This is a genomic window from Pseudomonas sp. RIT409, assembly GCF_003052515.2.
Classification (GTDB): Bacteria; Pseudomonadota; Gammaproteobacteria; order Pseudomonadales; family Pseudomonadaceae; genus Aquipseudomonas.
Map to the genome: position 1 here is coordinate 1 of NZ_QARE02000031.1, position 52107 is coordinate 52107.

General features: G+C 60.1%; 44 protein-coding genes and 1 pseudogene. 26 read left to right on the forward strand and 19 right to left on the reverse strand.

Features of this window, described 5'->3' with window-relative positions; genetic code table 11:
- Positions 1 to 204: 204 nt before the first annotated feature.
- Both DBP26_RS25020 and DBP26_RS25025 read right to left on the reverse strand, forming a co-directional pair.
- A complete protein-coding gene (locus DBP26_RS25020; protein ID WP_108240270.1) occupies positions 205 to 1698 on the reverse strand; it encodes a CoA-acylating methylmalonate-semialdehyde dehydrogenase in 1494 nt (497 codons plus the stop codon).
- A gap of 68 nt (positions 1699 to 1766) precedes the next feature.
- The gene (locus DBP26_RS25025) at positions 1767 to 3113 is read right to left on the reverse strand and encodes an aspartate aminotransferase family protein (RefSeq protein WP_108240271.1); all 1347 of its coding nucleotides are present in this window, start codon (positions 3111 to 3113) and stop codon (positions 1767 to 1769) included.
- Between the two features lie 140 nt (positions 3114 to 3253).
- Here DBP26_RS25025 and DBP26_RS25030 point away from each other — a divergent pair, with 140 nt between their 5' ends.
- The 9 genes from DBP26_RS25030 to DBP26_RS25070 all read left to right on the forward strand — a co-directional run bounded on the left by DBP26_RS25030 (position 3254) and on the right by DBP26_RS25070 (position 13649).
- Complete coding sequence (locus DBP26_RS25030; RefSeq protein ID WP_108240272.1) at positions 3254 to 4174, forward strand: LysR family transcriptional regulator; 921 nt, start codon at positions 3254 to 3256, stop codon at positions 4172 to 4174.
- Positions 4175 to 4445: 271 nt separating this feature from the next.
- A complete protein-coding gene (locus DBP26_RS25035) occupies positions 4446 to 5831 on the forward strand; it encodes a nucleobase:cation symporter-2 family protein (RefSeq protein WP_108240273.1) in 1386 nt (461 codons plus the stop codon).
- Positions 5832 to 5914: 83 nt separating this feature from the next.
- The gene (locus tag DBP26_RS25040) at positions 5915 to 6574 is read left to right on the forward strand and encodes a TetR/AcrR family transcriptional regulator (RefSeq protein ID WP_108240274.1); all 660 of its coding nucleotides are present in this window, start codon (positions 5915 to 5917) and stop codon (positions 6572 to 6574) included.
- A gap of 35 nt (positions 6575 to 6609) precedes the next feature.
- A complete protein-coding gene (locus tag DBP26_RS25045) occupies positions 6610 to 7203 on the forward strand; it encodes a YigZ family protein (RefSeq protein ID WP_108240275.1) in 594 nt (197 codons plus the stop codon).
- Positions 7204 to 7763: 560 nt separating this feature from the next.
- Positions 7764 to 9302, forward strand: coding sequence for an ABC transporter ATP-binding protein (locus DBP26_RS25050; RefSeq protein WP_108240276.1), 1539 nt, complete (start codon positions 7764 to 7766; stop codon positions 9300 to 9302).
- Positions 9303 to 9313: 11 nt separating this feature from the next.
- Complete coding sequence (locus DBP26_RS25055; RefSeq protein WP_108240277.1) at positions 9314 to 10414, forward strand: ABC transporter permease; 1101 nt, start codon at positions 9314 to 9316, stop codon at positions 10412 to 10414.
- Complete coding sequence (locus DBP26_RS25060; RefSeq protein ID WP_108240278.1) at positions 10414 to 11340, forward strand: ABC transporter permease; 927 nt, start codon at positions 10414 to 10416, stop codon at positions 11338 to 11340. The genes DBP26_RS25055 and DBP26_RS25060 overlap by 1 nt, the downstream gene beginning before the upstream one ends.
- A 104-nt stretch (positions 11341 to 11444) precedes the next feature.
- Entirely contained in the window at positions 11445 to 12131 is a 687-nt protein-coding gene (locus DBP26_RS25065; RefSeq protein WP_108240279.1) for an SDR family oxidoreductase, read from the forward strand.
- A 162-nt stretch (positions 12132 to 12293) separates the two neighbouring features.
- Entirely contained in the window at positions 12294 to 13649 is a 1356-nt protein-coding gene (locus DBP26_RS25070; protein WP_108240280.1) for an 8-oxoguanine deaminase, read from the forward strand.
- A gap of 86 nt (positions 13650 to 13735) precedes the next feature.
- Here DBP26_RS25070 and DBP26_RS25075 read toward each other — a convergent pair whose 3' ends face one another.
- The gene (locus DBP26_RS25075) at positions 13736 to 14827 is read right to left on the reverse strand and encodes a calcium:proton antiporter (RefSeq protein WP_108240281.1); all 1092 of its coding nucleotides are present in this window, start codon (positions 14825 to 14827) and stop codon (positions 13736 to 13738) included.
- A 382-nt stretch (positions 14828 to 15209) separates the two neighbouring features.
- On the opposite strand from DBP26_RS25075, the gene DBP26_RS25080 reads away from it, so the two are divergent.
- The 3 genes from DBP26_RS25080 (at position 15210) to DBP26_RS25090 (ending at position 18386) form a co-directional block, all read left to right on the forward strand.
- Positions 15210 to 16307, forward strand: coding sequence for a BMP family ABC transporter substrate-binding protein (locus DBP26_RS25080; RefSeq protein ID WP_108240282.1), 1098 nt, complete (start codon positions 15210 to 15212; stop codon positions 16305 to 16307).
- Between the two features lie 77 nt (positions 16308 to 16384).
- Positions 16385 to 17353: a 2-oxoglutarate and iron-dependent oxygenase domain-containing protein gene (locus DBP26_RS25085; protein ID WP_108240283.1), complete on the forward strand. Its 969-nt coding sequence runs from the start codon at positions 16385 to 16387 to the stop codon at positions 17351 to 17353.
- Positions 17354 to 17432: 79 nt separating this feature from the next.
- Positions 17433 to 18386 (forward strand): adenosine deaminase, encoded by a 954-nt coding sequence (locus DBP26_RS25090; protein WP_108240284.1) that lies wholly within the window; start codon positions 17433 to 17435, stop codon positions 18384 to 18386.
- A gap of 97 nt (positions 18387 to 18483) precedes the next feature.
- Here DBP26_RS25090 and DBP26_RS25095 read toward each other — a convergent pair whose 3' ends face one another.
- Positions 18484 to 19176 (reverse strand): helix-turn-helix transcriptional regulator, encoded by a 693-nt coding sequence (locus DBP26_RS25095; RefSeq protein WP_108240285.1) that lies wholly within the window; start codon positions 19174 to 19176, stop codon positions 18484 to 18486.
- A 642-nt stretch (positions 19177 to 19818) separates the two neighbouring features.
- The gene (locus DBP26_RS25100; RefSeq protein ID WP_108240286.1) at positions 19819 to 21027 is read right to left on the reverse strand and encodes a multidrug effflux MFS transporter; all 1209 of its coding nucleotides are present in this window, start codon (positions 21025 to 21027) and stop codon (positions 19819 to 19821) included.
- Between the two features lie 228 nt (positions 21028 to 21255).
- Between DBP26_RS25100 and DBP26_RS25105 the strand changes: the two genes are divergently transcribed.
- Entirely contained in the window at positions 21256 to 21615 is a 360-nt protein-coding gene (locus tag DBP26_RS25105) for a hypothetical protein (protein WP_108240287.1), read from the forward strand.
- An 82-nt stretch (positions 21616 to 21697) separates the two neighbouring features.
- The gene (locus DBP26_RS25110; protein WP_108240288.1) at positions 21698 to 22195 is read left to right on the forward strand and encodes a GreA/GreB family elongation factor; all 498 of its coding nucleotides are present in this window, start codon (positions 21698 to 21700) and stop codon (positions 22193 to 22195) included.
- An 80-nt stretch (positions 22196 to 22275) separates the two neighbouring features.
- On the opposite strand, the gene ettA is transcribed toward DBP26_RS25110, so the two are convergent.
- Positions 22276 to 23940: an energy-dependent translational throttle protein EttA gene (gene ettA, locus DBP26_RS25115; RefSeq protein ID WP_108240289.1), complete on the reverse strand. Its 1665-nt coding sequence runs from the start codon at positions 23938 to 23940 to the stop codon at positions 22276 to 22278.
- A 498-nt stretch (positions 23941 to 24438) separates the two neighbouring features.
- Here ettA and DBP26_RS25120 point away from each other — a divergent pair, with 498 nt between their 5' ends.
- Positions 24439 to 28173 carry an EAL domain-containing protein gene (locus DBP26_RS25120; RefSeq protein ID WP_108240311.1) on the forward strand — a complete coding sequence of 1245 codons (3735 nt, stop codon included), beginning with the start codon at positions 24439 to 24441 and terminating at the stop codon, positions 28171 to 28173.
- 448 nt (positions 28174 to 28621) lie between these two features.
- Positions 28622 to 29875 (forward strand): serine hydroxymethyltransferase, encoded by a 1254-nt coding sequence (gene glyA / locus DBP26_RS25125; RefSeq protein ID WP_108240290.1) that lies wholly within the window; start codon positions 28622 to 28624, stop codon positions 29873 to 29875.
- 164 nt (positions 29876 to 30039) lie between these two features.
- Here the strand turns inward: glyA and yjiA are convergent, their stop codons facing one another.
- From yjiA to DBP26_RS25140, 3 genes are all read right to left on the reverse strand, one after another.
- On the reverse strand, positions 30040 to 31011 hold the full coding sequence (gene yjiA, locus DBP26_RS25130) for a GTPase (RefSeq protein ID WP_256604731.1): 972 nt from the start codon (positions 31009 to 31011) through the stop codon (positions 30040 to 30042).
- Between the two features lie 137 nt (positions 31012 to 31148).
- Complete coding sequence (locus tag DBP26_RS25135; RefSeq protein ID WP_108240292.1) at positions 31149 to 31346, reverse strand: YbdD/YjiX family protein; 198 nt, start codon at positions 31344 to 31346, stop codon at positions 31149 to 31151.
- Positions 31347 to 31372: 26 nt separating this feature from the next.
- Entirely contained in the window at positions 31373 to 33442 is a 2070-nt protein-coding gene (locus DBP26_RS25140; RefSeq protein ID WP_108240293.1) for a carbon starvation CstA family protein, read from the reverse strand.
- Between the two features lie 150 nt (positions 33443 to 33592).
- Here DBP26_RS25140 and DBP26_RS25145 point away from each other — a divergent pair, with 150 nt between their 5' ends.
- Positions 33593 to 33961 carry a PilZ domain-containing protein gene (locus DBP26_RS25145; RefSeq protein ID WP_108240294.1) on the forward strand — a complete coding sequence of 123 codons (369 nt, stop codon included), beginning with the start codon at positions 33593 to 33595 and terminating at the stop codon, positions 33959 to 33961.
- Between the two features lie 37 nt (positions 33962 to 33998).
- Here the strand turns inward: DBP26_RS25145 and DBP26_RS25150 are convergent, their stop codons facing one another.
- From DBP26_RS25150 to radA, 3 genes are all read right to left on the reverse strand, one after another.
- Complete coding sequence (locus DBP26_RS25150) at positions 33999 to 34580, reverse strand: hypothetical protein (protein ID WP_108240295.1); 582 nt, start codon at positions 34578 to 34580, stop codon at positions 33999 to 34001.
- 16 nt (positions 34581 to 34596) lie between these two features.
- Positions 34597 to 35205 carry a hypothetical protein gene (locus tag DBP26_RS25155; RefSeq protein WP_256602076.1) on the reverse strand — a complete coding sequence of 203 codons (609 nt, stop codon included), beginning with the start codon at positions 35203 to 35205 and terminating at the stop codon, positions 34597 to 34599.
- Between the two features lie 211 nt (positions 35206 to 35416).
- Entirely contained in the window at positions 35417 to 36787 is a 1371-nt protein-coding gene (gene radA / locus DBP26_RS25160; RefSeq protein WP_108240312.1) for a DNA repair protein RadA, read from the reverse strand.
- Positions 36788 to 36983: 196 nt separating this feature from the next.
- Here radA and mscL point away from each other — a divergent pair, with 196 nt between their 5' ends.
- Positions 36984 to 37433 carry a large-conductance mechanosensitive channel protein MscL gene (mscL, locus tag DBP26_RS25165; RefSeq protein ID WP_108240297.1) on the forward strand — a complete coding sequence of 150 codons (450 nt, stop codon included), beginning with the start codon at positions 36984 to 36986 and terminating at the stop codon, positions 37431 to 37433.
- A gap of 130 nt (positions 37434 to 37563) precedes the next feature.
- Here mscL and DBP26_RS25170 read toward each other — a convergent pair whose 3' ends face one another.
- Positions 37564 to 38340, reverse strand: coding sequence for a ferredoxin--NADP reductase (locus tag DBP26_RS25170; protein WP_108240298.1), 777 nt, complete (start codon positions 38338 to 38340; stop codon positions 37564 to 37566).
- A 365-nt stretch (positions 38341 to 38705) separates the two neighbouring features.
- On the opposite strand from DBP26_RS25170, the pseudogene DBP26_RS27420 reads away from it, so the two are divergent.
- A pseudogene (locus DBP26_RS27420) lies at positions 38706 to 38918 on the forward strand (helix-turn-helix transcriptional regulator); the annotation flags it as partial.
- Between the two features lie 168 nt (positions 38919 to 39086).
- Positions 39087 to 40211, forward strand: coding sequence for a methyltransferase (locus DBP26_RS25180; protein ID WP_108240299.1), 1125 nt, complete (start codon positions 39087 to 39089; stop codon positions 40209 to 40211).
- Between the two features lie 49 nt (positions 40212 to 40260).
- On the opposite strand, the gene DBP26_RS25185 is transcribed toward DBP26_RS25180, so the two are convergent.
- The 6 genes from DBP26_RS25185 to DBP26_RS25210 form a co-directional block, all read right to left on the reverse strand.
- Entirely contained in the window at positions 40261 to 40428 is a 168-nt protein-coding gene (locus tag DBP26_RS25185) for a DUF2474 domain-containing protein (protein WP_108240300.1), read from the reverse strand.
- Positions 40429 to 40440: 12 nt separating this feature from the next.
- Positions 40441 to 41448 (reverse strand): cytochrome d ubiquinol oxidase subunit II, encoded by a 1008-nt coding sequence (gene cydB, locus DBP26_RS25190; protein WP_108240301.1) that lies wholly within the window; start codon positions 41446 to 41448, stop codon positions 40441 to 40443.
- 3 nt (positions 41449 to 41451) lie between these two features.
- Positions 41452 to 42891 (reverse strand): cytochrome ubiquinol oxidase subunit I, encoded by a 1440-nt coding sequence (locus tag DBP26_RS25195; protein ID WP_108240302.1) that lies wholly within the window; start codon positions 42889 to 42891, stop codon positions 41452 to 41454.
- 348 nt (positions 42892 to 43239) lie between these two features.
- Positions 43240 to 44169 (reverse strand): alpha/beta hydrolase, encoded by a 930-nt coding sequence (locus tag DBP26_RS25200; RefSeq protein ID WP_256602070.1) that lies wholly within the window; start codon positions 44167 to 44169, stop codon positions 43240 to 43242.
- A 116-nt stretch (positions 44170 to 44285) separates the two neighbouring features.
- Complete coding sequence (gene choX, locus DBP26_RS25205) at positions 44286 to 45227, reverse strand: choline ABC transporter substrate-binding protein (protein WP_108240303.1); 942 nt, start codon at positions 45225 to 45227, stop codon at positions 44286 to 44288.
- 102 nt (positions 45228 to 45329) lie between these two features.
- Complete coding sequence (locus tag DBP26_RS25210; RefSeq protein ID WP_108240304.1) at positions 45330 to 45518, reverse strand: hypothetical protein; 189 nt, start codon at positions 45516 to 45518, stop codon at positions 45330 to 45332.
- A gap of 32 nt (positions 45519 to 45550) precedes the next feature.
- On the opposite strand from DBP26_RS25210, the gene DBP26_RS25215 reads away from it, so the two are divergent.
- The 6 genes from DBP26_RS25215 (at position 45551) to DBP26_RS25240 (ending at position 51966) form a co-directional block, all read left to right on the forward strand.
- Positions 45551 to 46843 carry an NCS2 family permease gene (locus DBP26_RS25215; protein ID WP_108240305.1) on the forward strand — a complete coding sequence of 431 codons (1293 nt, stop codon included), beginning with the start codon at positions 45551 to 45553 and terminating at the stop codon, positions 46841 to 46843.
- Positions 46840 to 47925: a tRNA (uridine(54)-C5)-methyltransferase TrmA gene (gene trmA, locus DBP26_RS25220; protein WP_108240306.1), complete on the forward strand. Its 1086-nt coding sequence runs from the start codon at positions 46840 to 46842 to the stop codon at positions 47923 to 47925. Before DBP26_RS25215 ends, trmA begins: the two co-directional genes overlap by 4 nt.
- A gap of 258 nt (positions 47926 to 48183) precedes the next feature.
- Complete coding sequence (locus DBP26_RS25225) at positions 48184 to 49368, forward strand: MFS transporter (RefSeq protein ID WP_256602085.1); 1185 nt, start codon at positions 48184 to 48186, stop codon at positions 49366 to 49368.
- A 150-nt stretch (positions 49369 to 49518) separates the two neighbouring features.
- Positions 49519 to 50868, forward strand: a complete 1350-nt coding sequence (locus DBP26_RS25230) for a chloride channel protein (protein WP_108240308.1) — start codon at positions 49519 to 49521, stop codon at positions 50866 to 50868.
- 325 nt (positions 50869 to 51193) lie between these two features.
- The gene (locus tag DBP26_RS25235; RefSeq protein WP_108240309.1) at positions 51194 to 51592 is read left to right on the forward strand and encodes a hypothetical protein; all 399 of its coding nucleotides are present in this window, start codon (positions 51194 to 51196) and stop codon (positions 51590 to 51592) included.
- Positions 51592 to 51966: a hypothetical protein gene (locus DBP26_RS25240; protein ID WP_108240310.1), complete on the forward strand. Its 375-nt coding sequence runs from the start codon at positions 51592 to 51594 to the stop codon at positions 51964 to 51966. The genes DBP26_RS25235 and DBP26_RS25240 overlap by 1 nt, the downstream gene beginning before the upstream one ends.
- Positions 51967 to 52107 lie beyond the last annotated feature (141 nt).

Genomic DNA, 52107 nt, shown 5'->3' on the forward strand with positions numbered 1-52107 from the left:
TCCTGCTTATCTGAAACCTTTAACTCGTTGATCTTCAAGGAGTTTTCGGTTCCGACTGCGCCGTAAGTGGGGCGAATTATAGAGACATCTGAAGGCCCGTCAAGCACTTATTTCGGAAAAGAAGAAAGTTTCTAACTTAAAGCTGCAGGAGCGCGAGGTTGAGACTCGCGCTTGCAGCTTATAGCTTCAGGCTAATGGCGACACTTAGAGGCTAGGGAAAGCGAACTGGGACGCCTCGTGACTCGCACGCTGTGGCCAGCGCTGAGTGATCGCCTTGCGGCGGGTATAGAAGCGCACGCCATCGGGGCCATAAGCATGGAGGTCGCCAAACAACGAGCGCTTCCAGCCACCGAAGCTGTGATAAGCCACAGGAACCGGCAGCGGTACGTTGACACCCACCATCCCCACTTCGATCTCATCACAAAACAGCCGCGCCGCTTCACCGTCACGGGTGAAAATGCAAGTACCGTTACCGTACTCGTGGTCATTGATCAATTGCATCGCCTGCTCAAGGCTGTTCACCCGCACGATGCATAAGACCGGCCCAAAGATCTCTTCTTTATAGATGCGCATGTCCGGGGTGACCTGATCGAATAGACAGCCTCCCAGGAAGAAACCTTCTTCGTGCCCCGAAACGGTCAGTCCGCGTCCGTCGACCACCAATCTGGCACCCGCCGCTACGCCGTCCTCTATATAGCCGCTGACTTTGTCGCGATGCTGACCGGTGACCAACGGCCCCATGTCCAACCCACACGTGGTGCCCGCCCCGATCTTCAACGATTGAATTTGAGGCACCAACTTGGCCACGAGTGCATCGGCCACCTGATCGCCCACGCAAACGGCCACCGAGATTGCCATACAGCGTTCGCCGCACGAACCATAGGCCGCTCCCATCAATGCACTGACGGCATTGTCGAGATCGGCGTCGGGCATCAACACGGCGTGGTTCTTGGCGCCACCTAACGCCTGAACGCGCTTGCCTCGTGCGGTCGCTTCCTTATAGATGTATTCAGCGATAGGGGTGGACCCGACGAAACTCAAAGCCTTGACCTCCGGCGCCTCGATCAACGCGTCGACGGCGACCTTGTCACCGTGGACCACGTTCAGTACGCCCTTCGGCAAACCGGCTTCGTGCAGCAATTGTGCGATCAGCAGCGTCGAACTCGGGTCGCGCTCGGAGGGTTTGAGGATGAAGCAGTTACCGCAGGCGATGGCCAGGGGGTACATCCATAGGGGAACCATGGCCGGGAAGTTGAAGGGTGTGATGCCAGCCACCACGCCCAGTGGCTGGAAGTCAGACCAGGCATCGATATTCGGCCCCACGTTGCGACTGTATTCACCCTTGAGGATTTCCGGGGCGGCACTGGCGTACTCGACGTTCTCAATGCCACGTTTCAGTTCGCCCGCTGCATCTTCCAGTGTTTTGCCGTGTTCTTCGCTGATGAGCTGGGCGATGCGCGCCTCGTTCTGCTCCAGCAGTTGTTTGAAGCGAAACATGACTTGCGCGCGTTTGGCAGGCGGCGTATTGCGCCACCCTGGAAACGCCGCCTTTGCCGAATCGATTGCCTTCTGAACGGTTTCACGATTGCCCAGCGCCACTTTGTGAACTGGCTGGCCGGTCGAAGGATTGAACACATCAGCGGTGCGGCCATTTTCATTGACCAATTCACCATGAATCAGGTGTTGAATGATGCTCATGCTTGACTCCAAAGGACTGTCCCGCTGGCGCAACCGAAGCTGCGCGCGGACTGGAAATAGGGGATGGATCAGTCGATCTGATTGAGTGCGTCGCCCACCGCGTCGAACATGCGGTCCAGGTCTTGGGGCAGGCTGTTGAACGTAGGGCCGAATTGCAGGGTGTCGCCACCAAAGCGGACGTAGAACCCAGCCTTCCACAGTTTCATCGCAGCTTCGAACGGACGCACGATGGCATCGCCGTCACGGGCTGCAACCTGAATGGCGCCCGCCAGGCCGAAGTTACGAATATCGATCACGTTTTTGCTGCCTTTGAGGCCGTGCAACGAGCGTTCGAAATGAGGTGCGGTTTCTGCCACCTGCTGAACCAGGTTTTCGCGCTTGAGAATGTCCAGTGCTGCCAGCCCCGCTGCACAGGCCACCGGATGCGCGGAATAGGTATAGCCGTGCGGGAATTCCACGGCGTACTCCGGCGTAGGCTGATTCATGAAGGTCTGGTAGATCTCGGAACTCGCGATGACTGCGCCCATCGGGATTGCGCCGTTGGTGACTTGTTTGGCGATGCACATCAGGTCAGGCGTCACGCCGAAGCTATCCGCGCCGAACATGGCACCCGTACGCCCGAAGCCGGTGATGACCTCATCGAAGATCAGCAGAATATTGTGCTGATCACAGATTTCGCGCAGGCGTTTGAGATAGCCCTGCGGCGGCACGATCACCCCCGCAGAACCCGCCATCGGCTCGACGATGACGGCCGCGATGTTCGAGGCGTCGTGCAGCTCGATCAACTTGAGCAGCTCGTCCGCCAGTGCAATACCGCCCTGTTCCGGCATGCCGCGGGAAAATGCGTTGCTTGCCAGCAGGGTATGGGGCAAATGGTCGACGTCCATCAACTGACCGAACATTTTGCGGTTGCCGTTCACGCCGCCGAGACTGGTGCCAGCGATATTCACACCGTGATAGCCACGGGCACGACCAATGAGTTTGGTCTTGGTCGCCTGCCCTTTCAGGCGCCAGTAGGCACGGACCATTTTTACCGCGGTGTCTGCGCACTCGGAACCCGAGTCGGTGTAGAACACATGATTCAGTTTGCCGGGCGTCAACTCGGTAATCTTTTCAGCCAGTTGAAACGACAGCGGATGACCGAATTGGAAACCAGGCGAGTAGTCCAGCGTGCTCAATTGCTTGGCGACGGCTTCCTGGATTTCTTTGCGAGTATGCCCTGCCCCGCACGTCCACAACCCTGAAAGGCCATCGTAGATCTTGCGACCCTTGTCGTCTGTCAGATAACTACCCTGAGCTGCCACGATCAACCGAGGATCTCGCTGGAAATTGCGGTTCGCGGTATAGGGCATCCAGTGAGCGTCGAGCTTGAGCTGACTGGCCAGGGACATATCGGACGTTTCGGGCATGTTCATTGGAATGACCTCACAAGGGCGTGGGTGGCCTGGCTACCGACTGCAAGGACGGAAACGGGGCCGGTTGCGGCTACGTTGCCATGGGCATAAAGTCACTAAAATCCTGCTTTTTCGATCTTCAGTTGACGGAATACTAAACAATGAGCACTCGCCGTTCTGAAGCGCTGGCCCAGGTCAGCGACTTCGACATTCGTTTGCTGCGCATCTTTCGAAGCGTAGTCGAGTCGGGAGGATTTTCTGCGGCCGAAAGTGCGCTGGGGATTGGTCGTTCGGCGATCAGTCAGCAAATGGGCGACCTCGAGCAACGTCTCGGCTTGCGCCTGTGCCAGCGCGGGAGGGCAGGCTTTTCGCTGACTGAAGAAGGTCGGGAGGTCTATCAGTCATCGCTTCAGCTATTAAGTGCGCTCGAGAGTTTTCGTACGGAAGTGAACGGCCTGCACCAGCATTTACGCGGAGAACTCAACATTGGCCTAACCGATAATCTGGTAACCCTGCCCCACATGCGCATCACTCACGCACTGTCGCAACTGAAAGAACGCGGCCCAGACGTGCACATCAATATCCGCATGATTGCGCCCAATGAAGTAGAGCAGGGCGTGCTGGACGGCAGCCTCCATGTGGGCGTCGTGCCACAAGCCAATGCCTTGTCAGGCCTCGAATACCAGTCGCTCTACAGCGAGCGCTCGCTACTGTACTGCGCCGTAGGGCATCCGCTGTTCTATGCCGAGGATGCGCAACTGAGCGACGGACGTCTCGCTGGCCAAGAAGCGATCGCCCCTACGTTCCGCCTGCCTGCGGACATTCAGGCTCATTACCAGGCCCTCAACTGCACCGCCAGCGCATCCGACCGGGAAGGCATGGCGTTCCTCATTCTGACGGGCCGATATATCGGCTACCTGCCGGACCATTACGCCACCTTCTGGGTGCAGCAAGGTCGCCTGCGGGCTTTGAAACCTCAGGCACGCTTTTACGATTTGAGCCTGGTCACGGTCACCCGCAAAGGACGCCGCCCTCATTTGGTGCTGGAAAGCTTCCTTGAGAGCCTCGCTGCGACGCGATGATGCTCGCAGAGGTAAAACCGCGTACCTCTGGTTATTGAAGGAAAATCGCCAACTCATTGTTTCAAAAGAAAATAAAAAAATATCAACATCAACGACCTGATCACTTGGACAGGTTTTTGCAGACGTTCTCGGCAAACACGCTGTCTCAGCAGCGCCCCGCACGCGGCGGGAGGCCTGAACACCCGGACCGCGAGCAAACTCCGCATGAACTGCGGGGGATCTCGCAGGGCGGTCATCCCTGCCACGCCGCACATAATACCGAGAGTCCAGCATGCAGCCCCAAATGCCAGATACCCAAGACCTGATCTACGGCCTCAATGACCGGCCTCGCCCTGCCCCAGCTCTCCTGGCGGCTGTGCAGCACGTACTCGCCGCCTTCGTGGGCATCATCACACCACCGCTCATCATCGGCTCAGCGCTGGGACTGGGAGCCTACCTGCCCTACCTCATCAGCATGGCTTTGATGGTCTCCGGCGTAGGAACCTTCATTCAAGCGCGTCGCCCCTTGGGTATCGGCGCGGGAATGATCTGCTTGCAAGGCACCAGTTTTGCGTTTCTCGGTGCCGTTCTTTCCGCCGGTTTTATGGTGAAACAGCGTGGTGGGACGCCCGAGGACATCATGGCCATGGTGTTCGGTGTGTGCTTTTTCGGCGCGCTGGTGCAGATCGTATTGAGCCGTTTCATCGGTCAGTTACGTCGCGTCATTACGCCACTGATAACAGGCATCGTCATCACGCTGATCGGCGTCAGTTTGATCAAGGTCGGGGTGACCGATCTGGGCGGCGGCTTCAACGCCCCCGACTTCGGCGAGCCGACGAATCTGGCGCTCGGCGCCTTCGTGTTACTGGTCATTATTCTGCTCAACCGCTCAAGGACTCCATGGCTGAGACTGTCGGCGATCATCATCGGCTTGGCCGTAGGGAGCATTGCGGCCTGGTTCAGTGGCAAGCTCACGCCTCATTCGATTCATGATTTGCCATTGATCAGCGCGCCCATGCCTTTCCGGTTCGGCTTTCAATTCGATTGGGCGGCTTTCCTGCCTGTCGCGCTGATTTATTTGATCAGCAGCATTGAAACTGTTGGCGATCTGACCGCTAATTGCATGCTCTCCCGCGAGCCCATTCAGGGGCCGAGCTACATCGCTCGCCTTAAAGGCGGCGTACTGGGCGATGGCGTGAGCTGCATGATTGCCGCCACCTTCAGCGCCTTCCCGAACACTACGTTCGCACAGAACAATGGCGTGATTCAGCTAACCGGCGTGGCCAGCCGCTACGTCGGCCTGTATATCGGGGCGCTGCTGTTTCTGCTCGGACTTTTCCCTGTGATTGGTGCGATTCTTCAACAGATTCCCAAGCCAGTGCTGGGCGGCGCGACGTTGGTGATGTTTGGCAGCGTCGCGGCAGCGGGCGTGAGGATCCTCGCGCAGTCAACCCTGGACCGTCGCAGCATGCTGATCATCGCGACTTCATTTGGCGTCGGCCTCGGCATCGCCGCGCAACCCACATTGCTGCACCATTTGCCGCAATGGGTGCAGAACCTGTTCGACTCAGCCATCACCAGCGGCGGCCTGACGGCCATCCTGATGTGCCTGTTGCTGCCCGAGAGCACGGTAAGTGCTGCCGAAAAAAAGCCTGAAATCGAAGCCCTCGACCACTGATTTCACTGTCAACGCTTGTCGGATCGTCCTGGGTGCGTTATCTGTTCACACCGTCGCACCCAATGATCCGTCTGGAACCGCTCATGACCCTCGAAGTCCCTGCTCACAGCGTCAGCGCCACCAAACCGGCGAGCCGCATTCGCCAGAAAAACGAAGAAGCGATCATGAAGGCTGCCGAAGACGAGTTCGCGCGTCATGGCTTCAAAGGCACCAGCATGAACACCATCGCTCAAAAAGCTGGGCTGCCCAAGGCCAACTTGCATTACTACTTCACCAACAAGCTGGGGCTTTACATCGCGGTATTGAGCAACATCATTCAGTTGTGGGACAGCACTTTCAACCACTTGAAGGCCGAGGACGATCCCGCCCAGGCACTGACTCAATACATCCGCGCAAAAATGGAATTTTCGCGCCGCCAGCCACAAGCCTCACGCATTTTCGCGATGGAGATCATCAGCGGCGGGGAATGCTTGAACGAATATTTCAGCCAGGACTACCGAACCTGGTTCCAGGGACGGGCATCGGTGTTCCAGGCCTGGATCGATGCCGGAAAAATGGACCCCGTCGATCCGGTGCATCTGATTTTCCTGTTGTGGGGCAGCACGCAGCATTACGCCGATTTCGCGACGCAAATCTGCCAGGTCACCGGGCGTGCGCGCTTGACCAAGCAGGATATGGAAGAGGCAGGCAATAACCTGATTCGCATCATCTTGAAGGGTTGTGGGCTGACGCCTCCGCTCTGAACGTGCGACATTTCTGATTTTCGGCTGGAACCGTTATGCCCTTCACCCTCGTCGGCCCTTGCGAATTCCGCGAAGAGATTCGCAAGAGCCGGTTCATCACCCTCGCCGCTCCCATCGTCAAACCGAGTGACGCCCAGTCGTTCATCGAACGGAACAGCGACCCCAACGCCACCCACAATTGCTGGGCCTGGAAACTGGGGCCTCAGTACCGAAGCACCGATGACGGCGAGCCGGGTGGCACGGCAGGACGCCCGATTCTCGCCGCCATCGAAGCGCAGGACTTCGATCAAGTCGTGGTGCTGGTCATTCGCTGGTATGGCGGCATTCAGCTGGGTACGGGCGGACTGGCGAGGGCCTACGGTGGCGGAGCCAACAAGTGTCTGCAACAGGCCGCTCGCTCGCCGCTCGTGAACCGGGTGCCGCTCAGCTTCGAGTGCACGTTCAGCGAGCTGGCGCTGGTCAAGTTGCGGCTGAGTGAGTTGAATGGATTGGTAGAAGAAGAACACTTCACCGCTGTGGGCGTCGAGCTGTCGATCGCGATCGGGCCTGAGCAGATCACGACTTATCAACGTCAGCTTTCGGACATCAGCCGTGGGCGCATTGTTATGCACACTCCAGGGGATGCCTGACATCTGGTTTCACAAATATTGTCCAGCGAAGGTTTCCCACATCTACTGTGCACCTGCCTGTGGACAAGCTGCGCACACAGCGCCGCACCCCTTGAATTACAAGGCCTACAGCCATCTGCTCGTTTTTTGATCAGCTTATGGGAAAACGAGGCAAACCACCGAAAAAACAGGCGGTTAGCGGCGCTTATCACCCTCCGCTCCTAAGCTCTGCTGCTTTATGCCCCTCATTTACGCTTGCGCACAATTACTGTGGAGCAACCTGTGGATAAGAGGTGCACGCCTTGACGCAACGCCGAGGCTACCTTGCCCGTCGTCATTTGGTCATTTTTTAAACAAAATATTTGAACCATTTTGACTCCGTAACGCACATTGGCGCCCCGCGATGGTGCCGACAGTTCGGACTCCGAGCATTCCGAGCACGTAGCCGCTCGCCGGCCCACTCTACATTCAATTGCCAAAGCCGCGCTGCAACCGGGATCGGGCGTGAGCAAACAAAAAAGCTGACCGGCTGGCCAAGAAATTGCTAAGTGCAGGAGCGATCCACTTTCACCGAGTCCGATATGTCCCATTCAGCGAACCCTGCGCGGTTGCAATTGCGCCACATCACCAAGCGGTATCCCGGCTGCCTTGCCAATGACGCCATTGATCTGAGCATTGAGCCGGGTGAGATACATGCGTTGCTCGGAGAAAACGGCGCAGGCAAAAGCACCTTGATGAAAATCATCTACGGCGTGGTCCAGCCTGATGCCGGCGACATTCTTTGGGAAGGGCAGCCGCTGACCATGCGCAATCCTGCGCAGGCCCGCGAACTGGGCATCGGCATGGTGTTCCAGCATTTCTCCCTGTTCGAAACCCTAACCGTGGCGCAGAACATTGCGTTGGCCATGGGAGCGGCGGCGGGCACGCCCAGGCAACTGGAACCGAAGATCCGGGAAGTCTCGCAACGCTATGGCATGGCGCTGGAACCTCAACGGCTGGTGCATAGTTTATCGATCGGAGAACGGCAGAAGGTCGAGATCATCCGCTGCCTGATGCAGGACATCCGCCTGCTGATTCTCGACGAACCGACCTCGGTGCTGACGCCTCAGGAGGCGGAAGATCTGTTCGTCACGCTGCGTCGCCTCGCCAGCGAGGGCTGCAGCATTTTGTTCATCAGCCACAAACTGGGGGAAGTCCGCGCGCTTTGCCACAACGCAACGGTGCTGCGAGCAGGCAGGGTGTCCGGGCACTGCGTGCCAGGGACGTGCAGTGACCTGGAGCTCGCGCGGCTGATGGTGGGGGACGCCGATGGGCTGGTGGCACAGTACCCGAAAACGGTCGGCACGGCCCCCTTCCTCCGTGTGGATAAGTTGTCATGGCACAACCTGGACCCGTTCGGCTGCTCGCTGGTCGACGTCGACCTGGAGGTGCGCAGTGGGGAGATTGTCGGTATCGCCGGCGTCGCAGGTAATGGCCAAGACGAGTTGCTCGCCCTTCTTAGCGGTGAGCAAACGCTGAGCAAGCATCGAACCCAGCCCATCCGGTTCGTCGACCGGCCCGTCGCTCATCTGCGCCCGGATGCGCGACGCAAACTCGGGCTGGCCTTCGTACCCGCCGAACGTCTCGGTCATGGCGCGGTGCCGGACATGAGCCTGGCTGACAACGCCCTGCTCACGGCTTTTCAACAGGGGCTGGTCAGCAATGGGTTGGTACAGCGACAGAAGGTTCAGGCACTGGCCGAACGCATCATCCAGCAGTTTGCCGTAAAAACCCCTGATGCCGAGACACGGGCTCGCAGCCTGTCCGGCGGCAACCTTCAGAAATTCATTCTGGGCCGCGAGATCCTACAGAACCCAAAACTGCTGGTGGCGGCTCACCCCACGTGGGGGGTGGACGTCGGCGCCGCCGCCGCGATCCATCGCGCCTTGATCGCCCTGCGCGATGCGGGCGCCGCCATTCTGGTGATTTCTGAAGACCTCGACGAACTGTTCCAGATCAGCGACCGCGTGGCCGCGCTGTCAGCAGGTCGCCTTTCCACCCTTGCGCCCACCGCGCACACCAGCCCCGTGCAAGTCGGCGGCTGGATGGCGGGTCAATTCGACGCTGCCCCGCTCATTTAACGGAGACACTCATGCTGCTTTCACTGGAACCGCGCGGCCAGGAATCCCGCGCCATGTTGTGGTTTTCGCCTTTACTCGCAGCAGTGCTGACGCTGGTATCAGGGGCATTACTGTTTTTGGCACTCGGTCTTGACCCGTTGCTGACGCTGCACACGTTGCTGATCGCACCGGTCAGCGATCTGTACGGTGTGTCTGAATTGATGGTCAAGGCACTGCCGATTCTGCTGTGCGCACTGGGCCTGGCCGTGGCTTATCAAGCACGGATCTGGAACATCGGCGCCGAGGGCCAATTGTTGATGGGCGCGCTCGCAGGCAGTGCCGTCGCGGTCAACGTGATCGAGGTCGACAGCCGCTGGGTATTGGTGCTCATCCTGAGCGCTGGCGTGCTGGCGGGCGCCGCCTGGGCGGGGCTGACCGCCTGGTTGCGCACGCATTTCAATGCCAACGAAATCCTGACCAGCATCATGCTCAATTACATTGCGCTGAACCTGCTGCTGTTTTTCGTGCACGGCCCGTTGAAGGATCCAGCCGGCATGAACTTCCCGGAGTCCGCGATGTTCGGCGACGCCAGCCGATTGCCTCTGCTGAGCGAAGAGGGGCGCGTCCACGCTGGGGTGTATTTCGCGCTGCTGGCGCTGGTGGCCGTGTGGGTCCTGCTGCAGCGCAGCTTCACAGGCTTTCAGGTCAAGGTGCTGGGCCTGGATAAACGAGCCGCTGGTTTCGTCGGTTTCCGGGAGAAACGCCTGATATGGCTGTCGCTTCTGATCAGCGGCGGTTTGGCGGGGCTGGCTGGCGTGTGCGAAGTCACCGGGCCCATTGGCCAACTCGTGCCTCAGGTGTCGCCAGGTTATGGCTACGCGGCGATCACCGTGGCGTTTCTGGGCCGCCTCAATCCGCTGGGCATTCTGTTTTCCAGCCTGCTGATGGCGTTGTTGTATCTGGGCGGCGAGAGCGCGCAGATGACGCTGAACCTGCCTCAAGCCATCACGCAGTTGTTTCAGGGGATGATGCTGTTCTTCCTGCTGGCGTGCGATGTGTTGATTCTCTACCGCCCGCGCTTGAAATGGCGCTGGGCCCGACGCCAGATGGCCGTTGTGCCGGGAGCCGTGTGATGGATATCGATCTGTTGAGTAATATCTTGTTCGCGACTGTACGCTGCGGCACGCCCCTGCTGCTGGTGGCACTGGGTGAATTGGTCTGCGAAAAAACCGGCGTCCTGAACCTGGGCCAGGAGGGCATGATGCTTTTCGGGGCCGTGATCGGCTTCATCGTCGCCCTCAGCACCGGCAGCCTCTGGCTGGGTGTGCTGCTGGCCATTCTGGCGGGAATGTTGCTGTCGTCCCTCTTCGCGCTGGTGGCCTTGGTGTTCAACGCGAATCAGGTCGCGACAGGCCTGGCGTTGACCATCTTCGGGGTCGGCCTGTCGAGCTTCGTGGGAGCAGCCTGGGTAGGCAAGCCGCTGATCGGCTTCGAGCCCACGGTGATCCCAGGGCTCAGCGATATTCCACTGATCGGCCGCATGCTGTTTGCCCAAGACGTGCTGGTCTACCTTTCCTTCGGCCTGTTCGCCATCGTGGCGTGGACGCTTCTGAAAAGTCGCGTCGGCCTGGTCATCCAGGCCGTAGGCGAAAACCCCAATGCGGCCAGTGCGATGGGCTTGCCGGTCCTGCGGGTTCGAACGTTGGCGGTGTTGTTCGGTGGTGCCATGGCGGGGCTTGCCGGGGCGTACCTGTCGTTGGCGTATACCCCGATGTGGGCTGAGAACATGAGCGCGGGCCGCGGCTGGATCGCCTTGGCCCTGGTGGTATTTGCCAGTTGGCGCGTTTGGCGCCTGCTGTTGGGTGCGTACCTCTTCGGCTTCGCCAGCATTCTGTATCTGGTGGCTCAGGGTGTGGGGTTGGCGATCCCTTCCAATCTCCTGGCCATGCTGCCTTACGTGGCAACCATCCTGGTGCTGGTGTTACTGTCGCGCAACGCTTTGCGTACCCGACTGTATGCGCCGGTGTCGCTAGGGCAACCCTGGCAATCGGGACACTGAAGTGCCAGGCGGCATGACCGTTGCGCGAAAAGATCAAATTCCTCGCAAGACGCGCGGTCAACCCACCTGCACTGCATCGTTTCGTTCTTCAAGGAGTGACCTTCATGTCTGCCAACAAAACTGCGTTGATCATTGGCGCCTCTCGCGGCCTGGGGCTAGGGCTGGTCAAACACCTGACCGAACAAGGTTGGGAGGTCACGGCAACCGTCCGTGACATGCACAAGGCCGATGCCTTGAAAGCCGTCCCCGGTGTGCATATCCAAACCCTGGACATGGATGAACAATCGTCGCTGGAAGTCCTCACCCATAACCTGAAGGGCCAGGTCTATGACCTGCTTTTCGTCAATGCAGGCGTTGCCGGTCCGCAGCATCCCAATCCCACCGACGCCACGGCAGGGGAGCTGGGTCAGTTATTTCTGACCAACGCTGTTGCGCCGGTTCGCCTGGCAAAACGGTTCGTCGAGCAGATCCGGCCAAACACCGGGATCATCGCGTTCATGAGCTCCGTGCTCGGCAGTGTGACCATGCCCGACGCCCCCGAAATGGCGTTGTACAAGGCCAGCAAAGCGGCCCTGAACTCGATGACTCACACCTTCTTCACGCAATTGGGCGAGAACCGGCCGACCGTCATCTCGATGCATCCCGGCTGGGTGCGCACCGACATGGGCGGCGAAGGCGCGGACATCGACGTTGAAACCAGCGTACGCGGCATGGTGGAACAGCTTGAACGGTTCGCCGGCGAAGGCGGGCATCATTTCGTGAACTACAAAGGCGAAACCATTCCCTGGTGACCCTTCCCGCTCCTCGGCACGCCCTGCCCGTCAGGGCGCTGTGCCTTGCATCCCGTCCTGGGATCCCCCTACACTTGCGCCTTCGCCCGAGGGCGACCCTGGATCAGCAGACAGGGCAACACTGAGCTGGCGACCTGAACCCATCTTCAGAGGAGCCGGCTCATGCCTGCGATCCGTATCTGGTTGAAAAACCCCCTTGCCGTATTCACTGCCAACGACTGCGACGCCCGTGGCGGGCTGGTGGTGGAAAACGGGGTCATTGTCGAAATGCTCGCCGCCGGTCACAGTCCGGCGACGCCTTGCGACGAAACGTTCGATGCCCGAGACCATGTGCTTCTCCCCGGGCTGATCAACACCCATCACCATTTCTATCAAACCCTGACCCGCGCCTGGGCGCCGGTGGTAAACCAGCCGCTGTTTCCGTGGCTGAAAACCCTTTATCCCGTGTGGGCGCGGCTGACACCTGCGCAATTGGCTCTGGCCAGCAAAGTCGCGCTGACTGAACTGTTGCTTTCCGGCTGCACGACCGCCGCCGACCACCATTACCTGTTCCCCAACGGGCTCGAAAACGCAATCGATGTCCAAGTCGAGAGCGTTCGCGAGTTGGGCATGCGGGCGATGTTGACCCGCGGCTCGATGAGCCTGGGCGAAGCCGATGGCGGCCTGCCGCCGCAGCAGACCGTACAACAGGGGCAGGTGATTCTGGACGACAGCCAGCGCCTGATCGAGCGCTATCACGAGCGGGGCGCGGGTGCGCAGATCCAGATTGCCCTCGCTCCCTGCTCGCCGTTTTCAGTGACCACCGAGATCATGTCCGAGAGCGCGGCGCTGGCCCGTCAGCTCGACGTCCGGCTACACACTCACCTGGCGGAAACCTTGGATGAAGAGGCGTTCTGCCTGCAGCGTTTCGGCCTGCGCACGGTGGATTATCTGGACAGCGTTGGCTGGCTGGGACCTCGTACCTGGCTGGCCCACGGCATCCACTTCAATGCCGAGGAGATCGCCCGACTGGGCGCTGCGGGCACCGGCATCTGCCACTGCCCGAGCTCCAATATGCGGCTGGCGTCGGGCATCTGTCCGACGCTTGATCTGATGGAAGCTGGCGCGCCGGTCGGGTTGGGTGTCGACGGCTCGGCCTCCAATGATGGATCGAACATGATCCTCGAGGCCCGGCAGGCCCTTTACCTGCAACGGCTGCGCTACGGCGCAGAGAGAATCACCCCGCAGGTCGCACTCGGCTGGGCAACCAAGGGGTCGGCGAAGCTGCTGGGCCGCACCGACATCGGCGAACTGGCCATAGGCAAACAAGCCGATCTGGCACTGTTCAAACTCGACGAACTGCGCTTTTCCGGCAGCCACGACCCCTTGTCAGCATTGCTGCTGTGTGGGGCGGATCGCACCGATCGGGTGATGATCGGGGGGCAATGGCGGGTGGTCGACGGCCAGGTCCTAGGGCTGGATCTGAAAGGGCTGATCGCCGATCACCGGCAGGCCGCCGAGGCACTGATCCGCGGCTGACCGATCACTCACCCGACAAGGCCGGTGGGTCAGCTGCAGGACACTCGTTCTCGCCGCGGCCTGCCGGACTGCCTTCGCAGAACGCTTCAAAGCCCCAGCAACGACAGCATGATGAACGTTGCGAACAGTACAAAGTGAGTCATGCCCTCGATGGCGTTCGTCTCGCCATCATTGAGGTTGATGGCGCAGACCAGCAAGGTCACGAAAATCATCACGGTCTGCACAGGCGTCATCGCCATTTGGAAGGGCTGGCCGGTATAAAGCGCCATCGCTTCCATCACCGGAACCGTCAAGATGACGGTTGACAGAGAAGCACCCAATGCGATGTTGACCACTGACTGCATGCGGTTGGCCAGTGCAGCACGCAAGGCCGTGAGGATCTCGGGCGCAGCCGAAATGGCCGCCACCAGAATCGCCGTGATGACCGGGGGCGCACCACTGCCTTCCAGACCCAGGTCCATGGCTTTGGACATGACCTCGGCCAACGCGCCGATGATCACCACCCCGAACACCAGAACGCCGATGGAGAACGCCAGGCTGACTTCCTCAGTGGCATGCTCGGGCTGCTCCTTGCGGCGCTTCTTGTCCGGATAGCTGTAGCTGAAGAAATAGCTGTGCGGGCCGACTTGCATGCGTAGAAACAAGCCATACAGAAGGATCATCGCGCCTATGGTGAATGCTGAGTACATTTTCCAGTTGGATTCCGGGATGAACTCGGGCACCACCATCGACACAGCCATAGCCGTCAGGATCATCACGCTGTAGGAGCGAGCGGAGTCGTCGTTGTAGGGCTGTTCGCCGTGCTTGAGCCCGCCCATCAACGCTGCCAGGCCGAGAATTCCGTTGATGTCGAGCATCACTGCGGAATAGATGGTGTCCCGCACCAGCGTCGGAGAAGGCTCGTTGCTCATCATGATCGCCAGAATGACCACCTCTACCAAGACCGCGGAGAGGGTCAAAATCATGGTGCCGTAGGGGTCTCCGACCTTTTCCGCGAGCAACTCGGCGTGATGAGCCACGCGCATGGAGGCGCAGACGATGAACGCCACCAGCGCCAGGCCTGCGAGCAATGCGACCACGTTGCCGTGGCTCAGCAGCTGATGTTCGAAGGGGTACGCGAAGCACGTTGCAATCACCGCCAACAGGAGAAACTTTTCTTGCTTGAGAATCGTGCCCATCGTTGCCTTTATCCCTGCGACCAACGCCGCACGTCCATAAAATTTCACTGCTTAGGGGGTTGAGAGTGCTGGTTGTAAACAAAGGTTTCAAGGCATCCTCGCGCGGACGAACTTAGCACTCCATGGCCGTCCCCGCTCCGATAGGCTGGGGATCGAGAACGGTCGTGTGCCCCCTCTCAGGACGGCGCCGGTAAAGCGAACGGGCTGCACCAGTACGCGGCGCGCCTGATCATTTCGGCACCGTCTGTGACCAATGTTTGCCTGGTGCCCCTGTTAAACAGCGGGCAAACCGGAAGACCTGTCTTATTGGTCAGCTTTTTGCATCGAGTGGAGCGCCCAGCCCTGACGGCCCGGCCTATAAGACCAAAGGAGCTAGATCTGCATGTTTTCCACCCTTCACTCACGTCGTCCGCTGAAAAAACTGATGTGCGCCATGGCCGCTGTCGTAGGGCTGAGCTCGAGTCTGATGGCTGCAGCGGCCGATCCGCTGAAAGTCGGTTTCGTCTACATCGGCCCGATCGGTGACCACGGCTGGACCTATCAGCACGAACAGGGCCGCCTGGCGATGGCCAAGGCGCTGGGCGACAAGGTCAACACCAGTTACGTCGAAAACGTGCCCGAGGGAGCGGACGCCGAGCGGGTGATCCGCAACATGGCGAAGAGCGGCTATGACTTGGTGTTCACCACCTCGTTCGGCTACATGAACCCGACCTTGAAGGTCGCCAAGCAATTTCCGAAGGTCATCTTCGAACATGCGACCGGCTATAAGCAGGACAAAAACCTGGGCACCTACCTGGCCCGCACTTATGAAGGACGCTACGTCGGCGGTTTCCTTGCCGCGAAGATGACCAAGACCAAGAAAATCGGCTACGTGGCGTCGTTCCCGATTCCTGAAGTCTTGCGTGACATCAACGCCATTCAACTGGCACTGAACAAATACAACCCTGGCACTGAGATCAAGGTGGTGTGGGTCAACTCCTGGTTCGATCCAGGCAAGGAAGCCGACGCCGCCAACGCGCTGATCGATCAAGGCGTGGATGTAATCTTCCAGCACACCGACAGCCCGGCGCCGATCCAGGCTGCCGAGCGCCGAGGCGTCTATGCCGTTGGCTATGCGTCGGACATGGCGCACTTCGGGCCTAAGGCAGTGTTGACCTCCATCGTCAACAACTGGGGGCCGCATTACATCCAGGCCACGGAGGCGGTCATCAACGGCAGCTGGAAATCCCAGGATTATTGGGGCGGTTTGAAAGAAGGCACTGTTGAGTTGCCGATGAGCGACCTCGTACCTAATGACGTCAAGGCCGAAGCGCAGAAGATCATTGCAGACATCGAAAGCGGCGCGTTCCATCCGTTTACCGGACCGATCAAAGACCAAACCGGCGCGGTGAAAATTCCTGAAGGCAGCATCGCCACCAATGCCGAATTGGCGTCGATGAACTACTACGTGGAAGGTGTGAAAGCCGAGTTGCCAAAATAGGTTGAGCGCCTGAACAGCGGTAGCAGCGCGGCGCAGTCGGGCTGCTACGTTTTCTTCTACGTGCATCAGGAATCAGTATGAACCGGCTTCCCCTCATCGACATTGCCCCGCTCTATGCCAGCGACGAACAGGCCTGGCACGAGGTTGCCCGTCAGATCGACTCAGCATGCCGCGAATGGGGCTTCTTCTATATCAAGGGCCATCCCATCAGCGCCGAGCGCATCGAGCAGGTCATGGGCCAGGCCCATCGCTTCTTCGCTCGGCCACTGGAAGAAAAGCTCAAGATCGACATCACCCAAAGCCTGCATCATCGCGGTTACGGCGCCATCGCCACCGAGCAACTGGACCCCAGCCTGCCGAGCGACTTGAAGGAAACCTTCGACATGGGGCTGCACTTGCCTGCCGATCACCCCGACGTGATCGCTGGAAAGCCACTGCGCGGTCCCAATCGCCACCCTGACCTTCCCGGCTGGCAAGCGTTGATGGAGCAACATTACCAGGACATGCAGGCGCTGGCCCAAACACTGCTGCGCGCGATGACACCCGCACTGGGCATCGAGCGCGACTTTTTCGACCAGCGCTTCGCGCAGCCGGTCAGCGTCCTGCGGATGATCCACTACCCGCCTCGCCACACCGCCAGCAGCGAAGAGCAACAGGGCGCAGGGGCGCATACCGATTATGGCTGCGTGACCCTGCTCTATCAGGATGTCGCCGGGGGGCTGCAGGTGCGCGATGTGCGGGGTCAGTGGATCGACGCGCCGCCCATCGACGGCACGTTCGTGGTGAATCTGGGCGACATGATGGCGCGCTGGAGCAACGACCGTTATGTCTCCACACCGCACCGGGTGATCAGCCCGTTGGGCGTGGACCGTTATTCGATGCCCTTCTTCGCCGAGCCGCATCCGGACACCCGCGTCGAATGCCTGCCCGGGTGCACGGACGCCGAGCACCCGCCATTGTACCCACCGACCACGTGTGCGGAGTTCCTGCTGTCACGCTTCGCTGATACCTATGCCTACAGACGGGAACCCGAAACCGAGGTCTGAACCTTTCGGTCAGGTTTTTAACCAGCCGATGCGCTCGACTCTGTAGAATGACCGCCATTGCACCTGATGAGAAAAGCACATGTACGATTGGTTGAACGCCCTGCCCAAGGCTGAATTACACCTGCACCTGGAGGGTTCCCTGGAGCCTGAGCTGCTGTTCGCCTTGGCCGAGCGCAACAAGATTGCCCTGCCGTGGGCGGACGTCGAGACCTTGCGCAAGGCCTATGCCTTCAACAACCTGCAGGAGTTCCTCGATCTCTATTACCAAGGCGCGGACGTGCTGCGTACCGAACAGGACTTCTACGACCTGACCTGGGCTTACCTGCAACGCTGCAAGGCGCAGAACGTCGTCCACACCGAACCGTTCTTCGACCCCCAGACCCATACCGATCGAGGCGTTCCGTTCGAGGTCGTCCTCAATGGCATTTCCCGGGCGCTCGATGATGGCAAACGTCAACTGGGCATCGGCAGCGGTTTGATCCTGAGCTTCCTGCGGCACTTGAGTGAAGAGCAAGCACACCAGACACTGGACATGGCCTTGCCCTACCGCGACACCTTTGTAGCGGTAGGGCTGGACAGCTCGGAAATGGGCCATCCGCCCAGCAAGTTCCAGCGAGTGTTCGATCGTGCCCGCAGCGAAGGCTTCGCCACGGTCGCTCACGCCGGGGAGGAAGGGCCGCCCGAATACATCTGGGAAGCATTGGACCTGTTGAAGATCACCCGCATCGACCATGGCGTGCGCGCCATCGAGGACGAGCGTTTGATGCAACGCATCATCGATGAGCAGATTCCATTGACCGTCTGCCCGCTGTCCAACACCAAATTGTGTGTGTTCGACCACATGAGCCAGCACAACATCCTCGACATGCTCGAGCGTGGCGTGAAAGTGACGGTGAACTCCGATGACCCGGCGTACTTTGGCGGCTATGTGACCGAAAACTTCCACGCGTTGCACGAACACCTGGGAATGACCCAGGATCAGGCCAGGCGTCTGGCTCAGAACAGCCTCGATGCACGACTGGTAAAATCCTGAACCTTACGCATGGCTGGCTGACCTGCTGACCGTGGCGAACATGCGTCGCCGCTGTCAGCCAGCTGGCAGCGTCGGACCCTGAGCAACGCGCCTGTTGTCAGGCTGCGGCGGCGATCTTGTTGATCTCTCTCTGCCCATTGGAAGAAACCTGCAAGGTGCTGGCCTCCTCCGTAGTGCGCAACCATCCCAACTGCATGAACAATTGCAACAGCCCCGCGCCCAACGCCCCGCCCAAGTGGGGTGCGGCTCCCTTGCACTCGGTACAGACGCAAACGGTTTCCCGTTGCCGATGCGCCAGCGCCGGAACGAAGATGCCCCGCTCGGCGAAACGCGATATGCCCACACTGGTCACTTCGAGCCGCTGATCGGACTGCTCGATCCACCCGGCGCCGAGCATCCGCTGATAGAGCGCCGTCCCCAACTCCCCGCCGAGGTGATCCGAGCAGATGCTGGCCCTGAGCAGCGGCAACGGCGGAAGCGGCTGTGCAACGCTCCGGCTGACCAATTCGGCGCTGACCATCGAAGCACTGGCCAGCGCCTGGACCGCCATCCCGACTTCCGGCGCCGCTATCCGGAAAAAGCGTTTCTTGCCGCGCGCTTCCTGCCTGAGTAATCCACCCGCGGCCAGACGCCCCAAGTGTGCGCCCGCCGATGAAGTCGACAGCCCCACCAACAATCCAAGCTCATCTGCCGCTCGGGACGCCCCATCCATCATCGCCCACATCATCGCGCTGCGTTTGGGATCAGCCAGCAGTGCCGCAATCTGACTGATGCACGGTGCCTGTTCCATGTCCTCACTCCCTGTTGAAACTTTTCCAATACGGTAGCCAAGTCGCTTGAACGACTACATTGTTGTCTTGAACGAATGATGGCCTTGATCCATATCACTTCATGGAAATTCCAGGTAACCAAAATTGCGGAAGTTACAGATCTGGCGATTCACCCACGACAGTTTGAAGACCGGAACGTTGTCCGGACTTAACGTGGCGACAATAGTATAAGCGCTGCACCTGGTAACCAAGACAACTCCCAGGCTAGGCGAGTAAGCACCACTCTATCGGGAAGGCAGAACATTCCGCAGGATGTGCCACATACACCTTGGAACAAGGTGATGCGATATGTAGCGGGCAGGCTTGATGCAGCGGGGCCGCTTTTGGAGTTTCGGCCATTTGTACGGATCTACATGAGGCAATTGCCTACACGAAAAACTCCAGAAACTCTCAAGAAAAAAATCTACATTCCCTTTGGAGCGCCAGCCGCTCAAAGCCCCCCCGTCAACACTAACGGCACCCGACGAGGAAAATTCTTATGTGGAAGTGTCCGTGCCAGAGATAACAACCGCCGCGGCTCAATCCGGTAGTCAGGTGATTGCTTCAGTGTGTGTACGGCAACTCGTAACAGCCGCCGTACAGGGGATAAACGCTGAGCGACGTCAGATACGAACGTCCGCGTGTAAGGCCGAGGCTTCACGCTTTTTCTGGGCATGCCGGGTGATGGTCGCCAGCCCTGCGGTCAACACGCCGCACAGGGTAATGACAGTTGCCATCGGCACCGCCGTGCCGTCATGTAGGACACCCACCAACGCCGCTGCACCCGCCGCGACGCTGAATTGCAGGCACCCCAACAACGCTGACGCGCTGCCTGCCCGTTTGCCCTGGCCAGCCATGGCGCACGCCGAGGCGTTGGGGATGATGCAGCCCAGGCTGGCGATGTAAATGAACAGCGGCACCAACAACGGCCAAAGCTGACGGGTGTGCAGCGAAGCAATGCCCAACAGCACCAAGGCGCCGCTCAGATACAGCCAGACCGCCCGTGACAGCAACCCGCCCGGCCCGAAGCGCCCGACCAGTCTAGCGTTGATTTGCGCCACCAGAATGAAGCCCGCTGCGTTGGTCCCGAACAACCAACCGTAGTGCTCGGCGGGTACGCCATACAGTTTGATGAATACGAAGGGCGACCCTGCAATGTAGGAAAACATTCCAGCCATGGCGATGCCACCGGTAAGCGCATGACCCAGGAAGATCCTGTCCCTGAACAAACGCAAGTAGGCACCCAGCGCACCGGACAAGGGGGGTCGAGGATGCCCCGCCGGCATGCTCTCCGGCAGACCGATCGCTACTGCAGCGGCAGTGAAGGCGCTGAACAACGTCAGTGTCATGAAAATGGTCTGCCACCCGTAAACGTTAACCAACACGCCTCCGAGCATGGGGGCGAGAATCGGCGCCAAGCCCATGACCAGCATCAATTGAGAAAACACTTTCGCCGACTCGACCGGGGAGCATTTGTCGCTGACGATGGCCCGCGACAGCACCATGCCGGCGCAACCGCCGAGGGCCTGAACGAAGCGCGCAGCAATCAGCCACTCCAGGCTTGGAGCGAACGCGCAGGCCAAGGACGCAAGCGTGAACAGCCCTACGCCAAACAGCAAGGGCACCCGACGTCCGAAGCGATCCGCGATCGGGCCATAAACAAGTTGGCCAATACTCAAGCCGAGAAAATACGATGCCAGCGTCAACTGGACATGCTTTTCATCGGTGCCGAATGCCGCAGCGATGGCAGGAAATCCCGGCAGGTAGAAATCAATGGCCAAGGGCCCGAAGGCGCTAAGAGCGCCCAATATTAGGATCGTTCGCAAATTCATTTATTTTTCCAGGCAAGTGCGCGCAACGGTGCAGTTTAACAACCCTGCACCTCGAGCGGCGGTTGAGCAGCCATTGATTCATCGATTTTTTCCGTCGCGTGCCGCTCGGCGCAACAGTGGAACTAATGGAACATGACCGGGCATCGGTTAATGGATTTCTCACAGCGCTTTTACAAATAACTCACGGATCCGCTTCTAGACTTTTTACATAAGTCGAGGAAAACGAAAATGAACACGCGTTGGGTTGTGCTGTGGTGCTGCTTGGTAGTTGCCGGTTGTCAGTCTACCCACGACCAATTGTTGGCCGAAGGTTATCCACCGGCGTTCGCAGACGGGTTTCAGGATGGCTGTGGCAGTGGCCGGCAATCCATCGACCCCATGAAAGGTCAGTACAAGAAGGATGTTCCGCGTTACTTGCGCGACACGATTTACGCGCAAGGTTGGGGCGATGGCTTCCAGCAATGCCAAGCGCAATTGGTCAACCGCAATGTGCAGGACCAAGGCCGTGACAGTATCTGGAACGACCGGGACCGCGCGTGGGAGCAGCAGAAAACCCAGGATGCCGCCAAAGCGTATCGTTCTCGCTGAACCTAAAGCCGTTTGGGGACGTCTTCTCTGTCATCGTCAGCCAACATGCCTGCACCTTCAGGCTTCAACAAAGGAGCACACAATGAGTCGGGCCTTCGTCAACGAAGACCATGCTGCAGCGCAGACCAGCCAACCGGTCGAACGCCAGATCAGCGAACAGCCCAATTACGTCACCGCCCAAGGTCTGGCCCAACTGCAGGCCCACGTCGCGTCGCTGCAGGCCCAGCACAGCGACCAGGCAGGGCGTGGCGAAATGGCCGACCAGCAGCGGCTGGCCGATATCGAACGGGATTTGCGGTATTTCACGCAACGGGTCAACAGCGCGCAGGTGGTGGTGCCAGCGACCTCGGTCGATAAGGTGCAAATCGGCAGTTGGGTCACCTTCGCTGATGAAGAGAATCGCGAGCAGCGTGTCCAACTCGTGGGCGAGGATCAAGCGGATGCCGCCAGTCAGTTGATCAACTGGGCCTCTCCCTTGGGGGTCGCTTTGTTGGGCGCTCGCGTGGGCGATGAGGTGATCTGGAAACGTCCCGCAGGGGAACAAACGATCGAAGTGGTGCGAATCGAGGGCGAGGCCTGAGGTCCCCGAACCCGAGGCGAGCCTCGTCTGTCCATAAAAAACGGAGCCCGAAGGCTCCGTTCTTGTGACGCCATCCAGTATCAGGCGAGCTTCTTGTGACGCACGCGGTGCGGCTGAGCCGCGGCTTCACCCAGGCGTTTCTTGCGATCGGCCTCATACTCGGTGTAGTTGCCTTCGAAGAAGACGGCTTGCGAGTCGTCCTCGTAGGCCAGGATGTGAGTTGCCACGCGGTCCAGGAACCAGCGATCGTGGGAAATCACGATGGCTGCGCCGGGGAAGTCCAGCAACGCTTCTTCCAGAGAGCGGAGGGTTTCAACGTCCAGGTCGTTAGACGGTTCGTCGAGCAGCAAGACGTTCCCGCCCTCCTTCAAGGTCAATGCCAGGTGCAGGCGTCCGCGCTCACCGCCGGACAGGTCCTTGACGAACTTCTGCTGATCGCCGCCCTTGAAGTTGAAGCGTCCGACGTAGGTGCGCGAGGGGATTTCGTAGTTGCCAATCTTGATCAGGTCGGAGCCGTCGGAAATCTGCGCGAAAACGGTCTTGCTCCCGTCCAGGTCTTCGCGGCTTTGGTCGACGCAGGCCAGTTGGACGGTTTCACCGATTTCGATCGTGCCCGAATCCGGTTGCTCCTTGCCCATCAGCATCCGGAACAGCGTCGACTTACCGGCACCGTTACCGCCGATCACGCCAACGATGGCGCCTTTTGGCATGGAGAACGACAGGTTGTCGATCAACACGCGATCGCCATAACCCTTGGTGACGTTTTTGAACTCGATCACCTTGTCGCCCAGGCGCGGACCGGCCGGGATATAGATCTCGTTGGTCTCGCTGCGCTTCTGGAATTCCTGAGATTGCATTTCTTCGAAGCGTTGCAGACGGGCCTTGGATTTGGACTGGCGGGCCTTGGCGCCTTTGCGCACCCACTCCAGCTCCTCTTTCATGGCCTTCTCATGAGCCGATTGCTGCTTGGACTCCTGGGCCAGACGGTCGGACTTGGCTTCCAGCCAGCCCGAATAGTTGCCCTCATAGGGAATACCCGCGCCGCGGTCGAGTTCCAGGATCCAGCCCGCAACGTTGTCGAGGAAATAACGGTCGTGGGTAATCGCGACCACGGTACCTGGGAAGTCGTGCAGGAAATGCTCGAGCCAGGCAACGGAGTCGGCATCCAGGTGGTTGGTCGGTTCGTCGAGCAGCAGCATGTCAGGCGCCGACAGCAACAGGCGGCACAGGGCCACACGGCGCTTTTCACCACCGGACAGGTGTTCCACCTTGGCGTCCCATGGCGGCAGACGCAACGCATCGGCGGCGACTTCCAGTTGGCGCTCCAGGTTGTGACCGTCGCTCGCCTGAAGAATGGCCTCCAGCTTGGCCTGCTCGGCGGCCAGCTTGTCGAAATCGGCATCCGGCTCGGCGTAAGCGGCATAGACTTCATCCAGACGCGCCTGAGCGTCCTTGATCACGCTCACCGCTTCCTCGACCACTTCGCGCACGGTTTTGCTCGGGTCCAACTGGGGTTCTTGCGGCAGGTAGCCGACATTCAGCTCCGGCATTGGACGCGCCTCACCATCGAACTCAGTGTCGACGCCCGCCATGATTTTCAGCAAGGTGGATTTGCCCGAGCCGTTGAGGCCGAGAACACCGATCTTGGCGCCCGGGAAAAACGACAGGGAGATGTTTTTCAGGATTTCCCGCTTCGGCGGAACAACTTTGCTCAGCCGATGCATGGTGAAGACATATTGGGCCATGGAATGAAAACCTGGAATGTGACAGTGAATGTTCAAAGACGCGAGCTTACTGCCCCGCTGCAAAAATCGCTGTTATTTATCGTCGAAACTTGCCGCCAGCCGATTCAGCGCCTTGAATGGATTGAGACTTGAACCGTAAAACGGCGACGCCGGGAGCTTCCGAGCATCGGTCATGAAGCTGGAGCAATGTTTGCAAGCCATGCGCACGTCTTGCAGAAAACGGGCACCTCGCGCGTGGCGCCAAACTACCCGAATGCAGTCGACAGGGCAAACCGTGCGGCCCAATAAGGCTGGCACTTAGCCACAAGTCAAGGCATGCTAGCCGCCCTTTGGGCGTCGAGCTTATAGTGCGCTTCGCACACGCTGATTCAGTCCAGCAGTCAGGATCACAGTTTGTCCACACCAGGCCCCCTTTCTCCTTTGCGCTCAACTCACAGCGCGACGTCTGTGCCTTCCCGAGGCTCGCTCAAGGGCGCGCTGGCGGTGCTGGTGCTGCTGATGCTCGTGTTGCTGTTATGGCAACTGTTCGAACAGTTCCAGCAGACGCAGGAGCGGCAACATCAGCGCAGTGTCGATTACAGCATTCAACTGGCCGACCGGTTGAGTTTGAACATGGCGCTCAATGCCCAAGTGGCCCTCAACGTGCTGGATGACGCAAAAAGCCGCGTACAGGGCTCGGTCCTGACCCCCTCCACACTCGACCGCCTGCGCCAGGCGATGCCAGGCTTGCTCAGCGTAGCGTGGCTGGACGAAAACGCTCAGGTGTTGGCCGACAGCGCGTCCGGCAGTCCGGATGCCGACTTTTTGGCTCAACAGCATGAGCGGATCGGTGGGCGTACCTACTATTACGCCGACGCGCCTGACGGTTCGCTGTTCTATCTCTTCGTCCGCCAGTCCGGCAGCGACGCCGAGCGCTACTGGGCCATCCGCTTGAGCCCTCAGGCGCTGAAGTCCCTGACGCGGGAAAGCGATCAGGACTATAAAGCCGTCTGGCAGTTGGAAAACCGCACGACTCAGCAGGTGGTGTACCGGGGCAATGCCGATGACGAAGCGTCGGCCAGCGGCGACATTCAGACCCTGTTGCTCGAACCGCTGACCAACAGCGACTGGCAACTGCGCGGGCTGTTCGACAGTACGAAGGTGCGCCAGGCGCTGATCGCCCCGTTGATCGGCAAATGCCTGATCGCGCTGGTGTGCTCCATTCTGCCTTTGCTCGCATTGCGCAGCCTGCACCGTCGGCAGTTGCAATTGCATGAAAGCCGTCGGCGCTACAAGGACATTTTCGAAGGCACCGGCGTGGCGCTGTGTGTGCTCGACCTGTCCGGCCTGACGGCCTACCTCAGGCACCTGCAACTGAACAGCAGCGCAGACCTGCACCGGCGCTTGCTCAATCACCCGGACCAGCTCAAACCGCTGCTGCATCAATTGCGCATCACGGAGGTCAACCAGGTGGCCGCCGGCCTGCTGCGGGCCGAATCCGCCGAGCAGGTCTGGCAACAACTGATCGAGGGCTGCCCGCGTGCTCGCCAGGGCATCGGCGTGCAGTTGATCGGCGCGGTGCTCGATGGCCTACCGCAACTCGAGCTGGAAATCGTGCTACCCGACGCTCAGGGCAATGATCAGCACCTCTGGCTGGTGGTACGTCTGCCCGAGCAACCGGAAGACTTCAATGCCGTCATTCTCAACATCAATGATGTGACCAACCGCAAGCAGACCGAACTGGCATTGCAAGAGCGCGAGAGCTTCTGGTCGGAAGTGGTACAAACGGTACCCGACCACTTGTACGTTCAGGACGTCGCCACGCGGCGCATGCTTTACAGCAACCATCATCTGGGGCATTCGCTGGGCTACAGCAAGGAAGACGTCGAGCAGATGGGCGAATACTTCTGGGAGATCCTGCTGCACCCGGATGACGCCGAAGCGTACGAACGCCTGCGCCTGATGCGCAGCGAAGACAACCGCAGCGACCTGATCGAGCAACAATTGCGGTTTCGTGATCGCGGTGGTCGCTGGCGGCGTCTGGACATCCGCGAGCAAGCGTTGGCCCGCGATGAAGATGGCCGGATCACCCGGATTGTGGGGGTGGCCAAGGACATCACCGAACAAGTGGAGGCAAGCCAGTCCCTGCGTGACAGCGAACAGCGCTACCGCATGCTGGCAGAAAGCATCAGCGACGTGATTTTTTCCACCGATGCCCGGCTGCGCCCCAACTACGTCAGCCCGTCGGTCAACACCGTCTTGGGGTACAGCGCCGAGTGGATTCTGGAGAACGGCTGGAACTCGATCATCGCCAACCCGCACCAGTTGGGAAACCTGCAAACCCTGCTGCATCGGGTCGGCAAAGCGCTGAACAAGCCCGAAACGCTGGCGCAATTGCGCAGCGAGGTACCGACTCAACTCTTCCTCTTCGACTGCCTGCGCGCGGATGGGCGCAAGATCCCCGTCGAGCTACGGCTGGTGCTGGTGTGGGACGACTCGGGCGCCTTCGAGGGCATTCTGGGCGTGGGTCGTGACATCAGTCAGCAACGCCGTGCAGAAAAAGACCTGCGCATGGCGGCCACGGTCTTCGAGCACTCGACGTCGGCCATTCTGATCACGGACCCCGCCGGCTACATCGTGCAGGCCAACGACGCCTTCAGCCGGGTCAGCGGCTATGCGGTTTCCCAAGTCCTCGATCAGTTGCCGATGATGTTGACGGTCGAGAACCAACAGGAAGCCCACATGGGTTACATCCTCAAGCAACTGCATCAGCGCGGCAGTTGGGAGGGCGAACTGTGGTTAAAGCGCCGAGACGGCGAGCATTACCCAGCGTGGGTCGGCATTACTGCCGTGCTCGACGATGAGGGCGACCTGGCCAGTTACGTGTGTTTCTTCAGTGACATCAGCGAACGCAAAGCCAGCGAGCAGCGCATTCATCGCCTCGCCTATTACGACGCCTTGACGCATCTGCCCAACCGCACCTTGTTCCAGGACCGTCTGCACACCGCCCTGCAACACGCCGAGCGGCAGAACGCCTGGGTTGTGCTGATGTTTCTCGATCTGGACCGTTTCAAACCGATCAACGACTCGCTGGGCCACGCCGCCGGCGACCGCATGCTCAAGGAAATGGCCTCGCGGCTGCTGGAGTGCGTTACCGAAGACGATACCGTGGCGCGCATGGGCGGCGATGAGTTCACCCTCCTCCTGCAACCCGGCGCCACGCAGCAAGCGGCGCTGACCCGTGCCATCCATGTCGCCGAGCAGATCCTGGCCAGCCTGGTGAAGCCGTTCGTACTCGAAGGTCGGGAATTCTTTGTCACTGCCAGCATTGGCATCGCCCTCAGTCCTCAGGATGGCCATGAACTGAGCCAGTTGATGAAGAACGCCGACACGGCCATGTACCACGCCAAAGAGCGCGGCAAGAACAACTTCCAGTTCTACCAGGCGGACATGAACGCCAGCGCGCTGGAGCGCCTGGAACTGGAGAGCGATTTGCGTCATGCACTTGAGCAAAAAGAGTTCACCCTGTTCTACCAGCCGCAGTTCAGCGGCGACGGCAAGCGGCTGACCGGCACCGAGGCCCTGTTGCGCTGGCGTCATCCTCGTCGCGGGCTGGTCCCCCCTGGGGATTTCATTCCCGTCTTGGAAGAGCTGGGCCTGGTGGTGGAAGTCGGCGAATGGGTGCTCAAGGAAGCGTGCCGTCAGTTGCGCGAATGGCATCAGGCCAAGGTGCGGGTGCCGAAAGTGTCGGTCAACATTTCCGCGCGGCAGTTCTCCGATGGGCAGTTGGGTACGCGCATTGCCAATATCCTCCAGGAGACTGGCCTGCCCCCTGCCTGCCTGGAGCTGGAATTGACCGAAAGTATTTTGATGCGCGAGGTCAGCGAAGCGATGCAGATCCTCGATGGCCTCAAACGCCTGGGGTTGAGCATTGCCGTAGACGACTTCGGCACCGGCTATTCGTCGCTCAACTACCTCAAGCAATTCCCTATCGATGTCTTGAAGATCGACCGCACCTTCGTCGACGGCCTGCCGTCCGGCGAGCAGGATGCCCAGATCGCCCGAGCCATTATCGCAATGGCCCATAGCCTTAACCTGGCCGTGATCGCCGAAGGGGTGGAAACCCACGAGCAACTGGACTTCCTGCGCGAACACGGATGCGACGAAGTGCAGGGCTACCTTTTCGGCCGCCCGATGCCCGCGACACGGTTCGAAGCGCAGTTCAGCAATGACACGCTCTTCATGATTGATTGATACGGCAGGGGCGCCGCCAAACCCGCTGACTCGCCGCATTGCGTTGCAGGAGCGCGCTTGCCCGCGACGACTTTTGTACAACCGACACGGGTGCCGGGTGCAAAAACGTATCGCGGGCAAGCGCGCTCCTACAGGTGTCGGGTCAGGCTGGATGAAGACAGGTCGTCTGCGGCATGACCGCCTTTCAACTGATTGATGCGGCAGGGGCGCCGCCAAACCCGCTCACCGCATTGCATTGTAGGAGCGCGCTTGCCCGCGAAGACTTTTGTACAACCGACACGGGTGTGCCGGGTGCAAGAACGTATCGCGGGCAAGCGCGCTCCTACAGGTGTCGAGTCAGACTGGATGAAGACAGCTCGTCTGGGGCATGACCGCCTTTCATATGCCATCTAAAAGCCGATGAGTTAGAATGCCCCCCTTTTCAACTGCCCGATCCCCGAGGACCGCCATGTTCAGCCGTCATTTGACTATCGCCAAGTACGACTCCGACCTGTTTGCCGCTATGGAGCAAGAAGCCAAGCGCCAGGAAGAGCACATCGAGCTGATCGCCTCGGAAAACTACACCAGCCCGGCCGTGATGGAAGCGCAGGGCTCGGTCTTGACCAACAAGTACGCCGAAGGCTACCCAGGCAAGCGTTACTACGGTGGTTGCGAATACGTCGACATCGTCGAACAACTGGCCATCGACCGCGCCAAGGAGCTGTTCGGCGCCGATTACGCCAACGTACAGCCGCACGCAGGTTCCCAGGCCAACAGCGCCGTCTATCTGGCGCTGCTGAACGCAGGCGACACCATTCTGGGCATGAGCCTGGCCCACGGTGGTCACCTGACCCACGGCGCCAGCGTTTCCTCGTCCGGCAAGCTGTACAACGCGGTGCAGTATGGTATCGATGGCAATGGCCTGATCGACTACGACGAAGTCGAGCGCTTGGCCGTCGAGCACAAGCCCAAGATGATCGTGGCCGGTTTCTCGGCGTATTCGCAGGTCCTGGATTTCGCCCGCTTCCGCGCCATCGCTGACAAAGTCGGCGCTTACCTGTTCGTCGATATGGCTCACGTTGCCGGCCTGGTTGCTGCGGGTGTCTACCCCAATCCGGTGCCGTTCGCCGACGTCGTCACCACCACCACTCACAAGACCCTGCGCGGCCCACGTGGCGGCTTGATCCTGGCGCGCGCCAACGCCGACATCGAGAAAAAACTGAACTCTGCCGTTTTCCCTGGCGGTCAAGGCGGCCCGCTGGAGCACGTCATCGCTGCCAAGGCGATCTGCTTCAAGGAAGCGCTGCAGCCTGAGTTCAAGGCTTACCAGCAACAAGTGGTGAAGAACGCCAAGGCCATGGCTGCCGTCTTCATCGAGCGTGGCTTCGACGTCGTCTCGGGCGGCACCGAAAACCACTTGTTCCTGCTGTCCCTGATCAAACAGGACATCTCCGGTAAAGACGCCGACGCCGCGCTGGGTCGCGCTTTCATCACCGTGAACAAGAACTCCGTGCCAAACGACCCACGCTCCCCGTTCGTCACCTCCGGCCTGCGCTTCGGCACCCCGGCTGTGACCACTCGCGGCTTCAAGGAAGCAGAGTGCAAGGAACTGGCGGGCTGGATCTGCGACATCCTGGCTGACCTGAACAACGAAGCGGTGATCGACGCCGTCCGTGAGAAGGTCAAGGCCATCTGCGCCAAGCTGCCGGTTTACGGCGCCTGATAGCGGTTCATCGATGTCAGAAAGCCCGGCTCTTGAGCCGGGCTTTTTTGTCTGAAATCTCCGCACCGTAGGAGCGCGCTTGCCCGCGAGACGTTTTGGTACCCGGCCCTTCGTATCGGATGTACGAAAGTCTTCGCGGGCAAGCGCGCTCCTACAGTTAGTAGTTACTCTGCTGAAACGCCGGCAAAGCCTTCCCGGATCTTTTGCTCCGGCAATTCGTCGGCGATGAACACGATGACGCTCTCGCGCTTCTCGGCCGGCCCCCACTCCACATCGAAATCGAAGCCGTATAACTTCAGCACGCCCTGAAACACCAACTTGCGGTCCTCGCCAGCAATGTTCAGCACGCCTTTATAACGCAGCAACTGCTTGCCATGGGCTTCCAGCAGCTCGTTCATGAATTCGCTGAGTTTGTCGATATCAAGCGCCTTGTCGCTGCGCAGGACCACGCTGCTGATGCGGTCGATGGAACGCCCTGCCGGGGCTGCTGGGCGCAGCACCATACCGCCCACGTCTGCATTCAAGTTGAAGCCACGGACATCGAGCAACTCGGCGAGGTCAATGCGGCCGTGCTCGACCACGCGGATCGGTGCTCGGCGGTTGATTCGGGTCAGGCGCTCGCTCAGGGCGTCGAAGGCAGAACGATCCACCAGATCGGTCTTGCTCACCAGCAGCCGGTCAGCGAAACCGATCTGGGCCTGGGCAATGGTCTGCTCCAGGTGGGTTTGCGCGTGAGCCGCGTCCACCAGGGTGATGATCCCGTCGAGGATGTAACGCTCGCGCAACTCTTCGTCGATGAAGAACGTCTGGGCCACTGGCGCAGGGTCAGCCAGCCCGGTGCACTCGATCACCAGCCGATCGAAGGCGATTTCGCCACTGTCCAGCCGCTCCAGCAGCAGGTACAGCGCGCGGGTCAGGTCGGTGTGGATGGTGCAGCACACGCAGCCGTTGGACAGCGTCATGACCTGCACGGGTTCGCCACCCAACAACTGGGTATCGATCCCGGCATCGCTGAATTCGTTTTCGATCACGGCGATTTTCAGGCCGTGCTCCTCCTTGAGCAGGTGACGCAGCAACGTGGTCTTGCCCGCGCCGAGAAAGCCACTCAGGACGGTGACAGGGATGGGATTGAGCAAACAGAAATCTCCAGCACACATGAATACCTGCAGGAACGCGCTTGCCCGCGACCTACGGCGCGTCACCGACATTCGTCGTTTGACACTACGCAAATCGCGGGCAAGCGCGCTCCTACAAACGAAAACGCATCAGCCGATCAACAACACTTAGGCCCGCCCTTGCCGCCGTAACGCGCATCCTGGCGTTCCCGAAAGAACGCCTCGTACGACATCACCGGCTTGTCCGGGTGCTTGGTCTGCATATGTTCGACGTAGATGTCGTAATCCGGCATGCCGACCATCAGGCGCGCGGCCTGCCCCAGATACTTACCCAGACGGCTCAGGTCATTGAACATACACAGCTCCTCGCTTCAGGGCGAACTCAATGGGTTTTCGGGAACGCTTGGAAAGGCGCTTCCTTGTCGCTGCGTTCTTTCTTGACCCAGGCGGCGCGACCGACCTTGATTGCATAGAACAGGATGCTCAATACCACGAACAAGAACAGGACGGTCAGCGCCGCGTTGGTGTACGCGTTGAAAATCACGTGCTGCATCTGCTCCATGGATTTGGCCGGTGCCAATACCTGCCCCGCTTCCGCCGCCGTGCTGTATTTCTTGGCCAAGGCCAGGAAGCCAACGGCAGGGCTTGGATCGAACAGCTTGATCAAGCCTGCAGTCACGGTACAGATCAGCAGCCACGAGGCTGGCAGGATGGTGACCCACGCGTACTGCTGACGCTTCATCTTGATCAGCACGACCGTCGCCAGCATCAATGCGATCCCGGCCAGCATCTGGTTGGAGATCCCAAACAGCGGCCAGAGGGTGTTGATGCCGCCCAGCGGATCGATCACGCCTTGGTACAGCAGGTAACCCCACAGCGCCACGCACCCACCCGTGCCGATGGCGTTGGCAGCCCAGGACTCGGTCCGTTTCAGCGCGGGCACGAAGCTGCCCAGCAAGTCTTGCAGCATGAAACGACCGGCGCGAGTCCCGGCGTCGACCGCCGTCAGGATGAACAAGGCTTCAAACAGGATCGCGAAGTGGTACCAGAACGCCATGGTGTTCTGGCCAGGGAATGCCTGATGAAGGATCTGTGCGATGCCGACAGCGAGGGTCGGCGCACCACCGGCACGCGCCAGGATGGTGTTTTCACCGATGTCTTTGGCAGTCGCCACCAGTTGATCCGGCGTGATAACGAAGCCCCAACTGCTGACCATCTGCGCGACTGCGTTGACATCGGTGCCGACGATCGCTGCGGGGCTGTTCATGGCGAAGTACACGCCAGGTTCGATGACCGACGCGGCGACCATGGCCATGATGGCCACGAAGGACTCCATGAGCATGCCGCCGTAACCGATGTAACGGGCGTTGACTTCGTTATCCAGCAGTTTGGGCGTGGTGCCCGAAGAGATCAGCGCATGGAAGCCCGAAACGGCACCGCAGGCGATGGTGATGAACAGGAACGGAAACAGGGTGCCTTTCCAGACCGGGCCGGAGCCGTCGGTGAACTGGGTCAGCGCTGGCATTTTCAGCTCGGGCGCCAGGATCAGGATACCGATGGCCAGCGCGACGATGGTGCCGATTTTGAGGAAGGTCGACAGGTAATCCCGCGGGGCGAGTACCAGCCAGACCGGCAACATGGCCGCGACGAAGCCATAGCCCACCAGCATCCAGGTGATCTGCACGCCCGTGAAGGTAAACAGCGGCGCCCATTCCGGACTGGCTGCCACTTGGCCGCCGATCCAGATGGACACGAGCAACAGCACCACACCGATGATGGAGATTTCACCAATGCGGCCCGGGCGAATGAAGCGCATGTAAATGCCCATGAACATCGCGATCGGGATCGTCGCCATGACCGTGAACATGCCCCATGGGCTTTCGGCCAGGGCCTTGACCACGATCAGCGCCAGCACCGCGAGGATGATGATCATGATCAGGAAACAGCCGAACAGGGCAATGGTGCCGGGAATGCGGCCCATTTCCTCGCGCACCATGTCGCCCAGCGACCGGCCGTTACGACGGGTGGAAAGGAACAGGATCATGAAGTCCTGCACGGCCCCAGCGAGCACCACCCCGGCGATCAACCAGAGCGTGCCGGGCAGATAGCCCATCTGCGCCGCCAGCACCGGACCGACCAGCGGGCCTGCCCCTGCGATCGCCGCAAAGTGGTGGCCGAAGAGAATGTGTTTGTTGGTGGGAACGTAGTCCAGGCCATCATTGTTGATCACTGCCGGAGTCGCCCGGGTCGGATCGAGTTGCATGACGTGGTTGGCGATGAACAGGCTGTAGTAGCGATACGCAACCAGGTAAATGGCAACCGCGGCGACCACGATCCAAAGTGCGTTGATTGCTTCTCCCCGACGCAATGCAACTACCCCCAGGGCGCAGGCCCCAAGAATCGCAACAATCAGCCAGGGCACATGGCGCAGCAGACTATTATTGTTTTTCATTTTTTATTTCCAGCTGAGTGGACTTGTTATTTGACCAGCCTTTGGAGTTTAGCGCTGCTGAAGCGAAAGGCCACCCCCGACCATGGTCTCGCGCGGGATTTGACCTATAGTCAAAGCAGTTGCCGTACACGGCTCAGGAGAAGTCGAGTCATGACAGATTCCCATGAAGAGCGTCGCCGTTTTAAACGTATCTCGTTCGATGCCAGGACCGAGCTGACTCAGGGCCAGAAAAGCTGGCCTGTGCACCTCATCGATCTTTCTCTAAAGGGATTGCTGATCGAACGCCCGTCGCCCTGGCTGGGCAATCCGGACGAACCGTTCATCGTCGACATTCTTTTGAATGTGGATATCGACGTGCAGATGGAAGTGAGGCTGACCCACGATGACCACAATCATCTGGGTTTTGTCTGCGAGCACATCGGGCTGGAGTCAGTGACGCATTTGCGCAGGCTAGTGGAGTGGAATCTGGGTGATCCCAAAGAGCTGGAGCGCGAACTGGCGGCGCTGATCGAGGTATGAGGCACGGGGCTGGCTCCGTGCCTGCTGATTGGTCCGCTTAGATCAGCTTCTGTTTGACCGCTTCTTCCAGCGAGCTTTGCGTCAGGTGCTGGATGATGCCGTCCGGCGACTGGTTGAACGGCAGCGCGAAGACCAGCAGCAATTGCATCCAGGTCGTGACCGTCTCACTCTTCTCGACACGGCCGAGCGTTTTTCCGTCGCGGTCCTTGTACACCGTTTCCAGAACCAGCTTGTTGTCGAACGTGGTCGGGATCACGTAAAGGGTGGCACCGGTCAGGATCGCACTGGCAAAACTGCCGGTTTCCTGATTGCGCAGCGTGGCGTAGACATACACATCCGACTCGACCTTGTCGGTGGTCACGCTCTGGAAGCGCTCGGACTGTTTGACGTTATCGACGAACACCTTTTCCCACGCCGCCGGGCTGGTGCCGCCCGGCGTCTGCTGGCCATTCATCGTGTGCATGGTGGTGAACCGAATGTAGGCCGAAGGCTTGGCTGCCGCTTCCTTGTTCGGCAACGGCCAGTTTTGCACCACGGGCAAATCATGTTGCGAGTACGACACGCAGCCCGTTAGCGATACCCCAACCAGCAACAACAGCGTTTTCAACGTGCGCTTCATATTCTGTCGAATCCTTTCAGTGAGCATTCAGTTGCGTGACAGCGTCGTCTGTCAGCTTGGTGATCAACGCGCGCAGTTGTGGACTGCCAAGACCGGGCGCTGCGTAATCGGGATCGAACAATCCGACGTTGCGTGGCTGATCGACTCGCTGCATCGACTTGGCCAGCGTTTTGCCCGTGCGATCCTCGATGCTCAGTTCGCCCGCCAGATCATAGGTGTCGACGTAAACCGGGCCGTTGACCCAGATGTAGATTGTCAACGTCAGCAAAGCCCCCGGAAAGTAAGCCGGGTGCGGCGTGCGTTTGCCGTGCAAGGAGGTCAGGTTGAATTTCAGCAGAACGTCCTGATCACCCAGTTTTGCCGGAAACACCGACAGATCTTTGAAGTAACCGGCGCTTTCCAGGTAGTGATTGATCTGGTCCGTCAGTTGACGACTCGCGTTCTTGCGCAGGTCGTCGTTAATATCAGGGGCGGAAATGACCACATCCGACATCTGCGCAACACGAGGACTGCTGACCGAGGCTGCCTTTTCAGGCTCGCCCAAAGGGCCGTAGGTATTGAAAGAAAAACAGCCCGTCAGCGAAAGCATCGCGCTCAATAGCAAAAAACAAGAAACCCGTTTCACAGCCAACATCCTTATTTCAGGCGAACAGCCGTGCGTATCGGTCCAGAGCACCGACACGGCAATATTCAAATCTGAGGGAGGGGGAGTAACCAGAGCAACGCGAAAGAGTGCGCCAGCGAAACCACGGGCGCGATATTAATGTGACATCATTATGGCGTCAATTTTTGAGTCGCGTTATCGAGCCATCGCCGACGAGTCGGCCGCCATGGCTCTACTCCTCGAACAGCGCATCCAGCGCCTGATCCAGCCGGGTCACGGCCACCACGGTCAGTCCGGGCGGCGCCTCCTTCGGTGCGTTGCCTTTCGGCACGATGGCGCGTTTGAAACCGTGTTTGGCCGCTTCTTTCAAACGTTCTTGACCACTGGGCACCGGGCGCACTTCCCCGGACAGGCCGACTTCGCCGAACACCAGCAGATCGCCCGGCAGCGCGCGGTTGCGCAGGCTCGACATGACCGCCGCCATCAATGCCAAGTCAGACGCCGTTTCCAGCACCTTGACCCCACCCACCACGTTAAGGAAAACGTCCTGGTCGTGAGTGGGAATTCCGCCATGGCGGTGCAGGACGGCGAGTAGCATGGATAACCGGTTCTGATCCAGCCCAAGCGTGACGCGCCGCGGGTTGGAGAGGTGGCTGTCATCGACCAATGCCTGAACCTCGACCAGCATGGGCCGCGTGCCCTCCCACGTCGCCATGACCACGCTGCCAGCAACCGCTTCCTGCGCACGGGTCAGAAAAATCGCCGAGGGATTGGAGACTTCTTTCAGGCCTTTGTCGGTCATGCCGAACACGCCCAGTTCATTGACTGCACCAAAGCGGTTCTTCACCGCCCGCAACAAACGCAGGCGGCCATCGGACTCCCCTTCGAAATACAAAACGGTGTCGACCATGTGTTCGAGAACGCGAGGCCCAGCCAGCGCGCCCTCCTTGGTCACATGGCCGACCAGAAAAATGGCCGTGCCACTTTGCTTGGCGTAACGGACCAACAGCGCTGCACTCTCTCGCACCTGGGCTACGCCACCAGGAGCCGATTGCAGTTGTTCGGTGAAGATGGTCTGGATTGAGTCGATCACCATGACCTTGGGCTGCTCGACCCTGGCCGTGGCGATGATGGTCTCGATGCTGGTTTCGGTCATGACCCGCAGTTTTTGCTGGGGCAGGCTCAGGCGGCGGGCGCGCATGGCCACTTGTTGTTGCGACTCTTCGCCAGTGACGTAAAGCGCAGGCATGTGCTCGGCGATCGCACAGAGGGTCTGCAACAGGATCGTCGACTTGCCGATGCCCGGGTCGCCCCCTATCAGCACCACCGACCCATCGACCAGGCCGCCACCAAGCACGCGGTCCAACTCGGCGGAGTGGGTGGAAAAACGCGGGATCTCCTCGACGCTCACCTCAGCCAGCGTCTTGATCTGGGCTTGCTGCCCAGCCCAACCGCCGCGGCCCGCCGGCGCCGACGCGCCGCCGCTTTCGATCATGGTTTCTGTAAGCGTGTTCCAGGCGCCACATTCACCGCACTGGCCGGCCCACTTGGGAAAGGTCGCGCCGCATTCGGTGCAGCCATACATGCGTTTGGCCTTGGCCATGAAACCCCCGCCGAAAAAAAGACCCATGATACCCCAAGGCTCAAATTCGGGCGTGAATCGGCGGTCAGCGGAGGTGGGTCTGGTCATTCGATAAAACTATCGTGAGCCTGTCCGGTCGATTGAATGGATTACGCGGGATGCACGTAGCTGACTTACACTGCATTCACCACCCTCATCTGTAACAAAGGAATACACCATGAGCGTACTGAGCGAATTCAAAGCCTTTGCCGTTAAAGGAAACGTCGTCGACATGGCCGTCGGGATCATCATTGGCGCGGCATTCGGCAAAATCGTTTCGTCGTTCGTCGGCGATGTAATCATGCCGCCCTTGGGGCTGCTGATTGGCGGCGTGGACTTCAGTGATCTGGCCATCACCCTGAGAGCCGCAGAGGGCAATGCCCCGGCGGTGGTATTGGCCTACGGAAAATTCATTCAAACGGTCGTCGATTTCGTGATCGTGGCGTTCGCCATTTTCATGGGTGTCAAAGCGATCAACCGCCTGAAACGCGAAGAAGCCAAAGCGCCCTCCGTGCCACCGGCGCCTTCGCCGCAGGAAACCCTGCTGACCGAAATCCGCGATTTGCTCAAGGAGCAGAACAGTAAGCCGGCCGCGCCGCTGCCAGTGAATCCTGATCGGTTGGTCTGAGCCTCGTCTTGCAAAGCCAAGGGGGCGAGCCAGCGGCCTGACTCGCTCCCATCTCACTATTTCCAAAGCGTGTCGCGAAAATCGTCCCCATGGATGGGTAAGCTGCCCCCACTTCGCTGTCGCAGCGTCACTACCAGTAGTTTTCCACGGCCACTTGGCCAGGCTTGCGGGTCAGCGCCAAGCGCATGTCCCGGGTTTTGAGCAGCGCCCGGGTGTCCTCGATCATTTGCGGGTTACCACAGATCATCACCCGCGAATGCTCAGGGGACAGCGCCACGCCAGCGGCGTTCTCCAGCGAACCATCCTCGATCAACGTCGTAATGCGCCCGCGCAGGGCTCCCGGGTGCGCTTCGCGAGTGACGGTCGCGATGAATTGAAACTTGTGGGCATGCTCGGCCAGATACTCGCGCTGTGTCAGCTCGTTGATCAACGTCTGGTAGGCCAACTCCTTCGCCTCGCGCACGCTGTACACCAGAATGATGCGCTCGAATTTTTCCCAGACTTCGAAATCCTGCAGGATCGACAGAAACGGCGCGACGCCGGTGCCGGTTGACAGCATCCACAGATCTCGCCCGTCGGTGAACCGATCGAGCGTCAGAAACCCCGTGGCCTGCTTTTCCACCATCAAGGTATCGCCAATGCGCAGACGGCTGAGCTCACTGGTGAATTCGCCGCCCGGCACCACGATGGAGAAGAACTCGAGAAACTCGTCGAACGGCGACGACACCACCGAATAGGCCCGCCAGACAGTGCTACCGTCGGCTTTGGTGACCCCCAGACGCACGAACTGCCCCGCCGTGAAGCGAAACCCAGGATCGCGGGTCGTGCGCAGGGTGAAAAGGCTGGGCGTCAACGAAGTGACCTCCAGCAGGGTCTGGCGGGTGAATTTCTCTGCGCTGGCGGTCATGGGCGTGTAGGGCTCTCGCACGTGATGGTGTGACGCACAGTTTCCCGCAATCGGCCGCCGATAAACACCGCAGGTTTGTAATGGTATCGACGGTCCTATGGTTGAAATCGGCCTTTTTTAGAGCATTTCGCAATTGCGCTTATTGCGACACGGAAAAAAGGATTTCCCGACGGCTGCCAATCCACTGAAACTCCTGCACTTTTTCGCCCGCTCTCCACGGGACTGCTCTTTCCGTCTGTCAGCCGTCAACCGGTGCGATGCGCCCGCCTGCGTATTCCTTTCCTAGACTTCAATCAACGGAGTCGTTCAGCGAGCGATGAACACGGAGATATGTAATGGATTACATGAGATTGGATCTGCTGCGCATGGCCACCGCCGGCCCATTGATCCACAGCGGTCTGACACTGCGGGAGATCGAAGTCCTCAAATGGTCCGCCGAGGGGAAAACGGCGGCCGAGGTGGCACTGATTCTGGATGTGAAGATCAGAACGGTTAATTTCCACGTCAGCAGCGCGATTCGAAAAATGGGGGTGACCAACAAGATGTCGGCGGTGGTGCAGGCAGCGCTGCATGGCATGCTGCCTCTCGCCGATGCTGCCGACATGAGCGTGAGCGGCCCTACGAAGACGGAGATGCGCGAGCGCGAAAAACACGTAAAATCGCTGGTTTCGTGAGCCGGTTGCCGGGGTGCTTCGTTCGCCATCGGTCGTCCGACCACGTCGTCAACGAACGGACTTTTCCCGCACATGCCCCTGCTTACCACGCCTTTCGCCGAGCTCGATCTGATTCGCCAACCGGAGCAATCGGATGACCCCCTGCAGGCGTTCGACGCCGCCGACGAGTACTTGCTCCAGCATGTCGCCGAGCAGGGTCTGACCCTGCAGACACGCGTGCTGGTTCTCAACGACAGCTTTGGCGCGCTGGCGGCAAGCCTCGCACCCCACGCCGCCGTGTTCAGCAGCACCGACTCGTTCCTGGCGGCACAGGCTCTGGAAAAGAACCTCGCGCGCAACGGCCAGGCCTGGAACGCGGTTCCTGTCATCCCGGCCAGCGAACCGCTGACCGGCCCCTTCGACTGGGTGCTCATTCGCGTACCCAAGACACTGGCGCTGCTGGAGGAACAACTCATTCGGCTACAGGGCCAGTTGGCACCGGGCGCGAAGGTCGTGGCAGCCGGCATGATCAAGCATCTGCCACGCTCGGCAGGCGAACTGATGGAAGAATACCTCGGCCCCGTTCAAGCCTCGCTGGCAGTCAAGAAGGCCAGGCTGCTGTTCTGCACGCCTGAACCGAAAGACTGCCAGCCCTCGCCGTTCCCGACCCGTTACAGGCTGGATGACCCGAAGATCGAGTTGGTCAACCACGCCAACGTCTTCTGTCGTGACGGGTTGGATATCGGTACCCGAGCGTTTCTACCGCACTTGCCGATGCACCTGGGCTCAGCCCGGGTCGCAGACCTGGGTTGCGGCAACGGGGTGCTGGGCATCGCCAGCGCACTGGCTAACCCACAGGCGCACTACACCCTGGTGGACGAGTCCTTCATGGCGGTGCAATCCGCACGGGAGAACTGGCAACTGGCGTTGGGTGGTCGCGAGGCGGCGATTCACGCTGCCGACGGGCTGGCTGGGCAAGCACCGGATTCGCTGGATGTGGTGCTGTGCAATCCGCCGTTCCATCAACAGCAGGTGGTCGGGGACTTCCTGGCATGGCGCATGTTTCAGCAGGCGCGCTCGGCGCTGGTGACAGGCGGCGCGCTGTACATCGTCGGCAACCGCCATCTGGGCTATCACGCCAAGCTGGCGAGGCTGTTTCGTGGCGTGGAGCAAGTGGCGGCGACGCCGAAGTTCGTGATCCTCAAGGCCCGTAAGTAAACCCACGGCAAACATGCAGAACCCGGCCTTCGCCGGGTTCCCGTCACTCTCAGTGGGTCTTCATCCCCGCTGCCGTCATGAACATCCTCAGCAGGCTGGCCACCACGAACAGCGCCAGCACGCTGCCCGACCAGATGACCACCAGCCAGCCAAGGCGCTGCCAGAGCGGCTTTTTGGCCGAGCCATCGTCTTCCCTCACAACGTGTTTGCCCGTCATCGCCCTGCCCTCTTAGTGGTAGCCATGCTCGTGGGTGACCTTGCCGCGGAATACGTAATAGCTCCAGAAGGTGTATCCCAGGATGAAGGGGATGATGAACAGCGTCCCCACCAGCATGAAGCCTTGGCTCTGCGGAGGCGAAGCGGCATCCCAGATCGACACCGATGGCGGAATGATGTTCGGCCACAGACTGATCCCCAGGCCGCTGTATCCCAGGAAGATCAGCACCAGCGTCAGCAGGAACGGTGTGTAGTGCGCATTGCGCTCTACCGCCTTGAACAAGCCGTACATCGTCACCAGCACCAGGGCCGGTACGGGCATGAACCAGAACAGGTTCGGCACGCTGAACCAGCGATCGGCAATGTCCTGATGCGCCAGTGGCGTCCACAGGCTGACGATTCCCATGACCACCAGCGTGGCAATGGCGAGCGGACGGGCCAGATCGTGCATCGCCTTCTGCAAGCCGCCTTCGGTCTTCATGATCAGCCACGTGCAGCCGAGCAACGCGTACGCAACGATCAGCGCCAGACCGCAAAACAGCGAGAACGGTGTCAGCCAATCCAGGCCGCCCCCGGCGTAGGCACGGTTGACCACGGGAATCCCGTCGATGAACGCACCGAGCGCCACGCCTTGAAAGAACGTCGCTACCAAGGAACCGCCTATGAAGGCTTTGTCCCACAAGTGGCGCTTGGCATCGGTGGCCTTGAAACGGAACTCGAACGCCACGCCACGAAAGATCAAGCCGAACAGCATGAAAATCAGCGGCAGGTACAAGGCTTCCAGCACCACCGAATAGGCGAGCGGAAAGGCGCCGAACAGCCCTGCCCCGCCCAATACCAGCCAGGTCTCATTGCCATCCCACACCGGTGCGACAGTGTTCATCATCACGTCGCGGTCGGTCTTGCCCTTGATGAACGGGAAAAGGATGCCAATCCCAAGGTCGAAGCCGTCCATGACGACGTACATCATGATGCCGAAGATAATTATCACGGCCCAGATCAGCGGAAGATCGATGCCCATGATTCAGTTCCCCTCGCGCAGGCTGTCTTTGAGGCCTTCTTCGGTGCCTTCGTCGGCAGCGGAGAGAGGACGTGCTGGTGTGCGTTTCTGACCCGGCCCACCGTGCGGCAGGTCGTCACCCTCGTGGGTTTTCGGCCCTTTGCGCACTAACCGCATCATGTAGCCGAAGCCCGCGCCGAACAGCGCAAAGTAAACGATGACGAACAGCACCAACGTCAGGGTCATTTGCTCCACGCTGTGGTTGGAGGAGGCGTCGGCCGTGCGCAGCAGCCCGTAGACCACCCACGGCTGACGGCCGATTTCCGTGGTGAACCAACCAGCCAGCAGCGCGATCAGGCCCGACGGTCCCATGACCATGACCAGCCTGAGGAACCAGCGATTGCTGTACAGCCCGCCGCGCCAGCGCAGCCAGGCGCTCCAGAGCCCGACGGCAATCATCAGCATGCCCAGGCCGACCATGATGCGGAATGACCAGAACACCACGGTGGCATTCGGGCGATCCTCGGGTGGGAAGGACTTGAGGGCCGGAATCTGTTTGTCGAGGCTGTGGGTGAGGATAAGGCTGCCCAGGTACGGCACTTCGAGCGCGTATTTGGTCCTCTCTTCCTTCATGTCGGGCCAGCCGAACAGGATCAGCGGCGTGGGCTCATCGCCAACGTTTTCCCAGTGCCCCTCGATGGCCGCGATCTTCGCCGGTTGGTGCTCCAGGGTGTTCAAGCCGTGGGCGTCGCCGACCATGGCCTGAATCGGAGCCACCACCAGCGCCATCCACATGGCCATCGAGAGCATGCGGCGGATGGCCGGGTTCTCGCGTCCGCGCAGCAGGTGCCATGCCGCCGACGCGCCGACGAAGAATGCCGTAGCGACAAACGCGGCAATGGCCATGTGCGTCAGACGGAAGGGGAATGAGGGGTTGAAGATCACTGCCAGCCAATCGACGGGAATCACGCGGCCCTCGACGATCTCATAGCCCTGTGGCGTGTGCATCCAGCTATTGGAAGCCAGGATCCAGAAGGTGGAGATCAATGTGCCGATGGCGACCATGACCGTCGAAAAGAAATGCAGACCTCGACCGACCCGGTCCCAGCCGAACAGCATGACGCCCAGGAAACCGGCCTCGAGGAAAAATGCGGTCAACACCTCATAGGTCAGCAAGGGCCCGGTAACGGCACCGGCAAAGTCGGAGAAGCGGCTCCAGTTAGTGCCAAACTCGTAGGCCATTACCAGGCCCGAGACGACACCCATCCCGAAGTTGACGGCGAATATCTTCGACCAGAAGTGGTAAAGGTCGCGGTAGGTGTTGTCGTGGGTCTTGAGCCAGAGGCCTTCGAGCACCGCGAGGAAACTCGCCATGCCGATGGTGATGGCAGGGAACAGAATGTGAAATGAAACGGTGAACGCGAACTGCATTCGGGCGAGATCGAGCGCCTCTAAACCGAACATGGGTCTTCCTCTATCAGGTGATACCGGCTAAAGAGCGACTGCCCCACACGAAGTATTGAGCGCTCCGTGGTGTGTTTGTTCTTTTGAATTGCGTGACCGGATTCGGCTCGCAGGGGCCGTGTCAAGCCAACCCGTCAAGCAAAGGGCTTCGCGCCCTTGATGCAAGTCAACCGACACTAAAAGAGTAGTCCGATTTCGGCACATGGCCCGCGTGGTGTTTTGTCGCGTGACGAGTTGCCTCACCTTTTGCAGCGGAGCAGGGAGCGAAAAACGAATCAGATGAAGGCAACGAAGAGGCGCCGAGCCGCTCGGCCGTGCGGCTGAATCGACTGGCGCGTCAGACGAGGGTCAATTCGAGGGGCGCAAAAAAACCAGCAAGGCAGCGATCAGTCGCTGGTACATCGCATCGACTTCCGGTACCTGTCCCTTTCCGCGCAGGCAGCCGTGCACCAGGCCCAGCCCTGGATCAAACACGGTCGTCACGCCCGCCTCACGCAGCGCCCGCTCGTAGCAGACGCCGTCGTCGCGCAGCGGATCGAACTGCGCAACACCGATGAATGCCGGTGCCACACCGCGAAAGTCGGCAGCACTGAGTGGCGCGGCATAGGGCGAGCGTTCGCCGTCCTTGAGGTACAACTGCTGATAGAACCCGATGTCTGCAGTGCTGAGCAGCGGCGCATCGAAGCATTCCCTGCGCGAAGGCAAGTCCTCAGCCCCGCCGAGCCCAGGGTATATCAACGCCTGGACCACGGGCTGACGTTCGCCGGCGTCACGCAGGGCAAGGCAAACTGCCGCCGCAAGGTTGCCGCCTGCGCTGTCGCCGGCGATGGCGATCCTGTGTGGGTCGATATCCAAACGAGGGCCCTGAATCTGCAAGGCGTGCCAGACCGCCAGGCAATCGCCAAAGCCCGCCGGGAATGGATGCTCGGGCGCCAGCCGATAGTCCACCGCGATGACCACGGCATTCAGGTCGACCGCCAGGGCGCCGGTGAGAAAGTCATGGGAATCCAGATCCCCCACCACCCAGCCACCGCCGTGCAGGTACAGCACGCAAGGCGCAGGTTGTTCGGGGGGCAACGCGTGCGGTCGATAGTGACGCACCGGCACGCCTGCCAGCTTCAGATCATTGACATCCAGCGCGCCGGGACGCGGAGGATTCAACGCTTGGCACATGCGTGAGTAGGCGCAACGCTGGGCACTGATTTCCTGTGAGTCTGCGCTGTAACGCATGGTTTCGCTGATGAAATCGGCCATTTCTGGCGAGACCGGATAACCCATGACATTCTCACCCCGTCAGTGCGCCAGAAGCCGTAGCGGCCTGCGGGGGAAGTGGCAGCGAGATCACTGCCACTTGAGCCAGCCCACTGCAGCATGGACAGCCATCGGCTTTCCGATTACTTGTTAACCGCCACCTGCACCGCTGAGGCCGCATCCTTGCCATCGAACGTCGTCACGCCGTCCAACCAACGCTTCATGTCTTCCGGATGCTCTTTGAGCCACTGCTTGGCGACATCGGTCGGCGCCTTGCGGTCCATGATCGGCACCATCATTTCGCTTTCCTGAGCCGCCGTGAATTTCAGGTTGCTCATCAGCTTGTTAACGTTGGGGCAACGGGTCGCATAGTCCGGGGCGGTGACCACCGAGACGGTTGCAGCGCCCTCATTAGGACCGAATACGTCTTCGCTGCCGTTCAGGTAAGCGATCTTCATGTTGATGTTCATCGGGTGCGGAGTCCAGCCAACGAACACTACCCACTCGTTGCGCTTGGTCGCACGTTGCACGGCGGCCAACATGCCCGCTTCGCCCGACTCGACCAATTGGAAGCCGCCGAGACCGAACTGGTTCTTCTCGATCATGCCCTTGATGTTGGCGTTGGCACCCGTACCCGGCTCGATGCCGTAGATCTTGCCGCCGAGTTTGTCCTTGAATTTGGCGATGTCGGCGAAGGTTTTCAGCCCGCCGTCATACACGTACTGCGGCACTGCCAGAGTCGCCTGGGCATCGTTCATGCTCGGCGTGTCGAATACCTTGACCTGCTTGGCTTCGACGAACGGCGCAATGTTCTTGTCCATCGCCGGCTTCCAGTAGCCCAGGAACACATCCAGACGGTCGTCGCGCAGGCCACCGAACACGATCTGCTGGGCGGCACTGGTCTGCTTGACCTCATAACCCATATTTTGCAGCAGCACTTCAGCCACTGCGCTGGTGGCGATCACGTCGGTCCAGTTGACCACACCCATCCGCACGTTCTGGCATTTGGCCGGTTCGGCCGCCATCAAGGCGGTACTGCTCAGCATCAACACACCGCAACTGATCTGACGAATAAATCTCTTCATGCGTGCTCCTCGGGTCGGCTCGTTATTCTTAATCAGCTCTTTTCGGCAGTTTTCTAAGGCTTCAAGACCCACGACAATGCATTGCTGCCGCGTTGATGCAAATTACGCAGCCGCCTTGCCGACAAAACGCACCAGCGCGACCTGTGTTTGCACTGGAGCGACATTGGCAAATGACTTGATCGCACCCCCCATCGCCCAATGCTGCTGGTATGATGCGCGGCTTTTTGCGACTGGCAGAATTTGTGCAAGTTGTTTCAGACTGCTGTGCTTTGCTGTTTTAGTCGAATTCATTCATGGCGCGATGCGTCACCGGGGAGCCACTCATGCTGGAACGGCTGTTTCAACTCAGAGCACATAACACCACTGTGCGCACCGAAATCCTGGCCGGGGTCACGACATTCCTCGCCATGGCCTACATCCTGTTCGTCAACCCGAGCATTCTGGGGGCAACCGGCATGGACAAGGGCGCCATTTTCGTCGCGACCTGCCTGGCAGCCGCCATTGGCTCCACGGTCATGGGCCTGATCGCCAACTACCCGATTGCGCTGGCGCCGGGCATGGGCCTCAACGCTTTCTTCACTTACACCGTGGTGTTGCACATGGGCCACACCTGGCAGGTAGCGCTGGGCGCGGTGTTCATTTCCGCGGTGATGTTCTTCCTGCTGTCGATCTTTCGCATTCGCGAATGGATCATCAACAGCATTCCGCTGCCGCTGCGCTCGGCCATCGCCGCGGGCATCGGCCTGTTCCTGGCGCTGATCGCCCTGCACAACGCCGAGATCGTGGTCAGTAATCCGGCCACCATGGTCGGGCTGGGCGATCTGGCCAAACCTGCACCCATCCTTGCGACACTGGGCTTTGCACTGATCGTCGGCCTGGAAGCGCTGAAAGTACGCGGCGCAGTGCTGATCGGTATTCTCGCCGTGACCATCGTGTCGATCCTGCTGGGCTTCTCGCCCTTCGGTGGCGTGGTTTCGATGCCGCCCTCGCTGGCCCCGACCTTCCTGCAACTGGACATCCCAGGGGCGTTGAACATTGGCCTGGTGAGCGTGATTTTCTCGTTTCTCTTCGTTGACCTCTTCGACAACTCGGGCACGCTGATCGGGGTCGCCAAGCGCGCTGGCCTGATGGGCAAGGACGGGCACATGCCGAAAATGGGCCGTGCGCTGATTGCTGACAGCACCGCGGCCATGGCCGGTTCGCTGCTCGGGACCTCGACCACCACCAGTTACATCGAGTCGGCCGCCGGCGTGAGCGCCGGTGGTCGCACCGGTCTTACGGCCATCGTAGTCGCTGTGCTGTTCCTGCTGGCCCTGTTTTTCGCCCCGTTGGCGGGCAGTGTCCCGGCCTTCGCCACCGCGCCCGCGTTGCTGTTCGTGGCCGTCCTGATGACCTCGGGATTGGCGGAAATCAACTGGGAAGACATCACCGAGGCCGCGCCTGTGGTGCTGACCGCACTGGCCATGCCTTTCACGTACTCCATCGCCAATGGCATCGCCTTCGGCTTCATCTCCTGGACGGTGATCAAGCTGCTGTCGGGCCGCGGCCGTGAGCTGAATTCGGCGCTGGTGGTGTTGTCGATCCTGTTCGTGATCAAGCTGGGCTTCTATCCATGAGTGCACCGTTCGACCCCGCCAACTACACCCGGCAGCTCGACGAAAAGGCCCAACGCCTTCGCGAGTTGCTTGCGCCTTTCGATGCCCCCGAACCGCAGGTCTTCGATTCGCCCCGCGACCACTATCGCCTGCGCGCCGAATTCCGCCTGTGGCGCGAAGACGGCAAGCGGCACTACGCGATGTTCGCACCGGGCGATAAGCACACGCCCATCCTGATCAATGAATTCCCCATCGCCAGTCGGCAGATCAATGCCTTGATGCCGGTGCTGCGCGACCGCTGGGAAGCCAGTCAGGTACTCAACCACAAGCTGTTTCAGGTGGACTTTCTGACCACGCTGGCGGGTGACGGGATGGTCACGTTGTGCTATCACCGGCCACTGGACGACGCCTGGAAACTGGAGGCCGAGCGCCTGGCGGCCGACCTCAACGTCAGCATCATCGGGCGCTCCAAAGGTCAGCGTCTGGTGATCGGTCGCGACTATGTCACCGAGACCCTGGACGTTGCGGGGCGCAGCTTCCGTTATCGCCAGCCGGAAGGCGCGTTCACCCAGCCCAACGGCACCGTGAACCAGAAAATGCTGAGCTGGGCCTATGAAGCACTCGGCGACCGCCAAGATGACCTGTTGGAGCTCTATTGCGGCAACGGCAACTTCACGCTGCCCCTGGCGACCCGGGTGCGCAAGGTGTTGGCCACCGAAATCAGCAAGACCTCGGTCAATGCGGCCTTGAGCAACCTGGCGGACAACGCGGTGGACAACGTCTCGCTGGTGCGACTTTCAGCGGAGGAGCTGACCGAGGCGCTGAATGATGTGCGCCCGTTTCGCCGACTGGCCGGTGTCGACCTCAAAAGCTACGACTTCGGCTGCGTGTTCGTCGACCCACCCCGCGCGGGCATGGACCCGGACACGTGCGAACTGGCTCGCCGCTTCGATCGCATTCTGTACATCTCCTGCAACCCGGAGACCCTGGCGGCCAACATCGCCCAGTTGCACGACACCCATCGGATCGAGCGCTGCGCGCTGTTCGACCAATTTCCCTATACCCATCATATGGAGTCGGGCGTACTGCTCGTCCGCCGCTGACCGGCATCGAGCAGACCCGCGGTCGACGCGGGTCTGCTCGGGCGTCATCTCCTCGAACACACCGCACCACCCATCATTAATTTTCGGACAGTCAGCGGCATATGCCTGCTTATCGGTGTATAACAGTCGGCCGTCTTTCGCTTCGATGGATGCCCTGCCTTGAGTTCCGAATCATCTGCTGCCCCTTCTTCTGAAAGCGCTCTCAAACTGCCTGGCTTTTTCGCTTTCCTGACCGCCCGCCTCGCCGCCGTCTTCGCCATGCAGATTCAGGCCGTTGTGGTGGCCTGGCAAGTCTACGACCTGACCCGCGATCCGATTTCCCTGGCCTATGTGGGGCTGGCACAGTTCATTCCGATGCTGTTGCTGTTGATGCCGGCGGGTGACCTGATCGACCGTTACGACCGCAAGCTGATCCTGACCATCAGTTGGACGGTACAGGCCGTATGCAGCCTGATGTTGATGCTGTTTTCCGTCACCCATCATCAGGATACGCGGCTGATCTACGCCACCCTCGCCTTGTTCGGGTGCGCCCGCGCCTTCACTGGGCCCTCACTGCAAAGCCTGCTGCCGCAAGTGGTGCCCCGAGAAAAGCTTGCTTCGGCGATTGCCACCAACAGCATGATCATGCGCATCGCCACCATTGCCGGGCCCTTGGTCGGCGGTGGGCTCTACGCGGTCGGAGGGGGTGGGTTGACCTACTCCGTGTGCATGGTCAGCTTCATCGCCGGGGTGCTATTACTGACGCGCGTCCCGGTGCTGTTCGCCGGTAAGAAACAGATCCTCGAATCCACCGCCTGGAAACGCTTCACCGCAGGTATTGCATTCATCCGCTCGCGCCCGATCATCCTGGGCACCATTTCGCTGGACTTGTTCGCCGTGTTGCTGGGTGGCGTGGTCGCCCTGCTGCCGATCTATGCGCACGAGGTGCTGCACCTGGGGCCGCAGGGGCTCGGCGCTCTGCGCAGTGCCATGAGCCTGGGCGAAGTCGCCACGGGCCTGTACCTGGCCGCCCGCCCGTTCGATCGGCATGTGGGGATGGTGATGTTCATCGCCGTAGCGGTGTTCGGTCTGGCGAACCTGGTGTTCGCCTTGTCGACGCTGTTCTGGCTATCGCTGCTGGCGCTGATGGTCGCCGGTGCAGCGGACATGGTCAGCGTCTACATCCGCTCGACGCTGGTGCAGTTCTCCACACCCGACGACATGCGCGGCCGGGTCAATGCGGTGAACATGTTGTTCATCGGCTCCTCCAACGAACTGGGTGAGTTCCGCGCCGGCAGCAGCGCAGCCTTGTTCGGTGCGGTGCCTGCGGCGGTCATTGGCGGGTTGTGCACCTTGGGTGTAGTCGGCACCTGGATGTGGGGCTTCAAGCCGCTGCGGCAGGTCAACCATTTTGCTGATGCATCGCCCAGCGAAGTCACGGACAAGCAGACGGCGCGGGTTTGACTTGGCCCAACGGCAGGATCGCGCTGCCCTGCTGAATCACCGACCAAATCACCGAAGTGGATAGAAGGGGTCTGCCCGCCCCTCGATGTTTCGAGATGTGACAAATGTGCCCATAATCGGACCTTCCGATCCGATACCAGCGTTGTCCCGATGTCAGAACCGATCGCACCGTCCAGCGCACCCGAGCAGCCGTCCCCCAGCGAATCACCCAGGCGCCGATTCAAACGCCCGCGCTGGCGGCAATGGCGACAGCGCCTGGCGTTCTGGGTGGGTGCACTGCTGGCAGGGCTGGTGGCGCTGGCCTTTGCCTGGCTGGCCGATCAAGCCTTCATCCTGTTCCAACGCCTGCTTGGCATGGCCAGTTGGCTACCGCTGCTGATCACCCCGCTGGGTTTCGGTGTGCTCGCCTGGATCACTCATCGCTGGTTCGGCAACGCCCGAGGCAGCGGCATTCCGCAGGTAATCGCCGCCTTGGAATCACCTTCGCGGCGCTTCCGTGCCCAAGTGCTTGCCGTGCCGGTCGCGGCGGTGCGCATGCTCTTTACCCTCGGCGCGCTAGTGGTGGGTGGCTCCGTCGGACGCGAAGGTCCCACGGTGCACGTCGGCGCAGCGGTCATCTACGCATTTGGGCGACAGCTGGGCCTGCATGGGCGTAACACCACGGCAGGGTTGATCCTCGCCGGTGGTGCCGCCGGCATCGCTGCTGCATTCAACACTCCCCTGGCGGGGATCGTGTTCGCCATTGAAGAACTCAGCCGCACCTTCGAACAGCGCTTCAGTGGTCTGGTGCTGACCGCCGTGCTCATCGGCGGCGCCGTCACGCTGGGCCTGATGGGGCACTACGCCTACTTCGGGGATATCGGCGGCAGCCTGCCCACCGGGTGGGGCTGGAGCGAAATACCGGCCTGCGCGCTGCTAGGCGGCGTCCTCGGCGGCCTCTACGTCAAGTTGGTGTTGCCCACAAAGTCCGGCTGGCTGGGGCGCATGGGCCAATGGCGAGCACGGTTCCCGGCACGCTTCGCTGCAGTCTGCGGCCTGCTGCTGGCGCTGTTGGGGCTGATATCGGGAAACCACGTCTATGGCACGGGATACGAAGAAACTCGCGCCTTGCTCGAAGGGCACCCGGTGACTGACAGCACCTTTTTGCTGTGGAAGTTTCTGGCGAACGTGGTCTCCTATCTGGCCGGCATCCCAGGCGGTTTGTTCTCCCCGTCCCTGAGCGTGGGCGCTGCGTTCGCGCCGCTCCTCGCTCTTCTGCCGGATGTGAACCCACAGACTTGCGCGCTGCTCGGGATGGGCGGCTACCTCGCGGGCGTGACACGCTCCCCTTTGACCGCCTCGGTCATTGTCCTGGAGTTGTCTCACAGCCCCGACCTGGTCATCCCCATGCTCGCCGTCAGCGTCCTGGCCTCTGCCGTATCCGGTTGGATAGCCCCGGTCTCGCTCTACCATGCGCTGGCCCGGCAAGTGTTGGATAAGGTTGCTCCTGCGAAGGCGTGAGCGCGCACTGACGGACCGACGTTGAGCGCGTTAGCCGGAAGGTTCGATGTGTTCGCAGTGGTGGTCAGCAGATGGCATGGAATCACATGTCGGCGGTCGGAGCGCAATGGATGAACGCCCCCCGCCACCCTGTCCTCCCCACACTTTTTTGTTTATGGGCGCTGAGCGCTATTCCTCTAGGGAATTGCGAAACTGTGCAACTTGTAGGATTTGGTCACCCTGCCAGTAGGGTCGTTCTGAATTTTCCGAAAACGTCACTGAGGTCGTCCTAATCCCGTTTGATTTTCCTATGCTCGGCCACTCGACAGGCTTGAAGGACTGAAAAATGACCATCAGTGCCACGCCCTACATGTTCATCAACGACCAAATGCAAACTTACGCGGGGCTCAAAGCGCGCATCGGCAGCGGAGCAAAGTTCGATGCGGTCAATACGCATATCCGAAATCAGATGGTAATGCCCGGCCAACTGGTGATCGTGCCCGACGAATCAAGCCGTACGCTGTTACCAACAGAAGTCGAAATGGTGAGACTTGCCCAAGGCATCCGCCATCAAACCGCCGAAGCGGCGCCGGACTTCCTCAAAAATAACGACCTGCTGCTCTATTTTTTCAACGAGCGGACCTCAAGCCCCCTGGGTGTAGGCGTTGGAGGTCGACCTAGCAGCGCTCTCGGGGAAATCGCCGGCGCAGGCCTGGGGGAACTAATTTACGAGTGGACGCCCTGATGCCACCTATCGAAACAGAATGGCTTTCTTCGATGCTGCTGGCTGGGATGCTTATCCAGATCGTAGGTTTTCATGTTTTTTACCGGAGGTACTTGGAGACCATCGAAAAGCACTTGAACGAAGTCGCCCTGATCCAAACGCATCGTTCGTACTATGGAGACAGTCATCTGGGGAGAAGGATGCGTGAGTTCTTCATCATGTTGATGATCGTGGCGCCCAGCAGCTATAAAAAATTCGAAGCGATTCCACGCTGGAAAATAGAGCGAGTGCCGAGAGCGCTGCGGTTTGTCGTAAAACTGCAGGCCTTCTTGATGGTCGTTACTGCGTTGGCGGCGGTCATGCTTTATTACTTCAGGTTGCGCCACGGCATCTAAACAACGCTCTGCAACCGAACTATCCGTACCCACCACCCTCTTAAATCCCGATGGCCGGACGCCCCGCTTCTCGCGCCGTCTACACTTTCCACACGACTCAAAAGAGGGTTCGGCCATGCTCTGGAAAAAAGGACGTCGCAG

What these genes read in the sequence shown, in the direction of transcription:
- DBP26_RS25020 (WP_108240270.1), bottom strand. Translation starts at nt 1,698, where the DNA reads ATGAGCATCATTCAACACCTGATTCATGGTGAATTGGTCAATGAAAAT.
- DBP26_RS25025 (WP_108240271.1), bottom strand. Translation starts at nt 3,113, where the DNA reads ATGAACATGCCCGAAACGTCCGATATGTCCCTGGCCAGTCAGCTCAAG.
- DBP26_RS25030 (WP_108240272.1), top strand. Translation starts at nt 3,254, where the DNA reads ATGAGCACTCGCCGTTCTGAAGCGCTGGCCCAGGTCAGCGACTTCGAC.
- DBP26_RS25035 (WP_108240273.1), top strand. Translation starts at nt 4,446, where the DNA reads ATGCAGCCCCAAATGCCAGATACCCAAGACCTGATCTACGGCCTCAAT.
- DBP26_RS25040 (WP_108240274.1), top strand. Translation starts at nt 5,915, where the DNA reads ATGACCCTCGAAGTCCCTGCTCACAGCGTCAGCGCCACCAAACCGGCG.
- DBP26_RS25045 (WP_108240275.1), top strand. Translation starts at nt 6,610, where the DNA reads ATGCCCTTCACCCTCGTCGGCCCTTGCGAATTCCGCGAAGAGATTCGC.
- DBP26_RS25050 (WP_108240276.1), top strand. Translation starts at nt 7,764, where the DNA reads ATGTCCCATTCAGCGAACCCTGCGCGGTTGCAATTGCGCCACATCACC.
- DBP26_RS25055 (WP_108240277.1), top strand. Translation starts at nt 9,314, where the DNA reads ATGCTGCTTTCACTGGAACCGCGCGGCCAGGAATCCCGCGCCATGTTG.
- DBP26_RS25060 (WP_108240278.1), top strand. Translation starts at nt 10,414, where the DNA reads ATGGATATCGATCTGTTGAGTAATATCTTGTTCGCGACTGTACGCTGC.
- DBP26_RS25065 (WP_108240279.1), top strand. Translation starts at nt 11,445, where the DNA reads ATGTCTGCCAACAAAACTGCGTTGATCATTGGCGCCTCTCGCGGCCTG.
- DBP26_RS25070 (WP_108240280.1), top strand. Translation starts at nt 12,294, where the DNA reads ATGCCTGCGATCCGTATCTGGTTGAAAAACCCCCTTGCCGTATTCACT.
- DBP26_RS25075 (WP_108240281.1), bottom strand. Translation starts at nt 14,827, where the DNA reads ATGGGCACGATTCTCAAGCAAGAAAAGTTTCTCCTGTTGGCGGTGATT.
- DBP26_RS25080 (WP_108240282.1), top strand. Translation starts at nt 15,210, where the DNA reads ATGTTTTCCACCCTTCACTCACGTCGTCCGCTGAAAAAACTGATGTGC.
- DBP26_RS25085 (WP_108240283.1), top strand. Translation starts at nt 16,385, where the DNA reads ATGAACCGGCTTCCCCTCATCGACATTGCCCCGCTCTATGCCAGCGAC.
- DBP26_RS25090 (WP_108240284.1), top strand. Translation starts at nt 17,433, where the DNA reads ATGTACGATTGGTTGAACGCCCTGCCCAAGGCTGAATTACACCTGCAC.
- DBP26_RS25095 (WP_108240285.1), bottom strand. Translation starts at nt 19,176, where the DNA reads ATGGAACAGGCACCGTGCATCAGTCAGATTGCGGCACTGCTGGCTGAT.
- DBP26_RS25100 (WP_108240286.1), bottom strand. Translation starts at nt 21,027, where the DNA reads ATGAATTTGCGAACGATCCTAATATTGGGCGCTCTTAGCGCCTTCGGG.
- DBP26_RS25105 (WP_108240287.1), top strand. Translation starts at nt 21,256, where the DNA reads ATGAACACGCGTTGGGTTGTGCTGTGGTGCTGCTTGGTAGTTGCCGGT.
- DBP26_RS25110 (WP_108240288.1), top strand. Translation starts at nt 21,698, where the DNA reads ATGAGTCGGGCCTTCGTCAACGAAGACCATGCTGCAGCGCAGACCAGC.
- ettA (WP_108240289.1), bottom strand. Translation starts at nt 23,940, where the DNA reads ATGGCCCAATATGTCTTCACCATGCATCGGCTGAGCAAAGTTGTTCCG.
- DBP26_RS25120 (WP_108240311.1), top strand. Translation starts at nt 24,439, where the DNA reads ATGCTCGTGTTGCTGTTATGGCAACTGTTCGAACAGTTCCAGCAGACG.
- glyA (WP_108240290.1), top strand. Translation starts at nt 28,622, where the DNA reads ATGTTCAGCCGTCATTTGACTATCGCCAAGTACGACTCCGACCTGTTT.
- DBP26_RS25135 (WP_108240292.1), bottom strand. Translation starts at nt 31,346, where the DNA reads ATGTTCAATGACCTGAGCCGTCTGGGTAAGTATCTGGGGCAGGCCGCG.
- DBP26_RS25140 (WP_108240293.1), bottom strand. Translation starts at nt 33,442, where the DNA reads ATGAAAAACAATAATAGTCTGCTGCGCCATGTGCCCTGGCTGATTGTT.
- DBP26_RS25145 (WP_108240294.1), top strand. Translation starts at nt 33,593, where the DNA reads ATGACAGATTCCCATGAAGAGCGTCGCCGTTTTAAACGTATCTCGTTC.
- DBP26_RS25150 (WP_108240295.1), bottom strand. Translation starts at nt 34,580, where the DNA reads ATGAAGCGCACGTTGAAAACGCTGTTGTTGCTGGTTGGGGTATCGCTA.
- radA (WP_108240312.1), bottom strand. Translation starts at nt 36,787, where the DNA reads ATGGCCAAGGCCAAACGCATGTATGGCTGCACCGAATGCGGCGCGACC.
- mscL (WP_108240297.1), top strand. Translation starts at nt 36,984, where the DNA reads ATGAGCGTACTGAGCGAATTCAAAGCCTTTGCCGTTAAAGGAAACGTC.
- DBP26_RS25170 (WP_108240298.1), bottom strand. Translation starts at nt 38,340, where the DNA reads ATGACCGCCAGCGCAGAGAAATTCACCCGCCAGACCCTGCTGGAGGTC.
- DBP26_RS25180 (WP_108240299.1), top strand. Translation starts at nt 39,087, where the DNA reads ATGCCCCTGCTTACCACGCCTTTCGCCGAGCTCGATCTGATTCGCCAA.
- DBP26_RS25185 (WP_108240300.1), bottom strand. Translation starts at nt 40,428, where the DNA reads ATGACGGGCAAACACGTTGTGAGGGAAGACGATGGCTCGGCCAAAAAG.
- cydB (WP_108240301.1), bottom strand. Translation starts at nt 41,448, where the DNA reads ATGGGCATCGATCTTCCGCTGATCTGGGCCGTGATAATTATCTTCGGC.
- DBP26_RS25195 (WP_108240302.1), bottom strand. Translation starts at nt 42,891, where the DNA reads ATGTTCGGTTTAGAGGCGCTCGATCTCGCCCGAATGCAGTTCGCGTTC.
- DBP26_RS25200 (WP_256602070.1), bottom strand. Translation starts at nt 44,169, where the DNA reads ATGGGTTATCCGGTCTCGCCAGAAATGGCCGATTTCATCAGCGAAACC.
- choX (WP_108240303.1), bottom strand. Translation starts at nt 45,227, where the DNA reads ATGAAGAGATTTATTCGTCAGATCAGTTGCGGTGTGTTGATGCTGAGC.
- DBP26_RS25210 (WP_108240304.1), bottom strand. Translation starts at nt 45,518, where the DNA reads ATGAATTCGACTAAAACAGCAAAGCACAGCAGTCTGAAACAACTTGCA.
- DBP26_RS25215 (WP_108240305.1), top strand. Translation starts at nt 45,551, where the DNA reads ATGCTGGAACGGCTGTTTCAACTCAGAGCACATAACACCACTGTGCGC.
- trmA (WP_108240306.1), top strand. Translation starts at nt 46,840, where the DNA reads ATGAGTGCACCGTTCGACCCCGCCAACTACACCCGGCAGCTCGACGAA.
- DBP26_RS25225 (WP_256602085.1), top strand. Translation starts at nt 48,184, where the DNA reads ATGCAGATTCAGGCCGTTGTGGTGGCCTGGCAAGTCTACGACCTGACC.
- DBP26_RS25230 (WP_108240308.1), top strand. Translation starts at nt 49,519, where the DNA reads ATGTCAGAACCGATCGCACCGTCCAGCGCACCCGAGCAGCCGTCCCCC.
- DBP26_RS25235 (WP_108240309.1), top strand. Translation starts at nt 51,194, where the DNA reads ATGACCATCAGTGCCACGCCCTACATGTTCATCAACGACCAAATGCAA.
- DBP26_RS25240 (WP_108240310.1), top strand. Translation starts at nt 51,592, where the DNA reads ATGCCACCTATCGAAACAGAATGGCTTTCTTCGATGCTGCTGGCTGGG.